This is a genomic window from Methylobacterium sp. CM6246 (assembly GCF_054818005.1).
In genome coordinates this window covers 5,738,726-5,794,941 of sequence record NZ_JBTXKY010000001.1, presented here as the reverse complement: position 1 = coordinate 5,794,941, position 56,216 = coordinate 5,738,726, and the positions used below count along the sequence as shown (strand labels likewise).

Below are 56,216 nucleotides of genomic sequence, written 5' to 3'. Positions count from 1 at the left end.
CGGGACATCGCGTCGTTCTGGAGCGCCACGCAGAGGCCGTGGATCGCGGTCGCCTTCGGAGTACCACGTTGGAGCATCGGCAGCAGGTTGGCCTTGGCGAACAGGCCGTCATTGGTCGCGGTGCGCTGGGCGCTCTTGAAGGAGTGGACGAACTCGCGCTTGGCGATCTCCCGCCACTCGTTGATCTGCACGTCGCGGTGGCGCTGGTCGGCGATAACCCGGTCGAAGGTCTCGTGGACCGACGATCGCTCGCCCTCGATCACCTGGCAGGCGAAGTTGCCCTCGATGATCAGGAAGCTGGTGATCACCGAGAACTCGTTCTTCTTCTGTGCGACCCGGCCGATTTCGTTGATCTGCTCCGACCGCTTTGCCGCATCCGACGAGAGGTTGAGGCGCGAGAAGTAGATGATGTGGACGAGGCTCGTCCGTTTCGCCCGCATGACCTCTAGATCCGCAATCCGTGCCGCTTCGACGCGTCTGGGCGGGACGCCCCCCACCCGGATCAGCCCGTGCCCGATCTTGGCGCGAGCCGGATAACACCCCGTAAACGCGCGCCGGGGATGCCGACGGACCGGGGCCCGCCCGGTCCGGCAGAATCTGCCGGGTCGGCACCTCCGGACGGTCAGTGCTGCCGGGTCGGGTGCGGCCAACGCTAGGCCCGCCAAGGACTTAGGCGTGGCACGGCGGTTGCGCTCGCTTGATCCTGCGGGCCATTGCGGCGCGTTTCGGGATCGCATGCCATGGATCTTTTCACCGCCCTGCAGACCTCGGTCTCCGGACTGCAGGCGCAATCCTATGCCATCAGCAACATCTCCGGGAACATCGCGAACTCGCAGACCACCGGATTCAAGCGGATCGACACCAGCTTCGTCGACATGATGTCCGAGACCACGCCCAAGCGCGAAGTGGCCGGCTCGGTCCTGGCGCAGTCGCAGCTGACCAACACGATCGCCGGCAACGTCGTGGCGTCGAGCGTCCCGACCAACATGGCGATCAACGGCAACGGCTTCTTCACGGTGGTCCGAAAGACCGGTGATTCGAACGGTGCGGCCACCTTCAGCGGCACGAACGTCTACACGCGCCGGGGCGACTTCGCGCAGGACAAGGACGGCTACCTGGTCAACGGCGCCGGCGGCTACCTGACCGGCACGAACCTCGATCCGGTCACCGGGCAGGCGACCAGCACCGGGCTGCTCAAGATCGGCAACACCTCGCTCCCGGCCCAGCCGACGACGTCGCTGACCTACGCGGCCAACCTGCCGGCGACCCCGGCCACCACTGCGTCCGCCACGTCGGGCTCGGATGTCTACAATCAGCTGCCATCCGCGGTCGTCCTGACCGGAGCCACGGTGCCCGGACCCACGGTGCCTTCGACCGCCGCCGGGACCTTCGTCAACAACAGCATCGCGGGCCCGTCGATCACCGCCTACACGCAGACCGGCGCGCCAGTCACCCTGAGCACGCGCTGGGCGAAGGTGCAGGATGCCTCGACGACACCGAAGCAGGATGCGGTCTGGAACCTCTTCTACGCCTCCGATCCCTCGGCATCCGCGAATTCGACGGCCTGGCAGAATGTCGGGACGGCGTTCACCTTCGATTCCACCGGCAAGCTGACCAATCCGACCACGAGTCCGGTGTCCCTCGGCGACGTAACGGTGGGCGACTACACCTTCTCGGGCATGACCATGAATGTCGGCACCGCCGGCCTGACGCAGTACGCCGACACGTCGGGTGCGGTGACCACCAACACGCTCAGCCAGAACGGCAACAGCGCCGGCACGCTGACCAGCGTCGCCATCGGCGAGGACGGCAAGATCAACGGCACGTTCTCGAACGGCTCGGTGCTCGGGCTCGCCACCGTGGGCATCGCCCAGTTCGCCAACCCCGACGGGCTGAAGGCCGATTCGAATGGAAACTACCTGCAGACCGCCGAGTCCGGCGCGGCGCTGGTGGGGCTGAACGGCAGCTCGATTACGGGCGCGAGCAATGAGCAATCCAATACCGACATTGCGAGCGAGTTCTCTAAGATGATCGTAACCCAGCAGGCCTACTCTGCGAACACGCGGGTCATGTCGACGGCCCAGACGATGATGTCTGACCTGCTCAACGTGATCCGCTGAGTGAGGGCGCGATCCCAACCGCGGAGGCCGTGAGATGTCGCTGAACGCGCTTTCCACCGCGACCGCCGGACTTGCGGCCACGCAGGCGGCGATCAACGTCGTCTCGCAGAACGTCGCGAATGCCGGCACGGCCGGATACGTCAAGCGGACGCTCTCGACGGTCGCGACCGGAACCAACAATTCCGGCGTCGCGGTCGGGGCGATCACCCGCAGTTTCGATGCCGCGGCGCTCAAGCAGCTGCGGCTCGAGACCTCGGGGGCCGCCTATACCAGCACGAAGGCCGGCATCGCGTCTCAGCTCGACGCGCTCTACGGCGCGCCGGGCAGCGGGGCGGCGCTGGACGGCACGCTGAACACGTTCACCGAATCGCTGCAGGAGCTGTCGGCCAACCCGACCTCGGCGGCGGCACGCACCACCGTGGTCAGCAACGCGTCGGCCCTGGCGAGCCAGATCAACGGCGCCGCCGCCTCGGTGCAGAACCTGCGTTCGGGCGTCGAGGCCCAGCTCGGCACCGACACGCAATCGGCCAGCACAATCCTGTCCAGCGTCGCCCGGCTCAACGCCAAGATCCAGAACACCACCGACGCCTCGTCCCTGGCCGACCTCCAGGACCAGCGCGACCAGGTGATCAACACGCTCTCGGGCTACATGGACGTCCAGACCGTCGCGCAGCGCGACGGCACGGTGTCGGTGCTGACCCAGTCGGGCGTGACCCTGGTCGACCGCGGCACCGCCGCGACGCTGACCTTCGACGGACACGGGTCGCTGAATCCCACTTCGAGCTACTCGACGGACCCGGCGAAGCGCACGGTCGGCACGATCACGGCCACCCTGCCGGGCGGCGGCAAGATCGACCTCGGCGCACCCGGCGCCATCCGGTCCGGGAGCCTTGCCGCGGGGATCGAGCTGCGCGACCAAGTCCTGCCGCAGGCCCAGCGCCAGCTGGACGACCTCGCCGGGGGGCTCGCCAGTGCGCTCACCGACAAGACCGTGACCGGTACGGTGACCGGATCCTCGGCCACCATCGATCTGACCGGCATCCAGGCCGGCAACTCGCTCACGATCCCGGTCACGGCCGCAAACGGCTCCGTCCGCAACATCACCCTGATCGCCTCGAACAAGGCGACCACCGGGATCGATCCGAGCCTGACCGACGACGGCAGCGGGCTCGCGCAGACCTTCGACATCTCCGGCGGTCCCTCGACCTACGCGAGCGCCATCCAGACCGCCCTGGCGGCGCTTAACACCCGGGCGACCGCCGCCGGCATCAAGAACGTCCCCAATCTCACCGCCACCGGTACCGGGGCGTCGGTCACAGTGGGGCCGGCGGCCGGCAGTACCGACAAGGTCTCGGCTGCAACCGCCGGGATCACGCTGCCGACCTCCCCGAACGATCTAACCTCGGGTTATCCGCAGCTCGCCCTGTTCACCGACGTGTCCGCGGCGCCGCCCCCGACCCCGCGGCTGTTCACCGGCTCGTTCGACAGCGGCGCGCAGCTCACCGGCTTCGCGCAGCGGATCTCTATCAACCCGGCGCTGTCCGGCAACACCGCGGCGTTGACCGCATCGAGCGCCACCGATCCGAGCGCGTCGGGCGGCCGGGCGCAGGCGATCTTCACGGCCCTGACCTCGGCGCAGCAGACCTTCTCGTCGTCGAGCGGCATCGGCGGGGTCTCCGCGCCGTACCGGGCAAGCGTCGTCGGCTTCGCGCAGGACGTGATCGCCTCCCAGGGGGCCGCGTCCGCGAATGCCGCCGCGATGGACGACACCCAGCAGACCGCGCTGTCCACCGCGCAGGGCCGGTTCTCCGCCGGGGCCGGTGTCAACATCGACCAGGAGATGTCGAACCTGATCGCCCTGCAGACCGCCTACGGCGCCAACGCCCGGGTGCTGACCGCCGCCCGCGACATGCTCAACCAGCTGCTGCAGATCTGACCATGACCACGATCTCTCCCTTCGCGGCCGGGTCCTACGTCGCCAACCGGAATACCTCGCAGCTTCTGACGCTGAAGAACCAGCTCAACGACCTGTCGAACCAGCTCTCCAGCGGCAAGGTCTCGCAGACCTATGGCGGGCTCGGCACCGGGCGCTCCACGGCGCTCGCCGCCCAGGCGACCCTGAGCGCGCTGGACGGCTACGGCGCCGGCATCACCGCCGCCCAGACCCGGACCAAGCTCGCGGTCACGAGCCTGACCCAGGTCGCGAAGCTGGGCACCGATGCCCGTACGGCCCTGAACAACGGCCTGCAGAGCATCGCGGCCAATACCACAGCGGGCCGCTCGATCGCGCAGGCCAACCTGCAGACGGCCCTCGACACGCTGAACCAGTCGGCGGCGGGCAGCTACCTGTTCGGCGGCCGCGACGCCACGACCCAGCCGGTGCTCGACGCCGACACGATCCTCAATGGCACCACCGACGCGCAGGGCAACGCGCTCGCCGGCCTCACGTCGCTGGTCAACGAGCGGGTCGCGGCGGAACTGGGCTCCGGCGGCAACGGCCGGCTGACGCAGACGGCGCCGAGTGCCACCTCCGTCCAGGTCACCGACGAGACGAACGCCGCGACCCGGGGCAAGTTCGGGTTCACCCTGTCCGGCACCCCGACGACCACCGGGACAGCGCTCACCGCCTCGATCACGGGCACCGGCCCGGCCTCACTCAACGTCGGCCTGTCGGGGCAGCCGGTGGCCGGCGACACGGTCAGCTTCGCGCTGAAGATGCCGGACGGCACCTCGACGACCGTGACGCTCACCGCGGCCGCCAGTGCGGATTCGACCTCCACCGGCAGCTTCGCGATCGGTGCCACCGCCGCCGACACGATGACGAACCTGTCCGCGACGCTGACCAACGCGCTCAAGGGGGCGGCCAGCAGCACGCTGGCGGTGAACGCCACCGCGGCCGTGACGACCGACTTCTTCACCGGCTCGGCGAAGGGCGGCCCGAACGGCACCGGCATCATGCCCCAGCAGCGCATCGTCTACGATGCGGCCAAGAACCCGACCGGATTCACGGCCGCCACGGCGACCAACACGGTGCTCTGGTACCAGGGCGAGAACACCTACGACACGACGAAGACCCCGCCCGAGCCCACCCCGGCGCTGGACACGCAATCGGTGCAGGTGAGCAGCACCGGCAAGGTCGGCACGGGCGCGCGCGCCAACGACCCGACGATCCGGAACGTGCTGGCAGGCCTGGCGACCATGGCGTTCGCGCTTCCGACGGCGAGCGACGCCAACACCAGCGCCACCTACAAGGCGGTGGTCGGCAAGGCCGGGACGCTCCTGTCCGCATCCGACCAGACCAACCCCAGCGTCCAGGACACCGTCACGCAGCTCAGCATCGCCGCGACCCGGCTCTCGAACGCCGGCACGACCAACACCGCCACCCGGACCACGGTCCAGAACACCCTGGATGGGATCGAGCAGGCCCCAACCGAGGAGGTCGTCGCCAAGCTGCTCGACGTCCAGAACCGGCTCCAGGCCAGCTACCAGGTCACGGCCTCGCTCTCGAAGCTCTCGCTGGTCAATTACATCAGCTGACGTCGGTATTCGGCCCCGCGACCATAGTCTTGCCGCTTTCCCGCAGTGAAGCGCGCAGGACGGTCGCGTGTCGTGCGATCGCCTGCTCGAGGAGAGGTCCGCATGGCGCTGTCCGAACCCGTCCACGCGGTCCGTCGCCTCGGCTCCGCGGCGCAGATCGGCGCCATCGTGATGGCCGAACAGGCGATCGACAGCTATCTCGACGATTACGGCCGCCCCGGCGACCGTGCCACCGCCCTCGACATCCTGCTGCGCGACCTCGCCCGGTTGCGGTTCGTCGAGCCTGATCTCGACGCCTTCATCGGCGAGGTCGAGCGTTACATCGATCTGCTGTACCGGGATCTGGCGCGTCAGGCCGCCTGACATGGTGCGCCCGCTCACCGCCCTGGTCCTGAGCGCCGCACTCGTCGGGCACGTCACGCCCGCCGACGCCCGCGATCGCGAGAAGGCGCCGACCGCCGCGGCCACGATGCCGTGCCCTACGAAGGGGCCGGGTTTCGTGCGGCTGCCCGGCAGTGCGAGTTGCATCCGCGTGTCCGGCCGGGTGATCGCGGGTACCGACCTCCGGGCCGGCCCTGGCATCGGCGCGGCGGCCGCGCCCGTGGTCGCCGGCCACCTGGCGATCGACAACCGCGCCGACACCGACCTCGGCGAGGTGCGGACCTACGTGCGGATCGGCAACGGCCGGCGCTGAGGCGGCCCTACAGGTTCCGCGACAGCACCAGCGGTCCGCTGCGCACGCCGCGGCCGTACGGGGAGGGCGCCGGGGCCTGCCGTCCGTAACCCGAGGGCAGCTGCGCCCGTCCGATCTCCTCCGCCAACGACTTGATCAGCCCCTCCGACACGGATCGCGCGCTGTCGAGCACCGATTGGTTCGCCTCGACGGCCGCGGTGAACCGGCGATGGGCGGCCCGCAGGGTCTCGACACCCTCCGGGTTGAATCTCTTCAGCGCCACGGCATTGGCCTTGGCGACTTCGAGGCCCTGCATGTAGGCCGCGGCGAGCGCCGTCTTGGGCTCGGCCGCCACTAGGCCCTCGCGGAGGCGCCCGGCCCGGACATGCGCGGCCTCCTCGGCCAGCACCGCCTCCAATGCGGCCATGTTGGCCAGCACGCCCCCGACCAGCGCTTCGGCGGTGATCCGGTCGGCGACGCGCAGCGGTTCAGCCCTTTGCATTGCCGGCTCCATCGGTGGTCGCGCCCTGCATCTTCATGATCTCACGAAACACGGAATCGGCGATGCCGATGCCGCCGCTCTTCACGATCTGTCCCGCGTATTCCTTGGTCAGCATCGATCGGTAGACGCCGCCGCCGGTCCCGTTCTCGCCGAGCGGGCCCTCGGTCCCATCCGACTGCATCATCCGGTCGAGGCTGTTCTCCAGGAACATCGACTCGAACTCGGTGGCGGTCTTGTGCGCCTTGGCGGTGTTGCCGGTCTTCAGGATGCCGTCGGACACGCTGGTGGCGATGGATTTCCCGACGCCGGCGGCAGCGTTGGCCGCGATGTTGGCGAGTGGCAGCATGATTTGGCCCTCCAGTCCGTCCTAGGGCATCGTCCCGAAAGCTGGCCCTCACCGTTCGGGACGATGCACGCGACAATCACATCAGTTCGATATCGGCCTGCAGCGCCCCGGCGGTCTTGATCGCCTGGAGGATCGAGATCAGGTCGCGGGGGCCGACCCCGAGGGCGTTCAGGCCATCGACCAGCTCGCGCAGGCTCACGCCCTCCTTGACCAGCGCCAGCTTGTTGCCGTCGCCGGTGTCGACCTTCAGGCTCGTGCGCGGCACCACGGCGGTGCGCCCGTTGGAGAGGGGCGCCGGCTGACTCACCTGCGGCTGCTCGCTGATGGTGACCGTGAGGTTGCCCTGCGCGATCGCCACCGTGGAGACCCGCACGTCGCGGCCCATCACGATGATGCCGGAGCGCTCGTCGACCACCACCCGGGCGGTCTGGTCGGGCTCGACCTTGAGCTGCTCCACCTCGGTGATCAGGCGGATCATGTTGCCGTTGTACTTGGCCGGGATCTGGATCGTCACCGTGGCCGGGTCGGTCGGCTCGGCCGTGTCGGCGCCCATGAAGTCGTTGATCGCCGCGGCAATCCGCTTCGAGGTGGTGAAATCGGGGTTGCGCAGGGACAGCCGCAGGGCGCGGGCATCGTTCAGCTTGAACGCGATCTCGCGCTCGATGTTGGCGCCGTTGGAGATGCGGCCGTTGGTCGGCACGCCCCGGGTGATCTTGGCGGCGTCGCCCTCGGCCGAGAAGCCCGCGATCGCCACCGAGCCCTGCGCGAGGGCGTAGACCTCGCCGTCGGCGCCGAGCAGCGGCGTCACCAGCAGGGTGCCGCCCTGAAGGGATTTTGCGTCGCCGAGCGACGAGACCGTCACGTCGATGCGGGTGCCCTGGGCGGCGAAGGGTGGCAGGCTCGCCGTCACCATCACGGCGGCGAGGTTCTGGGTGCGCATCGTGGCGCCCCGCGTGTTGACCCCGAGCCGCTCCAGCATCGCCTGCAGCGACTGCTTGGTGAACGGGATGTTGTTGAGGGTGTCGCCGGTGCCGTTGAGGCCGACCACGATGCCGTAGCCGACGAGCTGATTCTGACGCACGCCCTCGATGGAGGCCAGGTCCTTCACCCGCGACAGGGCGAGCGCCGGGCCTAAGGCCGCTGCCGTCAGCATCACCCCGACGACGAGCGCCGCGAGGGCCGATCCGAGGAGCTTGATAGGGTGGCTCGGGCGCATGCCGGGTTTTTCACGGGTGAACGGACCTGCCCCCCTCCTGCCAGCCCCGTGCCAGCCGGGCCTTTCCGTTAAGCCATTGAGAAAAGATATCATTATCCAACCGGCGTGCGGCCGCCGATTGTGGTCGACCGGCACCGAACCTGCCGACCCGGCAGGTTCTGCCGGCCTGTTTACCGGTGCTTAACCGTGCCAGCCGAGAGTCCAGGCAGCGCAGGAGCGCCCGGAGCGACACGAACACGATCATGCGCGTCGACACTCGCCAGCCGATCCAGAATGCCGGCGGCGTCGCGTCCAAGGCCCGGGTCGAGGGCGGGCGCGGCTTCAGCCTCGATGCGGCGCCGGCCTCCACGTCCGGCGCCAATGCGCCGGCCGCTGCGGCGACCCTGGCGGGGCTCGATGCCGTCCTGCTGCTTCAAGGCGAAACCGAGACGCCGCAGGAGCGCCGCCGGCGCACGGCCAAGCGCGGCCACGACCTGCTCGACGGCCTCGACCGCCTCAAGGCCGCGATGCTCGGTGGCCGCGTCTCCCCGCAGGACCTGCGCGCCATCGCCGGCCGCCTGGCCGAGCGCTCGGCCTCGTCGGGGGATCCGCGCCTCGACGGGCTCATGGCCGAGATCGAGCTGCGCGCCGCGGTGGAACTCGCCAAGCTCGAAGGCCGGCGCAGCGCCTGACCGCCACTTTCACCGCTGCTCCCATCAACCACCTCATCCTGAGGTGCTGCGGAGCAGCGTCGAAGGAGCCCTCCAGGGATCGCGCGGCTGGCTGGAGGGCTCCTTCGAGGCCTCCGCTTCGCTCCGGCACCTCAGGATGAGGGGGGAGTTTTGGAGACCCCGTAGGGCTCGCCGCCGCTACCCCGCCCGCCGCTTCGGCCCGGTCGGCAGCATCTGGGGCTCGCCCGGGCCGGTCTCGACGGCGAGATCGGGGACCGCGATGATCGGCGCGCCGCGCAGATCCTTGCGGGTGACGATCGCGCCGCGCTCCTCGAGGTAGGCCAGCATCCGCCGGGCACGGCCGCCCGAGCTGGTGCCGTAGGCGTCGGCCAGCATCGCGTCGGTGGGGCAGGGCGCGCCCTCGATCGCCGCGCGGGCGACCACCAGGAACAGGCCGGCCAGGTCATCCGGCAATCCGGCCGCAATCGCTTGGGCCCGCTCCCAGGTGGAGTTGTCGGCGACCGCGCCGCCCGCCTCGGCCCGGGCCACGGCGAGCCGGCGTTTGAACTCCGGCAGTCCCATCGTGTCGCCGCGCAGGCGCCGGATGCGGCAGCGGACGGTGAAGTCCTGATAGAGCGTCGCGGGGGTGCAGGCGGCGGCATCCGCATCGGCCAGCACCGAGGCCAGGACCTCGGCGAGCGCGGCCTCCCGCGCCTCCGGGTCCATCGGCTCCTCTTCGGGCTCCTCCGGCGGGGCCGGCGGGCGGTAGCTCGCGAGCTGGACGAGGACGTCCGGGGCCGCCACCGGGCGCGGCCTCGGGCGCGGCATCGGCGGCGCCAGGCTGTCGGCCGGGCTCGCCGTGAGGATCAGCGCCCGCGCATCCTCGGTCGGGTCGGGGAGGGGGACGAGCACCGGCGACGACGACCGGCTCACCGTCAGGGTCGGACCCACCGCGATGGTGAGGGGCCGTCGCGAAAGGGCCGGCCCCAACGCCACGAAATGTCCGCGCGGCAGGTCGCGGAACGTCTCGGCCTGGCGGCGCTCCAGCCCGAGCAGGTCGGCGGCGCGAGCCATGTCGATGTCCAGGAAAGTCCGGCCCATCAGGAAGTTGGAGGCCTCGGCCGCCACGTTCTTGGCGAGCTTGGCGAGGCGCTGCGTGGCGATCACGCCAGCGAGCCCGCGCTTGCGGCCGCGGCACATCAGGTTGGTCATGGCGCCGAGCGAAAGGCGCCGGGCCTCGTCCGAGACCTCGCCGGCCGCGGCCGGGGCGAAGAGCTGCGCCTCGTCCACCGCCACCAGCATCGGGTACCAATGGTCCCGGTCGGCGTCGAACAGGCCGCCCAGGAACGCCGCGGCGGCGCGCATCTGGCCCTCGGCGTCGAGGTTCTCGAGCGACAACACCACCGACACCCGGTGCGTGCGCACCCGGGCGGCGATGCGCTGGAGCGCGCCGTCGTCGCCATCGGCTTCCACCACGACGTGGCCGTAGCGATCGGCGAGGCTGGCGAAGTCGCCCTCCGGGTCGATCACCGCCTGCTGCACGAGGCCCGCGCTCTGCTCCAGCAGGCGCCGGAGCAGGTGCGACTTGCCGGAGCCCGAGTTGCCCTGGACCAGGAGCCGCGTGGCCAGCAGTTCGGTGAGGTCGAGGAGCGCCGGGCGCTCGCCGGTCAGGCCGAGATCGATATCGGAACGCATGGCGCTCCATAGCATGCCGGAACCGGATCCGGGTGCCCCCCGGACGCGCTGTCCACGCTTCCCGCAGGGCTGCCGCGCGGCTGCAATGCCGCGGCGGCGCTGGACCCGGACGCCGCCGCCCTGTAGGGCCCGCCCTCCCTCGAAACAAACCGGATCCCTCACGCGATGGCGGCCTGCGGCCTCGATTTCGGCACGTCGAACACCACCCTGGGGCACCTCGCGGCGGCGGGACCGGCCCTGCTGCCGCTCGAGGGCGCGCACCGGACCATCCCCAGCGCGATCTTCTTCGAACCGGGCGAGGCGCCGCTGATCGGCCGGGCCGCCACCGCGGCCTACGTCGACGGCCATGCCGGCCGGCTGATGCGCGGGCTGAAATCCGTCCTCGGCACGCCGCTGATGGACGAGGCGACCCCGGTCGGCCGCGAGCGCCTGCGCCTGCGCGACGTGATCGCCCGCTACCTTTCGGCCGTGAAGGCGCGTGCCGAGGCGGCCTGCGGGCAAAACCTCGACACCGTGGTCCACGGTCGGCCGGTGCATTTCGTCGATGGCGACCCGGAAGCCGACCGGCGGGCCGAGGACACGCTGCGCGACATCGCCCGGGACGTCGGCTTCCGCGAGGTCTCGTTCCAGTACGAGCCGATCGCCGCGGCGCTCGACTACGAGCGGCAGGTCCGCTCGGAGGAGATCGCGCTGATCGCCGATATCGGCGGCGGCACGTCGGACTTTTCCATCGTGCGGCTGTCGCCGGAGCGGCGGGGCCGCCCGGACCGGGCCGGCGACATCCTGGCCAATGACGGCGTGCGCATCGGCGGCACCGATTTCGACCGGCAGCTCAGCCTCGGCACCGTGATGCCCCTGATGGGGCTCGGCAGCCCGATGCGGCGCGGCGACCTCGCGGTGCCGAACGCCTATTTCCACGACCTTGCCACCTGGTCGGCGATCAACCGCCTCTACAATGCGAAGACCCTGCGCGAGATCGACGAGGTGATCCGCGATTGCGCGAAGCCGGACCTCGTCGCCCGACTGCGCGCGGCCGTCGAGGGCGAGCGCGGCCACGCCCTGGCGGGCGCCGTCGAGGGGGCGAAGATCGCCGCCTCCGAGGCCGGGACGACCGATCTCGACCTCGGCCTGGTCGAGCACGGTCTTACGGCTGTGGTGAGCCGCGACACCCTCTCGACGCAGACCGGCGACCTCGCCCGGGCGGTCGCCGCCCGGATCGCCCGCTGCCTCGCCCAGGCCGAGCTCGGGCCGGAGCGGATCGACGCGCTGTTCCTCACCGGCGGCTCCACGGGGCTGCCGCACCTGCGCACCGCGCTCACCGCCGCGCTGCCCGCGGCCCGGGTGGTGGAGGGCGACACGTTCGGCTCAGTTGGCCTCGGCCTGACCATCGAGGCGGGGCGGCGGGCGGGGTGAGCGTCGGCGATTGACGGGCCCGCCGCGATCCCCGACAAGGCGGGCGCCTCGCGCCCGGAGTGACCGGCGGCCCATCCATCCCCTCCGCGCCGCCCCGCCCGATGCTGTTCAACTCCTTCGTCTTCCTCCTCGCCTTCCTGCCGGCCGCGCTGATCCTGCACGCGCTGGTGGAGCGTGCGGCGCCGGCCTGGCGGCTGCCGCTGCTCGTGCTCCTGTCGTTCGTGTTCTACGGGTGGTGGGATGTCCGGTTCGTGCCGCTGCTCGCCGGCTCGATCCTGGCGAACTGGTGCGTGGCGTGGGTCTATCGGCGCCGGCCCGGGCCCTGGCTGGTCCCGGCCGCCATCGCGGCCAACCTGGCGGTGCTCGGGGTGTTCAAGTACCTCGACTTCTTCGCCGACCTCGCCAACCTGATCCCGGGTCTGGAGGCGCCACGGCTCGGGCTGGCCCTGCCGCTCGGCATCTCGTTCTTCACCTTCCACCACATCATGTATCTCGCCGACCTTAGGGCCGGCCGGGCGCCGGCCTTCGGGCTGACCAGATACGCCCTCTACATCGCGTTCTTTCCGCAGGTTCTCGCCGGCCCGCTCGTGCGCTGGAGCGAGATCATGCACCAGTTCGACGAGCGGCCCTACGCGCGGCCCGACGCCGCCGAGCGCTTCGCGCGCGGGCTGATGCTGCTCACGGTCGGGCTCGCCAAGAAGGTGTTCCTGGGTGATCCCCTCGCGGCTTACGTGAACCCCGTGTTCCAGGCGGCGGCTGCCGGCAAGGTCGTCACCGTCGCGGAGGCGTGGCAGGCGACGCTGGGCTTCACCTTCCAGATCTATTTCGACTTCTCCGGCTACACCGACATGGCGCTCGGCATCGCGCTGCTGTTCGGGCTGGTCCTGCCGCAGAATTTCGATGCGCCCTATCGCGCCACCTCGCTGCGCGACTTCTGGCGCCGCTGGCACATGACCCTGTCGCGGTTCCTGCGCGACTACCTCTACATCCCCCTGGGCGGAAACCGGCGCGGCCTGCCGCGCCAGGTCGGGGCGCTGGCCGCCACCATGACGCTGGGCGGCCTCTGGCACGGGGCGGGACTGACCTTCCTGGCCTGGGGCGCCTTGCATGGCCTCGGCCTCGGCGCCGGGGTCCTGGCCCGCCGGACGCGCCTGAGCGTGCCGGCGCCGCTGGGTTGGCTGCTGACCAGCCTGTTCGTGATGCTGACCTGGGTGCTGTTCCGGGCGACGAGCTTCGAGGCGGCGCTCGCGATCTTCAAGGGCCTGTTCGGCCTCGCGCCCCACGGCTCGGGCTTCAAGTGGCGCACCATCGCGGTGGCGGCCCTGGTCGCCACGGTGGGCCCGACCGCCTGGGCGGCGGTGCATCGCCTGCCGCCCAGGCGCATCCTGGCCTTCGGCTTCGCGCTCCTGTTCGTCGTCGTCCTCCTGAAGATCGGGGACGATGCGAACTACGAGTTCATCTACTTCCAGTTCTGAGGATGGCGTTCGCTCACCCCCCACAGGATCGGGCCTGGCGCGCTTTCGTCCGCACCGTGCTGCTGGCGATGGCCGGGCTGTTTGCGGCCTATCTCGGGCTGGCGGTGCTGGTTGATCCCTACGATACCGGCCGCTCGACGCTGCTGTCCCGCGGCGCCGTCCGTCCGCAGGGGCCGCGCACCGCCTCGGCTGTGCGTGGCCGCGACCCGGCCTATGCGGGCGCGGTGATCGGCAATTCCCACATCCAATTGATCGAGCCGGCATCGCTGACCCGGCTCACCGGTATCCCGTTCGTGCAGCTGTCGGTGCCGGCCACTGGGCCGTCCGAGCAGTTCGCGCTGCTGGGCTGGTATCTGAAGCACCACGCCAGGCCCGAGGCGATCGTGCTGTCGGCCGATGCGTTCTGGTGCTCCGACGACCCGTCATTCCCGAGCGAGCACGGCTTCCCGTACTGGCTGGTCGGCGACTGGCAGGCGTATCTCAAGGGCCTGCTGCGCTTCACCGCCGCCCAGGAGACGATCAACCGCCTCGGCTGGCTCCTGAACCCGCGCCACAAGCAGGCCGCGTCCAACGGCTGGTGGGATTACGAGGCGAACTACCTGAGCCAGGGGTTCGGCCGTGATCCGGCCAAGAAGGCGGCGCTGGAGCGGCCGGTCGGCCCCGAGACGGAGCCGCATCATGGCGGTCCGTTCCCGGTCGCCGACCGGTTGCGGGCCGAACTCGCGCGGATCCCGCCCAGGACCGCCGTGGTGGTGGTGTTTCCGCCGGTCTACGCCCGCGCCGAGCCGCCGGCCGGGAGCCCCCGGGCTGTCGCCGAGGCGGCGTGCCGCGCCGAAGTCCGATCGGCGCTTGCCGTTCATCCGCTGAATACGGTCATCGATGGACGTGCCGGGCGCCCGGACGCCGGCGATCCGGATCTGTTTTTCGATCAAACTCACTATCGGCTGCCGCTCGCCCGAGCGTTGACGGACGAGATCGCCGCCGCAATCGTTCACCTGCGGACGTTTTCGGCGGACTAAGCCCGGCCGTCCCGTCCCGGATACCGGAACAGGGTGATGCGCTCGGCCCTTGATTTTCCATCACCTTTTTTGAAATGCCGGCGACCAGCTTTGAACTGGACGCTCTAGACCGTGGCTTGTTTGCCGCAGGGGGCCACGCATTCGAGACAACATCCAAGCCTTGCGACGCTGCGCGTTGTCGCGATTAAGCACCTCGACTATACGGCACCTCACGTTATCGCCGCGCACCGGCCATCCCCTGGTGGGCGGTTACGATCCAGCGAGGGTGACGCATGGCGAAGGTGACGCTGGAGGACGGCTACGTCCCGTCCGACGACGAGCCCTTCATGAACGACCGGCAGCGCGAGTACTTCCGGCGCAAGCTCCTGAGCTGGAAGAGCGACATCCTGCGTGAGGCGCAGGATACGCTCGTCGCGCTGCAGAGCGAGAACGAGAACCACCCCGATCTCGCCGACCGCGCCTCCTCGGAGACCGACCGTGCGATCGAGCTGCGGGCGCGCGACCGCCAGCGCAAGCTCACCGGCAAGATCGACGCGGCGCTCGCCCGACTCGAGGATGGGTCCTACGGCTTCTGCGAGGAGACCGGCGAGCCGATCTCGCTCCGCCGCCTCGATGCCCGGCCGATCGCGACCCTGTCGCTCGAAGCCCAGGAGCGGCACGAGCGCCGCGAGAAGGTCTATCGGGACGATTGAGCGGGCGGTTCGGATCCCGAACTTACTGCGTCAGCCGCAGCGCGCCGATGCTCGCCCGGATCTGCTGGAACGCCTTGATCAGGTCGTCCGAAGTGTTGGCCAGGTAGAACTGGCCCGGATTCGTGGCGCAATTTTTCAGGAGCGTCTGTCCCGCGGCGTCGATCGGATCGGAGGGGATGCTGAAGCCGATCGTATAGATCGAGATGTTGACCGCCTTCGCGTTCTTGCAGGCTTCCGCGGTGAGGGCGTCCAGCGCGTTGCGGGCGCCGGCGGCGTCCGAGACGTTCTGGTTGGTGGCGGGCAACCGGCTGTTCGGGTTGGTGCCATTGGCGTTCTGGAAATAGCCGGCAGCGAAGTAGAGCGACCCGTTGGGCGCGCTCGAATTGGTCGTCCAGCTGTTCTCGCCGTCGGTCATCAGGATGATGATCTTGTTGATCGTCGTCGCGTTCGAGCTGTTGGAACTCGACGCGTAGGCGGCGGGCGGGTTCGTGTCCGCGAAGACGCTCTTCGGGGAAAGCGTCCGCCAGCCCCACATGAAGCCCTCGTGGATGTTGGTCGCACCCAGCGGCGCCATCTGGCCGATCAGCGTCTTGAGCGCGCTGGTGTTGCTCGTGAGCCGTAGGAGCGGCTGGGTCGTGCACCCGAAGTTCGGCCCACTGGGGATGCCCGTCTTGGTATTCAGCGACGTCGGCGCAGCATTCTGAGGTTTGACGTATTTGCACGCCTGGCCTTCGGCAGTGTTGAAAGACGTTCCACTCGCGAGCGGCGGGCAGCTGCCGTTGTCGTCATCGATGTAGCTGTTAAAGCTGTAATAGGTCGTGTACCTGTTTACTGAATATGCAGCAAAGGTCGTGCTGGAATCGCCCGGCTCATCGGGGGCGAACAGCGGCACGAAGTAGGAATCCTTGTTACCGATGGTCGGCGCGCCGTCCTGGACGTTGAGCGGGTAGGGCAGGGTTTCCAGGCAGCCGCCCCAACCCCAGCCGGAATAGACGCCCTGAAGCTTGGCGAAGATATCGAACCGGCTCTTGAAGTTCGATCCGGCAGGCTGGAGAACGTTGGTCCAGTGGTAGCTGGACTGCCCGGTCTGGTCGATCCAGGATGCGTACCGGAAGGCGGTCGGATCGACCGCCACGGCCCCGGCGAACGGCACGATCGAGATCCGCGTCGCGCTGGAGAAGGCCGCGTTGGTGTAGACGTAGTTGACGAAGTCGGTGGCTGCGCTCTGCACCGCCTGAAGCTTGGACTGGCCGCCGCTCGACGCGGACATCGAGCCGGTGTTGTCGAGGACCAGCGCGATCTCGAAGGTCTTGGGCAGCGGCGTCGCGCATTGGGCGGTGGCGCTTGGGTTGATGCGGTTCGTCCCCGTGACCTTGCCGAAGAACACCGTCGAGAGCTTGTGGGCGGTCAATGTGATCTGGCGCGGGTTGCTGGTGATCGTGAGAGGATCGACCACGAGGTTGGCCACCCCCATGGCGCCGGTCATCGCCGCCTGGGCCTTGAGGTTGAGGTCGGCGTTCGTCGTGGTGAGCGGCGTCTGGCACAGGAGCAGTGCCGTGGCGTCGGTCGCGGCCTGCAGCTTGGTCTCGAGCCGGGTCGCGAAGCCGTAATCGATCGCCGCGCCGGTGAACATCAGCATCGGCACGCTGAGGAAAGCGAACAGGATCGCGACGTTGCCGCCGCGGCCTCGCGCGAAGCCGAACCACCCTGGCCGGCTGGCGCGATCAGAGTAACGGGGCATCGCATGCCTTCTGGGTGGTGCCCGGTAGGATGACCTCGGTGTAGGTGTTCGAGCCGTAGGTCGTGCCGCCGCGGGTCGGCCACGGGACCGACGCCGAGAGGGTGATCGCGTTGCCGACGCCCTTGACCAGCTTGACGAGGGCCGAGCCGATCATCGGCGTGTAGCTGATGCTGACCTCGGCCAGCACGTAGCGCATGCCGGTGGTCTGGTAGCCCGCGGGCACGAGCAGGTCGGTGGCGGTGCCGGTGGCCCGGGGCTTGGCGTTGGCGTTGGCGACGCTGGAGCAGACCTGCGGGACCAGGTTCAGTCGCTTGAGATCGACACCCATCGCGCTGACGACGATCTGGACGGTGCTGGTGTCGAACGGGCGCATCACCTTGGCGGCGGAGGCGACGATGTCGGTCATCAGCGGCGTGCCGATCGGGTTCTGCGTGTCGCCCTGGGCGGTGAGGTCGGCCACGGTGCGGGCGAGCAGGGTCAGCTTGCGCCACTCGTCGATGGCGTGGGCGATCTCGGTCATGCCGGCCCAGATCGACAGCAGCACCGGCAGGATCACGGCGAATTCCACCAGCGCGCTGGCGCGCCGGTCCCGCCGCAGCGCGGCCGCCTTGCGTGCGAGAGACCTCAGCACGGACTCGTCCCGGTGATCTGATAGGGCTCCGTGCGGAACACCGCCGTCGAGGTCAGCAGGCTGGACCCGGCCCCGGCGCCGGTGGTGAACTGTCGGGTGCCGAGACCCATCAGGTTGAACAGGGTCGGGAACTGCACCGCCGCGGTCACGATCACGATCGTGCCCGGCTTGGCGCAGGCGTAGTTCGTGCCGAAGCTGGTGTTCCACGTGCCCGTCGCGGCATTGATCGGCGTCGCCGCGCTGGCGCCGCCGAGCGTACTGGCGGTGGCGACGTCAAGCTTGACGTTCTGGCAGTTGAAGACCGTCGGGATGGTGCCGGCACCGGTGCCGCACATCGTCGTCTTCAGCGAGCCCAGCAGGGTGGCGGCGTCGGTCTGCCCGGCATTGGCGGCCTGGAATTGCCCGGTGAAGATCGTCCGGACCGCGTTCTGCAGGGCGCGGTCGAAGTTCTGGGTGGCCCAGATCTGGAAGGCGATCTGGAAGACGGCGCCGACCAGCGCCAGGAACGGCAGGGCCACCAACGCGAACTCCACCGCGGCCGCCCCGCCCGCATCCCGCAAAAAACGGTTCGGGAGGCAACCTGAGGTAGGTTTCGTTTCAGGGACTATTTGTACTGGCGGAAACATGGACTCAAACTGCCGCCTGAAGACCAGCGCTTGTCTTGATGTGTAACTAATCGTTTGCGAAAAGCTTAATGCGACCAAGCAGATCACAGCGGAAGCGGATATTCTACTGAAGGTTGCATTAAAAGGCGGGGGCGCGGCGTCTCAGGTGTCTGGCTGCCCAGGAGAGCGCCGCCATTGATTCCGGGCTGTCCGGCGCCACTTCGTCGGCGGCGCGCCCGGCCGGAGAACCGCATGACATTTCCCAGGACAGCCGCGCGCCTCGCCGGGCTGATCGCGGTCCTCGCGCTCGCCGGCTGCGGCGACGCCCCGAAGCCGGGGCCGGCCGGTCCGCCCGGGCCGAAGGGCGACCAGGGCCCGCCGGGTCCACAGGGCCCGCCGGGGCTGAACGGCGCCACGGGCGCGCGCGGCCCCGCGGGGGATCGTGGCACCGAGGGCGCCGCCGGGCCCGCCGGACCGCCGATGAACGCGCTGGTGCGCCTCGACGTCGCCTGCCACCGCGACGAGGCGCTGATCGGCGCCTATTGCCGGGGCATGGCGGTGGTGCCGTCCGTGACCGTCACCGACGGCATCGCCACGGTCGGCTGCCTCGACATGACCGCCAAGGCCGCCAAGGATGCCGAGCCGGTCGCCGTCTGCATGAGGAAGCCGTGAGACGTCTCGCCCTCGCAGTGCTGGTCGCATCGGCCGCCTCCGGCGTCGATGCGCAGCCGTTCCTGCCCACGGAACGGGCCGCGATCGACCTCGTGCGCTCGCGGCAGACGGACAGCCTGGCGACGGTGGACCGGATCCTGGCCTATGCCGAGCGAGCCACCGGGGGCGCCTTCACGCGCGGCGGCTACCGGGTCGTGCGCCGCCCCGGCGAGCCCTTCGCCCGGGTGCAGATCTGCTACCGGCTCGGGACCGATCCGCCGACCTGCGGCCTCGACTACCTCGTCACCGTCAACCCGCCCCATGTCGAGCCGGCTGAGCGCTTCGACGGCTTGGCCCGGGACCTGGAACACGGCCCGCGGGCGTTCCTGCGCGCGCTCGCCCGGGAGGCCGATCTCCAGCGGCAGCCGGCGGCCCTGCGGCAGATCCGGGCGGCCCTGGAGCCATACGATCCCTACGACTGGCGCTGAGCGTCACAGCAGGCGCGGCCAGCCCAGCAGGCGCTGGGGCGCGAAGGGCGCGACCGGGACCGCGGGGGTCCGGCCGGTGGCGAGGTCGGCTACGATCTCGCCGGTGATCGGCCCGGTGGACAGGCCGATATGGCCGTGGCCGAACGCGAACAGCAGGCCCTTGTGGCGTGGCGCCAAGCCGATCACCGGCATACCGTCCGGGGTGGACGGGCGCGAGCCGAGCCAGGGCTCGTTGTCGAGGGGGCCGCCGAGACGCAGAGTCTCCCCCGCCTCGCGGGAGGCCGCCTCGATCTGGGTGTGGTCCGGGGCGGCGTCGCGGGCGTTGAGTTCGACCCCCGACAGCACTCGCACCCGGTGATCGCCCATCGGCGACAGGATCGAGCCCGCACCCGTGTCGAGCACGGGGCGGGTCAGGGGCGGGCTGTCCGGGTGCAGGGCGTAGTGGCGATGGTAGCCGCGCTCGGCCGCCACCGCGAAACGGTAGTCCAGACTTCTCGCGATCGACCCGGAGGCGGCGCCCGCCGCCAGCACCACCTGCTTGGACCGCACCGCGCCGGTCTCGTGGACGACGCGCCAGCCCTCGGCCTCCGGCGATAGGCTTTCGACGCTGCCGCGCAGCCGCCTTCCGCCCAGGCCGGCGAACAGCGCCTCGCAGGCCTCGATCAGGCGGCCGGGCTCGCGCACCGATCCGGTCTCCGTCAGCAGCATCGTTCGGGCGTAGGGTCGCACCAGAGCAGGCTCCAGATCGCGGATCCCCGCCGCGTCGAGGAGGTCGAACGCCACCCCGTGCCCGGACAGGATCTCCCGCTCCAGGGCGGCGGCCTTGAAGGCGGTCTCGGTGCGGTAGGCCTTGAGCCAGCCGGTCCGCTGCAGCCGCTCGCTGGTGCCGGCCCTTGCGGCCAGCCGTTCATGGGCCGGGTAGGCCGCGCTCGTGAGCGGCAGCAGGGCGGTGGCGGCCCGGCGCCAGCGCGAGGCCCGGGCGCTCGCCAGGAAATGCGCCGTGTAGGGGAGGATCCGCGGCAGGTGCGCGTAGCGCAGGCGCAAGCCCCGGTCGGCGTTGCGCAGGTAGGCCGGGAGCTTGCCCCACAGGGCCGGGCTCGACATCGGCAGGATCGAGCCGCGGCTGACCACGCCGGCATTGCCGTAGGAGGTCCGGGCCCGGGCCTCGCCGGGGTCGCACAGAACCACGTCGAGGCCGCGATCCTTGAGCGCGATGGCGCAGGCGAGCCCGACCATCCCGCCGCCGACCACCACGATATCGGCCGTCTCGTCCATCCCGCTCATCCTGCTCAGCGCCAAGCGTGGCGTTCTGACGGGTTTTGCCGGGGCTGGGTAGCGGGCCGAAGGCGAGGGTACGGGCGGTTCGCGTCACCCATGCGCGAAGGGACGCGCAAAACCGTCCGCAGATCGGCTACAGAGCGGGTCATGACGCTCGTCCGCTTCGCTCCCTCGCCCACCGGCTACCTGCATATCGGCAACGCCCGCCCGGCTTTGCTCAACGCGCTGTTCGCGCGCAAGGCGGGCGGGCGCTTCCTGCTGCGCCTGGACGACACCGACGCCGAGCGCTCGACCGAAACGTTCGCCGAGGCGATCCAAGAGGATCTCGCCTGGCTCGGCATCACCTGGGACCTGTTCGCCCGCCAGAGCGACCGCAAGGCCCAGCACGATGCCGCCGCCGACACCTTGCGCGCGGCGGGGCGGCTCTATCCCTGCTACGAGACGCAGGAGGAGCTCGAGCGTCGGCGCAAGCGCCAGCTCGGCCGTGGTCAGCCGCCGATCTACGACCGGGCGGCGCTGCAGCTCACCGCGGAGGACCGCGCCGCCCTGGAGGCGGAGGGCCGCCGGCCGCATTGGCGCTTCCTGCTGGAGGCCCGGACCGTGACGTGGGACGATCTCGTGCGCGGTCCGGCGCATGTGGATTGCGCGTCGCTGTCCGACCCGGTGCTGATCCGCGCCGACGGCAGCTATCTCTACACGCTGCCCTCCGTGGTGGACGATGCCGACCTCGGCATCACCCACGTGATCCGCGGCGAGGACCACGTCACCAACACCGGCGTGCAGGTGCAGATCTTCGAGGCGCTCGGCGCGGACGTGCCGGTCTTCGGCCACCACAACCTGCTCACCACCGCGGACGGGGAGGGGCTGTCGAAGCGGCTCGGCCACCTGTCGCTGCGCGGTCTGCGCGAGGCCGGCTACGAGCCGGCGGCCGTGCGCTCGCTGGCGGTGCTGACCGGCTCGGCCGAATCCGTGCGGGCGGTGCCCGACCTCGACGCGCTGGCGAGCCTCGTCGATCTCGGCGAGATCTCCCGGGCGCCGGCCCGGTTCGACCCCACCGAGCTCGACGGGCTCAACGCCCGGCTCGTCCATGCCATGCCGTACGCCGAGGTTGCCCCGCGCCTCACCGCCCTCGGCATCCCTGCCGAGACCGCGGAGCCGTTCTGGCGGGCGGTGCAGCCCAATCTCGGCCGTGTCTCGGAGGCGGGCGACTGGTGGCGCGTGGTGACCGGCCCGATCGATCCGGTCCTGACAGAGGAGACCGTGATCGCGGCGGCCCGCGAGACCCTGCCGGCTGAGCCGTTCGGGCCTGAGACCTGGAAGGCCTGGACCACCGAGATCCGCAGCCGCACCGGCGCGAAGGGGCGGGCGCTGTTCATGCCGCTGCGCCTCGCGCTCACCGGCATGGAGCATGGGCCGGATCTCGCCGGGCTGCTGCCGCTGATCGGCCGCGACCGGGCGGCGCGGCGGCTCGCGGGCGAGGCGGCCTAGCGCCTACTGCGCCTCCAGCTCTTCGAGCCGCGTCGCCAGCAGCTTGTCCACGCGGCGGCCGTCGAGATCCACCACCTCGAAGCGCCAGCCGGCGATGTCGCAGGTCTCGCCGGTCTCCGGCAGGCGCTGGAACGCCGCGATGACGAGGCCGGCGGCCGTGGCGTAGTCGCGCGAGGGTGGCAGGCGCAGGCCGAGCTGGTCGGCCATCTCGTCGGCCGGCATTGAGCCGGCGATCAGCCAGGACCCGTCCGGGCGGCGCACTGCGTCCGGCTCCACGGATTCGGAGTGGAACGCGCCCGCGATGGCATCGAGGATGTCGGCGGGGGTCACGAGCCCGTCGAAATGGCCGTACTCGTCGTGGACCAGCGCCATCGGCACGGTGCCCTTGCGCAGGGCGTCCAGGGCATCGAGCGCGTCCAGCGTATCGGGCAGCACCGGGGCCCGGCGGACATGCCCCCGCAGGTCCAGGGGCTCGCCGCGGGAGAGCGGGCCGATCAAGTCGCGGACCTGCACGACGCCGATCATGGCGTCCGGGCCGCCATCGGCCACCGGTAGGCGGGCATGGGGGCTCGCCAGCAGGCGTGCTCGGATGGCCTCGGGATCGTCCGAGAGGTCGAGCCACACGACCTCAGTGCGCGGGGTCATGACGCCGCGCACCAGCCGGTCGCCGAGCCGGAGCACGCCGGAGATCATCGCGCGCTCGCCGCCCTCGATGACGCCGGCCGTCTCGGCCTCGGCCACGAGGCTGCGGATCTCCTCCTCGGTGACGGCGCTCGCGCTCTCGGTTTCCTGGCCGATCAGGCGGAACACCGCCCGGGTCGAGGCGTCGAGCAGCCACACCGCCGGCAGGGCCGCCCGGGCGACGAGCCGCATGCCGGGCGCCACCGCGCAGGCGATCCCCTCGGGGTTGCGCAAGGCAAGATGCTTCGGGACCAGCTCGCCGATGATCACCGACAGGTAGGTGATCACCCCGATCACCAGGGTGTAGCCCAGCGTGTCGGCCCAGCCCTTCGGCAGGCCGAGGTCGATCAGCGTCAGCGCCAGGCGGTCGCCCAGCGCCGCGCCCGAGACGACGCCCGACAGGATGCCGATCAGCGTGATGCCGATCTGGACTGTGGAGAGGAAGCGTCCCGGCTCCTCGGCCAGCGCCAGGGCCGCCTTCGCCCCCGGCCGGCGGGCATCCGCATAGGCGCGCAGACGGCTCTTGCGCGATGAGACCACCGCCAGCTCGGAGAGAGCGAAGACGCCGTTCAGCGCGATCAGCAGGACGACGGTGACGAGCTCGAGCAGGCGGGCTTGCAGAGCCGCGATCCCGCAGCGCGGGCCGGGCTTCCTCTGATGACACGGATGTCCAAGATGGGTGCGAGGCCCGGACCATTCAACGGCCAAGCCTCCGAGTGCAAATCAGGGCGTGTCCGATCCGCCTTGCCGACCCCGCGACCTCAGGATGAGGGGCGGGATGGGGAGGTCCCACTTCCGGAGCCGCCTTCCGACCGGGATCCGAAGTTCGGAAGAATCCTCAGCGCGGGCGCGCCTCGATCAGCGCGGAATCCAGCAGAAAACTGCCGTCGCCCTCGATGCTGAAGTGCTCTGTGACCTCGACGGGTGCCGAGCCCTGAAGGGCGCGGATCGCCGCGACGTTGTCCTCCGGCGTGCGCATCCGGGCAATCCAGCTCGCGAATTCCATCCGCGGCCGGTAGGCTCGCGTGACGCCCAGGACGAGGCCGGCCGCCTCCAGCATCGCGCGCCATTCCGAGACCCGGTAGTCGCGCACATGAGAGGGATCGCGCAGCAACTCCACCGCCTGGAGGTGGGTGTCGAGCAGGGGCTCCTCCGGCGCGACGATATCGCAGACCACGAACAGGCCGTCCGGCTTCAGCACCCGGCGCGCCTCCGCCAGGGCGGCCGGAACGTCGCGCCAATGGTGGGCGCTGTAGCGGGTCAGCACCGCGTCGAAGGCGGCGTCCGGGAAAGGCAGCGCCTCGGCGGCGCCCTGGCGGGTCTCGATCCCGTCGAGGCCGCGCCGCTCGGCCTCGGCGGTGACCGCCGCCAGCATCTCGGAGGAGAGATCGTAGGCCGTGACCGAAGCCCCCGCCGCCGCCGCCGCGAACGCCACGTGGCCGCCGCCGCAGCCGAGATCGAGCACGCCCGCGCCCGGCAGCCCGCGAACCAGAGCGCCGATCCGGTCCAGGTCGGCGCCGGCGGCGTGGACCGCGCTCGTCACGTAGGCCAAGGCTTGGGCGCCGAACTGATCGACGACGTGGCCGGAATGGGTGCGCGTGCTCATCACGGGTTCCTCAGCTCGGCAGCGGCGCCAGGCGCGAGAGCCGAATCGCGATGGCGAGGGCCAGACCGTAGAGGGTGCCCACGAACAGCACCACGCCGGTCCAGCCGGAATGCGCGAAGAACCAGCCGCCCGCGGTGCCGAGCACCGACGACCCCAGGTAGTACAGGCACAGGTAGATCGAGGAGGCCTGGGCCCGGTCGCGGAGCGCCCGCCGGCCGACCCAGCTGCTCGCCACCGAATGCGCGCCGAAGAAGCCGATCGTCACGACGACGATCCCGGCGACGATCACCAGCAGGTTGTCCGCCTGCGTCATCAGGATCCCGGCCAGCCCGACCCCGGTGGCGAGCCATAGCACCCGCCGCCGGCCGAACCGGCTCGCCAGCTCGCCCGTGACCGGGCTGCTGACCATGCCGGCGACGTAGACGGAGAAGATCAGGCCGATCACCGTCTGGCTCAGGGAGAACGGCGGATCGAGCAGGCGGAAGCCGATGTAATTGTAGATGCAGACGAAGCCGCCCATCAGCAGGAACGCCTCTGCGAACAGCCACGGCAGCCCGGCATCGCGGAAATGGTGGCCGAAGGAGCCCGGCACGTCGCGCCAGGCCATCCGGCGCGGCACGAAGTTGCGGGCCGGCGGCAGCCAGCGCCAGAAAGCCAGCGCCGCGACGAGGGCCAGGCCGCCGATTGTGGCGAGCCCGATCCGCCAGTTCATGTGGTCGGCCATCACGCCGCTGATCAGCCGGCCGGACATGCCCCCCAGCGCGTTGCCGCCGACCAGGAGCCCCATCGACAGGCCGATCGCCTGCGTGTCCATCTCCTCGGCGAGATAGGCCATCGCCACCGCGGGCAGGCCGCTCGCGGTCAAGCCGGACAGCGCCCGCAGGATCAGGAACCCATGCCAGCCCGGGATCAGGGCGGCCACGATGGTCAGCACTGCGGAGGCGAATAGGGAGGCGAGCATCACCGGCTTGCGGCCCCAGATCTCCGAGAGCGGGCTCACCACCAGAAGCGCCACCGCCAGCAGCCCGCAGGGCAGCGACAAGGCGAGGCTGCTCTCGGCCGGCGAGACGCCGAACGCATCCGAAAAGATCGGCAGCAGCGGCTGCACCGCGTAGAGCACCGCGAAGGTCGAGAACCCGGCCGCCGCCAGCGCCAGCGCGGTGCGGCGGAACACTGGCGTACCCGACCGGATCAGCCGCCCGTCGTCGTCGCTCTCCATGAACCGTCCCGCGCCGCCACCTTCGCCCGGTGGTGGGACGCATGAGCCATGACGTCAACCGCGGCGGACGCATTGCTCTGGCCCGCCGCGGTCAGTGTCGTCAGTCCGCTCAGCGTGGCGGTGGCGCGCCCTGCGGCGTTCCCTGCTGTAGCAGCGGCGTGATCCGCCGGACTGTGACGCGACGGTTCTCCCGGGCCGCGTTCTGCGTGTTCACCTTCAGGTACTGCTCGCCGTAGCCCTGTGTGGTCAGGTTCTCCGGCGGAACCTGGAACTGCTGGGTCAGCACCGTCGCCACCGACTGCGCCCGGCGGTCCGACAGGGACAGGTTGTCGATGTCGGACCCCACCGCGTCGGTGTAACCCTCGATCAAGAAGACCTCCTGCGGGTTGGCGCGGATCGCCCGGTTGATCGCCGCGGCGATCACCGACAGCCGGGCCGCCTGGTCCGGCGTCACCGTGAACGAAGCCGTGTCGAAGGTGATCGTGTCGATGTCGACCGAGCGCATCCGCGCGCGCAGATCCGGGCTGTAGCGGACCTGGTCCAGGGTGTAGCGCCGGTCCACGGCGACCACAGGCGGGGCCGTCAGCGCCTCGTAGACCGCACCCTCGTCCGCCTGCTCGTACTCCACCACGTAGCGGCCGCGGGGGATGCGGATGTCGGGGGGCGGCAGCACGACCACGTCGTCGTAGATCGGGCGCGGCGGGCCGGCGTAGCTGTTGTCGATGATCACCACCTCGCGGCCGTCGCGGAAGCGGCGATAGCGGCGCAGCATCCGCCCGTCATCGTCCGTGACGGTGACGATCTGCTCGCCGCCCGGCCGGTCGATGAAGCTGTAGAAGTCGGCACCGCGCCGCTCGGAGCGGAAGCCGCGTGGGTCGATGTCCCGGAACCGCTCGTTCTCGTCGTGGCGGATCAGGTAGCCGTCGCGGTCGCGGACGATGATGCGGCCGGGCTCCCGGTAATAGGTGCGACCGCCCTCGCTGAATTCCCGCCGGTCGCGCCGGACCTGGTCGTAGTCGCGCACGTCGTCGTCCGCACGGAAGCCGCCGGGGACGTAGCCGGGCTGGCCCGGCGCGTTGAACACGCCGCGCGCCGCCGGACCGCCAGCGGGCGGCTGGCCCCGTTGCGCACCGGGGGGCGGGGGCGGGACAGGCGCATCCGGCGCCTGTCCGGGGGGCTGCACGGGACGGCCGGGTACCCCCGGCGCCATGTTGGGCGGCACCGGGCGCCCCGGCTCCGCGCCGGGCTGCGGCTGGGCACCGGGCTGCTGGGCATCGAGGCGCTGCACCGGACGTCCGGGTAAGCCGGGCGCCATATTGGGTGGCGCAGGGCGTCCGGGCTCGGCGCCGGGCTGTGCATCCGGGCGCTGGACCGGACGTCCCGGCACGCCGGGCGCAGCGTTGGGCGGCGGCGGTGACGCGCTGGGCCCGGCAGGACGTTGTGGCGGGGCCTCGCGATCGGGAGCGGCCTCGTGGCGCTGCGCAGGCGCGTCCGGCGCGCCGCCAGGGGTGACGCGGTCCTGATCCGGGCCACGGCGATTGCGATCCGGGCCGCGCTGCGGTTGCTCCGTCGCGTCCGGCGCCGGACGATCCTGATCCCGTGTGCGGCGGTCCTGATCGGGCCCGCGCTGCGGCTGCACCGGACGCTCGGGATCCCCCCTCTGCGCGGGCGACGGATCGCGCTGCGCGGGCGGCCGGTCGGGATTGCCGCGGTCCGGCCCGGGGCGATCGGGTGCGCGCCGCTGGTCCGGCGCCGGACGCTCGGGTGCCACTCGGTCCCGGCCGTCAGGCTGGCGATCCGGCTGCCGCTCCTGCGCGGGTGGCCGGGGCGCGGGCCGCTGCTCGGGGGCACGCTCCCGCGGGGGCGGCTCGGCCTGGGGCTGCCGCTGGGCCGGCGGCTCGGGACGCTCGCGCGGCGGTGGAGCGCGTTCAGGACGCGGCTCGGGGTGCTCGCGCGCGGCGGGCAGCGGGCCGGGCGGCGGGGCCGGACGCTCCTGCGGCGGACGCTCGGGCCGCGGACCGCCATGAGGCGGTTCGCCGCCGCCGCGCGGGCCGCGCTCGTCCGGGCCGCGCTCGGCTGGGCCACCTTGGGCCAGGAGCATCGGGCTCGGGGATGCGCCCGCGGGCTGCGTCAGGGTCAGGCCTGGGAGCACCGTGCCGGTGAGGAGGATCAGTCGCAGCAGCCGCATCGGAACCTCGTATCGGATCGAGCCGACCCGAACCCGATGCGCGGCGTATGGTTCCGCCCCGGCCGCTCAAGACTCCGTCAGGGCGTGAGGCGCTGGGGCACCGCGATCATGTCCGGGGCGATGATCCGCACCGCCACGTGGTCGGGCTTGGCGACACTCGGCTGAGCCGCGGCGGCCTTGCCGCCCGCCGCCCCGGCGCCCATTTCGACCCCGGCCCGGCCGGCCGCGTCGGCGGCGAGTTCGGCCGCGGTCCGGTCGGCCCGGCCGACCAGGGTCAGGCGCACCTTGGGACGCGACAGGGCCTCGGCCTGCATGGGCGTGACGAAGATGTCGCCCTTGTGCCGCACCAGCATGCTCTCGGCCTTCACCAGGGACTGCGCCCAGGTCTGGTTCTGAGGTTTGCAGGAGCAGTTCGGGACGAATTCCTTGCGGAACTTGAACGCGTTGGCGAGGCTCGCATAGGCGCGGCTGCCCTTCACCGAGGCGGCGTGTTTCAGCGCCTCGTCGCCGTACGGCATGGAGTAGGCCTGCGCCTCGGTGCCGGGGCAGAGCGCCTGGCACATCTCGTCCGCGCCGCCGCGCCCCTCGGGCAGGTTGCGCATCGGGAAGAAGCCGCCGTCGCAGGTGCGCACGCAGACCATCTGCGGGCCGCCCTTGGCGTAGCTCTCTCCGCTGGCCGCATAGGTTTCCCGGGCCGGACAGTTGGCGGCGACCAGGCCCTGCAGCTCGCGCTTGCGGGCGCCGCTGTCGTCGAACAACGCGCCGCCATAGGTGGCCTTGAGCGCGCGGATGCGCTGCTCGACGGCGCCGCACTGGGGCGGGCGCGTGTCGAAGAACAGGAACTTGCCGCCCTCGCAGTTCAGCCCGCGGAAATAGGCTTCCAGCCGCCCGATCTCGTCGTTGAGCGCCCGGGTCGTGCTGGCACCGGTCTGGACGGAGGCGAGCTCGGCCCGGTAGCGCCGGCAGGCGGGCGACGGCAGCTGCGGTGCGCCGGGCCGCGGCTCGCTGAATGCGGGTGGACCGGCCTGCGCATCCTGCGCCCGGGCTGTGTCGAGGCTGAGGGACAATCCGCATGCCAGCGCCGCGCTCAAGATGAGGCGGCCGAGCGAACGGACGATCGGGCGGTCAAGCATCGGCTGCATCGCGTGATCGGGAATGCCGTGGTCCCCTCGGTTGGGCGCTGTTTGCCCCGGCCTCGGGACCGAAGCAGCTTGACTGTACGCCCCCTCGTCAGGCGACGACAGCCCTCCTACATCCGGGTGGCAAGCTTGGGCAGGGAATTGATCCGTGATGTGGTTTCGGAGTCTCACCTATGTTGGGTTGGTTGCCCTCGGCCTCTCCGCGGCGGGGCCGGCCTCGGCTCAGGAACCGGACCGGATCTTCTCCAAATCCACGGTCTGGCGGCCGCTGACGCCCAACGACAAGCTCGTGGTCTACGGCATCGACGACCCGGCCGTGTCGGGGGTCGCCTGCTGGTACACGCAGCCGGAGAAGGGCGGCATCAAGGGAACGCTCGGCCTCGCTGAGGACGTCTCCGACATCTCGCTGGCCTGCCGCCAGACCGGGCCGATCGCCTTCAAGGGCAAGCTGAGCCAGGGCGAGGTCGTGTTCAGCGAGCGGCGTTCGCTGATCTTCAAGTCGATGCAGATCGTGCGCGGCTGTGATGCCCAGCGCAACACGCTGATCTACATGGTTTATTCCGATAAGGTCGTGCAGGGTTCGCCGAAGAACTCGACCTCGGCGGTGCCGCTGGCGCCCTGGGGCACGGAGCCCGCGCCGAAATGCTCGGAGTTCGTTAAAGGCTGACGACGGCCCGCCGGGGCGCCGTTCAGTCCCGGCAGGTGATGCGGATCGGGCGCTCGGTCGGCGTCGAGATCGGCTGCTCGATGGCGCCGGTATATTCGTCGGCGGCCGCGATCCCGAACGTGTTGGCGGCGGCATAGCCCTGCGCTTCGCACCACGCGTTGGCGACCACCTGGCCGCACTCGCTGCCGGGGGTCGTCAGGCAATCGCCGACGCCGTAGCCGTCGCTCGACGGGATCAGGAAAGTCTTCTCGACATGGGCCGGCACCTTGGCGGGCGTCTCGCCGTCGCTGCCGGCGAACGCGCTCTGCGCCAGGCCGGCCGTGGCCAGGGCGGCAGCGATGACGAAGGTACCAACGGCCGTGCGTCGCATGGATCGTCCTTGGGCACAGGATCTTGAGGTTGCGGAGCTTGGTCCGGACGGTCCGACGGCGGGGTTAAGGAAGGCTTACCCGCCGCTTGCGCGGACCATCTCGAATTCCTCACGCTTTTGCGTTAGCCCCATCGGGCGGGCGGCACCGTCGCCGCAGTGCAACAGCGAAGCGCCGCGGCGGTACCGGAGCCGTCACGGTTCGGCCGCTCTTCGCGTCGCAGCGCCCGCAGGTCGTTGAAGGCAGGGCCGGTTTTCCGGCGACGGCGCGGCGCCGGGATTCGGCCGCGGCGCCGGAAGGGGATGAGTTTCATGGCGCCGATGTTGCGGCTCTACAACACGCTCAGCGGTGCCAAGGAGGCGTTCGCGCCGATCGATCCCGCCCATGTGCGGATGTATGCCTGCGGCCCGACCGTCTACGACGCGGCCCATATCGGCAACGCGCGCCCGATCATCGTCTTCGACCTGCTGTTCCGCTTGCTGCGCCACCTCTACGGGCCGGGCCACGTCACCTATGCGCGCAACGTCACGGACGTGGACGACAAGATCAACGCCCGCGCGGCCGAGCGCGGCATCACCATCCGTGAACTCACCGATGGCACGCTCGCGCAGTTCCACCGGGATATCGGCGACCTCGGCGTCCTCGGGCCCGAGGATGTGAACGCTCCGGGCGCGCCGCCCCGCTTCATCGAGCCCCGCGCCACCGATCACATCGCCGAGATGCGCACGATGATCGACGCGCTGGTGGCCGGAGGGCACGCCTACGTGGCGGAGGGGCACGTGCTGTTCGACGTCCCCGCCATGCCCGAGTACGGCCGTCTCTCGAAGCGGCCCCTCGACGAGATGGAGGCCGGCGCCCGGGTCGAGGTCGCGCCCTACAAGCGCTCGCCCCTCGACTTCGTGCTGTGGAAGCCGTCGAAGCCCGGCGAGCCGTCCTGGCCGTCACCCGCCGGCATCGCCGAGCCCGGTCGGCCCGGCTGGCACATCGAGTGCTCCGCGATGTCGGCCAAGCACCTCGGCAAAACCTTCGACATCCACGCCGGCGGCATCGACTTGATCTTCCCCCACCACGAGAACGAGGTGGCGCAGTCCCGCTGCTGCTTCGGGACGCCCGTGATGGCCAATGTCTGGCTGCACAACGGCTTCCTGCAGGTGGAGGGGGAGAAGATGTCCAAATCGCTGGGCAACTTCATCACCATCCGCGACGTGCTGAACGACTGGCCGGGCGAGGTCGTGCGCCTGACCATGCTCAGGACGCACTACCGGCAGCCGATCGACTGGACCCTGCGCGGGCTCGAGGAATCGAGCCGCGTGCTCGACCGCTGGTACAACGCGGCCGGGGATGCTCCGGCCGCCGAGACCGCCCCGGGCACGGTGGTCGAGGCGCTCTGCGACGACCTCAACACCCCGGCGGCGATCAACGCGCTGCACGGACTGACCGACGACGCAGCCGCCCTGCGGGCCGGCGCGCACCTGTTCGGTCTGCTCGCCCGCACCCGCAGCGCCCGCGAGCACGATCAGGTCGCGGCGTCCGGGGTCGACGTACCCGCCGTCGAGGCGCTCATCGCTCAGCGCAAGGCAGCCCGGGCCGCCAAGGACTGGCCCGCCTCCGACCGCGCCCGGGACGCCCTCGCCGCGATGGGGGTGTCCGTGAAGGACAACAAGGACGGCACAAGCACCTGGACCGTGGCGCGCTGACCGCCGCGTCCTTGGGGAAGCCGCGTCCGAGCATCGAATGATTTCCGCGGTTTGGCAGGCGCCCTGAGGTTCAAGCCTTCACCCCGTCATCCGGGGCTCGCCTGCGGCGCCCCGGAACGACGGGGCGATTGAAAGCGTCGCCGGCGGTCATCCTGGCGGCAGGGCCCGTTCGAGGCATCGCGATCGGTCGCTGAAAAAGCCAGTGACGCGATGACCTTGGCCGCGTCCTCTCGCCCGCTTGCACCAATTGCGTGTTCGCGCATCTGTGGTTGTGGGGCTGGGGGCAGAAGGGTCGCGCGTGACGGCATTCAGGATTATCGGAGCGGGTCTCGCATTGGCGGTCGGGCTCGGCCTCGCCGGGCCGGCCGACGCCATCGACGGCGGGGCGCCGGCGGGACGGGATGCGCTGGCGCAGGCCACCGTCGCCATCGGCACCATCACCCAGCCCGAGGAGGCGCTGAGGCTCACGCGCTGCACCGGGATCCTGATCGCCCCGGACCTCGTGCTCACCGCGGCGCATTGCGTGAACGGCGATCCGCTCGGCGCCCTCGTGGTGTTCTTCCGCGGCACCGAGCCGGCGCGTCCGGTCTACGGCGCCCGGGTCGCGGCCCGCTACAGCCCCGATCCCGGTGAGATGCTGCCGAACGCGGCGCCCGACGTGAGCCTCGCCGACCTGTCCCTCGACCTCGCGGTCCTGCGCCTGACCGAGCCGGTGCGCGATCGGCGCCCGGTGCCGCTCGCGGCCGATCCCCGGCGCCTGCCCAAGAGCCTGCGGATCGCGGGGGCCGGCCTGTCCGGGCGGGGTGTCGGGCGCCTGCGCACCGCGACCCTGACGCCGGTCGCGGCCAGCAACACCGGCCTGACCATCGCCCGGGCGAACGGCGCCCGGATCTGCTTCGGCGATTCCGGCGGCCCGGTCGTCGCGCAGGATCGCGGCGGGACCTATGTCTGGGGTGTCGCCAGCGCTGTGATCACCCGGACCGCGCCGTGCGGCGGCTACGTCGTGGTGGCGCCGGCCGCCCAGGTCTTCTCCGCGACCGGGGTCCGGTAGGCCCCAAAAAGCGAAAACCCCGCGCGGCCGAGCCGCACGGGGTTTTTCGAACGAGGCGGTGATCCGGGAGGATCAGACCGCCATGCGCTCCTCGGCGTCCATCGGCTCGCGCAGCACGTAGCCGCGGCCCCAGACGGTCTCGATGTAGTTCTTGCCCTGGCTGGCGTTGGCGAGCTTCTTGCGCAGCTTGCAGATGAACACGTCGATGATCTTCAGCTCGGGCTCGTCCATGCCGCCGTAGAGATGGTTGAGGAACATCTCCTTGGTGAGCGTCGTGCCCTTCCGCAGCGAGAGGAGTTCCAGCATCTGGTACTCCTTGCCGGTGAGGTGCACCCGGGCGCCGCCGACCTCGACGGTCTTCTGGTCGAGGTTCACGATCAGGTCGGCGGTGGTGATCACCGACTGGGCGTGGCCCTTCGACCGGCGCACGATGGCGTGGATGCGGGCGACCAGCTCGTCCTTGTGGAACGGCTTGGTGAGGTAGTCGTCGGCCCCGAAGCCCAGACCCTTCACCTTGTCCTCGATCCCGGCCATGCCGGAGAGGATCAGGATCGGCGTCTTCACCTTCGCCACGCGCAGGTTGCGCAGCACCTCGTAGCCCGACATGTCGGGCAGGTTCAAGTCGAGGAGGATGATGTCGTAATCGTAGAGCTTGCCGAGGTCTATGCCTTCTTCGCCAAGGTCGGTCGTATAGGTGTTGAAGTTCTCGGACTTGAGCATCAACTCGATGCTCTGCGCTGTCGCGCTATCGTCCTCGATCAGAAGTACCCGCATCGTCGGTCCCCAGCCCTGCCGGCCGCATCAGCGCGCAGACACGTCCCCACCGACACCCGCCACCGGCCTGTGGACGGGCGCTCCGTCGCTCTTGACGTGGAACGCTATGGATTAATCGTTAACAAAACCTGATTCCCACCCGCAAGCGTCTCGTTCATCGAGCCCCGAGCTTGGCGGGAGGAACCAGGTCCCTCCACCCCCGCCCGGGGCCGCGATTCCGCTCCGATTGCGACCGGTCCGCCCACGCGCTTGGACGTAAGTGTCTCCCCCGTAACGAATCGGTCCCGGCTGTGACCCTGCGGCCACAGACGCACGACTTCGTGAAGTCCGGCTGGCGCCGGAGCCCGGACCGAGCCGCTACGAGCCCGATGACCGCAGTGTTAAGGAGGCCGGTAAACGAAGCGTTGAGAGCCACGCCGATGACACAGGATCCGGCAAGGTCCGTTACCAGTCTCGCCGCGGCCCAGGCGGCCCTCGACCGCGTCGAGGTGCTGGAGACGTTCGGCCGGGTCGTGGCGATCCGCGGCCTCCTGGTCGAGGTCGCCGGCCCGGTGGCGGCCATGCGGCTCGGCGGCCGGATCGACGTGGAGGGCGCCAACGGCCTCGGGCTGGTGCCGTGCGAGATCATCGGTTTCCAGGGTGACCGCGCGCTGGCGATGCCGTTCGGGTCCCTGGAGGGCGTCCGCCGGGGCTGCCCCGCCTACGTGCGCGACGAATCGGCCGGAGCCATCCGGCCCTGCGGCGCCTGGCTCGGCCGGGTGGTCGACGCCCTCGGCCGACCCGTGGACGGGCTCGGACCCCTGCCGCAGGGGCCGGATGTCTACTCCCTGCGCGCCGACCCGCCCCCCGCCCATGCCCGCACCCGGGTCGGCGGCCCGCTGGATCTCGGGGTCCGGTGCATCAACACCTTCCTGACCATGTGCGCCGGCCAGCGGATGGGCATCTTCGCCGGCTCCGGCGTCGGCAAGTCGGTGCTGCTGTCGATGCTCGCCCGCTACACCGCCGCCGACGTGGCGGTGATCGGCCTCGTGGGCGAGCGCGGCCGCGAGGTGCAGGAGTTCCTGCAGGACGATCTCGGCGCCGCCGGCCTCGCCCGCTCGGTGGTGGTGGTGGCGACCTCCGACGAGCCGGCGCTCATGCGCCGCAACGCCGCCTACGTGACCCTCTCGGTGGCCGAGCACTTCCGCGACCAGGGCGCGAAGGTGCTGTGCATGATCGATTCGATCACCCGCTTCGCCATGGCCCAGCGCGACATCGGCCTCGCGGCGGGCGAGCCGCCCACGGCCAAGGGCTACACCCCGACCGTCTTCTCCGAGCTGCCGCGCCTGCTGGAGCGTGCGGGACCCGGGGTCGGCCTCGGCACGATCTCGGCGCTGTTCACCGTGCTCGTCGAGGGCGACGACCACAACGAGCCGGTGGCGGATGCGGTCCGCGGCATCCTGGACGGGCACATCGTCATGGAACGGGCCATCGCCGAGCGCGGGCGCTATCCGGCGATCAACGTGCTGCGCTCGGTCTCCCGCACCATGCCGCGTTCCTGCGATCCGGCCTACCTGCCGGTGGTGCGCCGGGCCCGTCGGGTGCTCTCCACCTACGCCGACATGGAGGAGCTGATCCGCCTGGGCGCCTACCGGGCGGGCTCGTCCCAGGAGGTCGACGAGGCCGTGGCGCTCATGCCTCAGCTTGAGGCTTTTCTGGGGCAGGGTAAGGAAGAAGCAACGTCCATCGGCGATGGTTACGCACGGCTTAGCCAGATCGTCGGCATAGCCTAGGCATCATGCAGCGAAGCGGTAACCGCTTGGGTGTATTCGATGATGCGGAACTAGGGTCTGAGCAGGTTCGCGTTCGCGATCCTGTTTGGGGCACGGGCCGGGCATGGTCCTTGGCGCGGCCCTGAGCGTTGCGTGGAGTGAGCGTCCCAATGAAATCGCGTGACACGCTGATCCGGCTGCGCCGCTTCCAAGTTGACGAGAAGCGCCGGCGTGTGACCCAGATCGAGATGATGATGGCGGACTTCCAGCGCATGGCGGTGGAACTCGACCGCGAGGTCGCCGTCGAGGAAGCGCGCGCCGGCATCACCGATGTCGGGCATTTCGCCTACCCGACCTACGCCCGCGCCGCCGCCGGCCGCCGGGACAACATGCGCCAGTCCGCTCAGGCGCTCGAAGGCCAGCTGGCCGAGGCCAAGGCCGAGCTCGGAGAGGCGTTCGAGGAACTCAAGAAGGTCGAGATCCTGAACGACCGCGAGCGGACTGCCGAGCGCGCCGCGGAGGCGATCCGGGACCAGGCCGCCATGGACGGGATCGGGCTCAACCGCGCCCGGGGCTGACGCGCTCGCCGGCTGCTCGCGCACCCACGCGTTGCATCCTCTTCGGCGGCTCGACCGCAGGGTCCGCGTGTGATGTGCCGGCAACGCGGCACGAAACCGTCACGATCACCTGACAAGGGAAATCGGGATGGCCTCGATCCGCTTGCGGCGCGTTGCATGGCGGCGCATCAGGGGCTCTCCCCGGGGCGTCGGTGTACATGAAGAAGCTCAGCGATTTCATCTGGCCGTTGATCGGCCTCGCAGCGGTCGTGATATCGGGCTACTTCCTCTATCAAGAGTTGAAGACGACGTCGCTGGCGGCGATCTGGTCCGCAATCCTGGCGATCCCGCCGCACCGGATCCTGCTCGCAGCGCTCTCGACCCTCGTGGCTTACGCCGCGCTCGCCTGGTACGACCGGATCGCGTTGCTGCACCTCGGCGTCAACCACATCTCGTGGTTGTTCGTGTCCCTCTGCTCCTTCACCACCTACGCGCTCTCGCATAACATCGGCGCCTCGGTGTTTTCCGGCGCCCTGGTGCGCTACCGGGCCTACACAGCCAAGGGCCTCTCGGCCGCGCAGGTCGCCGTGCTGGTGGCCCTGTGCTCCTTCACCTTCTTCCTCGGCACGATCCTGCTCGGCGGCTTCACCCTGGTGGTGGATCCTCACCTGCTGACGCGCCTCGAGGGCCGGCTCCCCGGCTTCCTCACCGACCCCAAGACCGCCCTGGTGGTCGGCTTCGGCATGCTGGGCTTCGTGGCCCTGTACGTGCTCGGCTCGATCCTGCACATGCGGCCGCTGCACATCCGCTCGTTCAAACTGGAATATCCCCGGCCCGGCATCATGGCCCGCCAGCTGCTGGCGGCACCGCTGGAGCTTCTGGGCGCGGCCGGCATCATCTACTTCGCGCTGCCGGATGCGATGAACCCCGGCTTCATCCCGGTGCTCGCGATCTTCCTGGCCTCGTTCTCGGTGGCGCTCGCCTCGCATGCCCCCGGCGGCCTCGGCGTGTTCGAGATCGTGTTCATCACCGCGATGCACATCACCGACGACGCCCAGAAGGACGCGATCATCGCGGCGGTGATCATCTTCCGGATCTTCTACTTCTGGATCCCGGCGCTGATCTCGGTGATCGTCGTGGTGCTCTTCGAGCGCTCCCGCCTCGCCGCCGCCATCGGCTCGCCGACCGCGGTGCCTTCGACCGTGCCGGAGCCCCCAGTGGTCGTGCCCGGGCTCGACGCGCACGAGCTGGAGCGCGAGCTGAAGCAGAAGGCGGTCTGAGGCGGAGAAGCTGGTTGGGCTGGCGCGGCAGGACGTCTGCCGTGGACGTTTCGCGGGGGCTCGGGTGATGTCCCGAGCCAATGCGGCGACGCCTGCCGGATAAGCCACCGTGTCATTCCGGGGCGCCGGAGGCGAGCCCGGAATCCAGAGGCGCCGGCCGTGCAAGGTCTTGATCCGTCGACGATTATGGATCCCGGGCTCCGCTTCGCGGCCCCGGGATGACAAGGTGGGCGCCGCGTCGTTAGCCCAACTCCAAACCCCTTGAGCGACGGGTCATGCACGTTGAGCCTGCCTTGAGCAGGCCATCGACGCCGCCCCCTCAGATCGAGCCCACGGTGCGCAGCCGCGCCCGCGGGTGGATCTCGGCCTGGCTCATCACCGGGGTCTCCCGGCGGAAGCGCTCGATGATCGAGCGCACGAACGGCCGGGATTGCGCCGAGGTCACCAGCACCGGCATCTCGCCCTGGCGGGCCGCGGCCTCGAAGCGGTCGCGGACCGCGGTGACGAACTCGCTGAGCTTCGAGGGCTGCATCGCCAGGTAGCGCTCCTCGCGCTCGCCCACGATCGATTCCATGAAGGCCTGCTCCCAGGCGGGCGACAGGGTGATGATCGGCAGGGTGCTGTTCTGGTCCTGGTACTGGGCGCAGATCTGCCGGCCGAGCCGGGCGCGGACATGTTCGACCACGTCGCGCGGGTTCTTCACCGCGCCGGCCACCTCCGCGATGCCCTCCACGATCGCCCCGAGGTCGCGGATCGACACGCGCTCGGAGAGCAGGAACTGCAGCACCCGCTGCACGCCGGTGGTCGAGATCTGCGAGGGCATGATCTCCTTGAGCAGCTCGGCGTGCTCTTTCGGCAGCTCGCGCAGCAGCTTCGAGACCTCGACGTGGTTGAGCAGCTCGGAGACGTGCGCCTTGATCAACTCGGTGAGGTGGGTCGAGACCACGGTGGCGGCGTCCACCACCGTGTAGCCCTTGAGCTGCGCCTGATCGCGCAGGGACGCGTCGATCCAGGTCGCCGGCAGGCCGAAGGTGGGCTCCAGCATGTGCTGGCCGGGCAGCTGAACCTGGCCGCCCATCGGGTCCATGGCCATGAACTGGCCCGGGAAGATCCGGCCGGTGCCGGCCTCGATCTCCTTGACCCGCACCACGTAGGAGTTGGCATCGAGCTGGACGTTGTCGAGGATGCGGACCGAGGGCATCACGAAGCCGAGTTCCGCCGCGAGCTGGCGGCGCAGGGCCTTGATCTGATCCGTGAGCCGGTCCTGGCCTTCGCCGTTGACCAGGGCGAGCAGCGCGTAGCCCATCTCGAGCTTCAGGTCGTCGAGCTTCAGGAGGTCGGTGACGGTCTCCTCCTTGGCAGTGGCCGCGGCCGCGACGGCCTTGGCGTCCATCGGGACGCCCTCCGCGTCGAGCGGCGGGGCCTCGTTGGCCGTCTTGTTGGTGCGCCACGCGGCGTAGCCCGCCCCGCCGCCGAGCAGCAGGAACGGCAGCATCGGCATGCCGGGCAGGAGCGCGATCAGGAACATGACGGCCGCCGACATGCCCAGCGCCTTGGGGTAATGTGCGAGCTGCTTGCCCAGCGCCTTGTCGGCCGACCCTTTCACGCCCGCCTTCGACACCAGGATGCCGGCCGCGGTCGAGACGATCAGGGCCGGGACCTGGCTGGCCAGCCCGTCGCCGATGGTGAGCAGGGTGTAGCTCTTGGCTGCGTCGCCGAAGCTCATACCCTGCTGCGCCACGCCGATGACGATGCCGCCGACCACGTTGATGAACGTGATCAGCAGGGCCGCCACCGCGTCGCCGCGCACGAATTTCGAGGCGCCGTCCATGGCACCGAAGAACGACGATTCCTCTTCGAGGGCGGAGCGGCGGGCCTTGGCCACCTTCTCGTCGATCAGGCCGGCCGAGAGGTCGGCGTCGATCGCCATCTGCTTGCCGGGCATCGCGTCGAGGGTGAAGCGCGCCGCGACCTCGGCGATGCGCCCCGAGCCCTTCGTGATGACCACGAAGTTCACGATGATCAGGATCGCGAACACGATGATCCCGATGACGAAGTTGCCGCCCATCACGAAGTTGCCGAACGCCTCGATGACGTGGCCGGCCGCCGCCGTCCCTTCGTGGCCGTGGCCCAGGATCAGGCGGGTCGAGGCGAGGTTCAGCGCCAGCCGCAGCATCGTGGCGATCAGCAGCAGCGTCGGGAAGACGGTGAATTCCAGCGGGTTGTCGATCGACAGGCCGGTCATCATGATCAGCACGGAGGTGATGATCGAGACCGCCAGCAGCAGGTCCAGCAGCACCGCCGGCAACGGGAAGATCAGCACCGCCAGGATGCCCATGACGCCGGTGGCGAACATGAGGTCCGAGCGCTTGGACAGCGCGTGGAGGTCGCCGCGGGTGGGCAGCGCGAGTTGGCTCAGGACCGACGATGCAGCCCCGCCGAAAGACCCGCCCTTGACCGGCGCGCTCGCCGACTCCGCCATCGTGCTCGATCCATCCCGCGTGCCCGCGGGGAATCCCGGGAGCGCACCCGGCAAGATCTGCCGAGCGGATGGTTAGCGCGCCGTTAAGAAACCCCCAGGCCCAGGCGGGAACCCGCACTGCGTTCGCCACTTGATCGGGGGGCGATCAGATCGTCCCGGCGGTCGGGTGGGATGCCCGCTGCCGCGTCACGAAACCGGGCGGCAGCCCGCCGATCGAGAGAACGTCCATGGCCGCCCGCGTCCTCACCGCCCTGTTCGACGAGTACGATACCGCCACCACCGTGGTCGAACAGCTCGAGGCTGCGGGGATCCCGCATAGCGCCATCAGCATCCTGGCAAACCGCGCCGAGCCGGCCGTGCCCCGGGACGAGCCCTTCGGCGAACCCCAGCTCGACGTGGTCGACCCGGTGGATGCGGCCGGGACCGGCGCCACCGTCGGGACGGTCCTGGGCGGGGGCGCCGGGCTGCTGGCGGGGCTCGGGCTGCTGGCGATCCCCGGCCTCGGGCCGGTGGTCGCAGCGGGCTGGCTGGTGGCGGCCGCCGCGGGAGCCGGGGTCGGCGCCGCCGCCGGCGGGCTGATCGGTGGGCTCACGGGCGCCGGCCTCAGCGAGGACGAGGCCCAGACCTATGCCGAAGGCGTGCGCCGCGGCGGAACCCTCGTGACGGTGCAGGCCGAAGATCACCAGGCCGACCGGGTGATGGCGATCCTCGACCGCGGCGGCTCGATCGACCTCGACGAGCGCGCCGAAGGCTGGCGGGCCCAAGGTTGGACCGGCGACGCGTCCGCCAAGGCCGCCTCGGGCGCCTGAGCGCGCGACGCGCCCGATCCATGCCGAACCGGGCGCCCGTCCTCAGGCCATCATCTTGCGGGCGAACATCGAGGCCGCGAACAGGACGGCGGCGCCCGCGGTGACGAGGCTGATCATCAACATCCGCCGCGGCTCGACCGAGGATTGCGCCTTCACCGGCTCGACGATCGGGCTGAAGAACTCGATCTGCCTGGCGGCGACGATGCGGGCCCGCTCGTGGGCGGTCAGCACCTGCTGGTAGTACTTCTCGGCGTTCTTGCGGTCGTTCTCGAGCCCCTCGAACCGGGTCAGCGCGTCCGACAGAAGGCGCTTCTGCTCAGGGTCCTGGCTGGCCGATTGCCGCTCGATCTTGGCGATGTTCTCGTCGAGATCCTTGATCTGCTGCTTGATGTCGATGATCCGGCGCGATTCCGGGCCGAGGTCGCGCTGGCCGATGGCGAGCTGGACCGCCAGGTTGATGCGGGCCGCCCGCAGCTCGGACACGACCTTGAGGTTGGCCTCGTTGGACTTCTGCGCGTCCAGCACGCCTTCGCGATTGCGCAGGTCGCGCATCGCCAGGCGGATCTTGGTCATGCGTTCCTCGGCGAGCTTCAACTCGCGCGTGCTCTCCGCGACGGCGTCCTCGCGGGACTTGACGCTGAGGTCGTTCACCATCCGCTCGGCCTCCTTCATCACCGCCTGGGCGATGGCGAGGGACTCGCTCGGGTCGAAGGCCTCGACCTGGAGCGACATGATGCCGGATCCGGATTCGACTTCGATGCCGACCCGGCGCTTCCAGTAGCGGAGGAACTTCTCGATCGGCTTATCGGGATCGAAGCGGGAGAAGTAGTCGATGCTGTCGCGGCTGAACCACTCGCGGATCGGCAGCTTCGACTCGATGATCTCCAGCATCGGCCGGCTGAGGATGTACTCGTAGGTGATCAGCGTGTCCTGGGCGACCATCTGATTCGAGACGCCCGACGAGGTGCCGACCGAATCCGGCGTCGCCTTGTCGGCCGTGCCGAGCGCCGGGCGGATCGCGAACCGCGCCTCGCTCACGTAGCGATCCGAGGCGATCAGGCCGAAATACAGCGCTCCGGCCAGGGCCGGCAGCACGAAGCAGACCACGAACAGGATCGGGATCCAGGGGTCGTTCTTGACGTGGCTCTGGTAGGACCGGATGCCCTTCTTGCGGTCCACGAACCGCGACATGCGGGCGATCTGGCGCAACGATTCGGTGATCGCCTGCTGCCGGTCCGCAGTGGTGACCGGCTGCCCCTCGGCTTTCCGGATCTCCATGTTCATGACGTGATCCCTGGCCTCCACGGCCCCCACGGTCCGCCCGTCGCCGGGCCCTCGACCGCGCCGAAACGCTCGTGTCGCACGCCTCTCTCATGAAGAGGCGGCAAAAGCATGTCTTCCCCGGTCGGGTCGATCACGCGTTGAGGCGCCGATAGACCTCGATGGCGTCGTTGACGTCCTCGTAGATGATCGCCCGCCCGTTGAGCAGGACGAGGCCCTGCGTGCACCATTGGCGGATCGTCTCCATCGAGTGCGAGACCATGATGATGTCGGCGTTCTTGCGCCGCTGCGAGAACACCTCGTCGCAGCGCTTGGAGAAGCGCGCGTCGCCGACCGAGGTGATCTCGTCGATCAGGTAGCAGTCGAACGGAATCGCCATGCTCATGCCGAAGGCGAGCCGGGCACCCATGCCGGACGAGTAGGTGTAGATCGGCACGTCGAGGTAGCTGCCGAGCTCCGAGAAATCCTCGACGAAGTCGAGCACCCGGCGCGGATCCTCGCCGTAGATCCGGGCGACGAACATGACGTTGTCGCGGCCGGTCATCTTGGGATGGAAGCCGCCGGCGAAACCCAGCGGCCACGAGATCCGCAGGCCGCGATGGATCTTTCCGCGGGTCGGATCCTCGGTCCCGGCGATCAGCCGCATCGTGGTCGACTTGCCGGCGCCGTTGATGCCGAGGATGCCGTAGGAGATGCCGGGCTTCAGGGTGAACGACACCTGCTCCAGAATCGTCCGCTTGTGGCCGTCGGTGCGGTAGACCTTGCTGACTTTCTCGAAACGGATCACCGAGTGGTCTCCAGGGCGGGTTGCCGAAACGCCGGCCCGTGCTGTCTGGCTGACCGGCTCCTGCCCCCGGAAAGCGGCGAATCTGAGAAGACCGGGCGCCGGGCCGACCGCGCCCGTAGGGGAGCCGGATGAGGGCCCCGGCTTCACCGTGATCCCGAGCGCAGCATGGCGACCTGGGACAGCCCACGGGTTTCAAGGCTGGGCTGATCGCCGGGGCGCCCGGCTTCCCTCGGGATGACGACGCGGGCGGATCGGCCCTCCGTTGCACGCCACCGTGCTCCCAGCGGGTGATACGATTGATCTGCAACAAAATGCCAATTTGAACCCTTGCGGTTGACGTTACTCGGTATCTGGCATACCAGATGCCAAGACGCACAGCGAGACGCGGCTAGGGGCTCCGGACCATCCGGAACTTTAGCGCCGTATCCGCAGGGAGACCGCAATGCCGGACCCGAGCTTCGTTCGTTCCGACCAATACAGCATCTCGACCGTCGAACATCGGCAGCGCAGGGGTCGGACTGTCCATGGCCGGCGCTGAGACCGTGCTCGACCGTCCGCCCGCGGACGATCTCGCGGGCTTCGTTGCGGCCATCGGCGATGCCGTGGTGGTGGCGGATCCGGAGGGCGCGATCACGGTCTGGAACCCCGCCGCCGAACGGATCTTCGGCTTCACCGCCGCGGACGCCCTGGGGCAGACTCTCGACCTGATCACGCCCGAGCGGCACCGGCGCCGTCACTGGGACGGCTACGCCAAGACGATGCGGACCGGAATCACCCGCTACGGAGCGGAGACCCTCCGGGTGCCGGCAATCCATAAGGACGGCCACCAGCTCTCCATCGCCTTCACGGTCGGGATGATCCGGGATGCGTCGGACCAGGTGACCGGGATCGTTGCGGTGATCCGCGACGAGACCGAGCGCTGGGCCGAGGAGAAGCGCCTGCGCCAGCGGGTGGCCGAACTCGAAGCCCTTCCGAACGGATCCTGAATACCAAACGGGACCGTCCGAAGACCGCAAACCTCACCGTGCATGGGAGAACGCCAGATGAGCAAGCCGTTGGATGGGATCAAGATCATCGACTTCACCCACGTCCAGGCCGGTCCCGCCTGCACGCAGCTGCTGGCGTGGTTCGGCGCGGACGTGATCAAGGTGGAGCGGCCGGGCTCCGGCGACGTGACCCGCACGCAGCTGAGGCACGTCGAGGATGCCGACGCGCTCTACTTCACGATGCTGAACTCCAACAAGCGCTCGCTGACGCTCGACACCAAGACCCAGGCCGGCAAGGAAGTCCTGGAGAAGCTGATCCAGGATTCCGACGTGATGGTCGAGAATTTCGGTCCCGGAGCGCTCGACCGGATGGGCTTCTCCTGGGCCCGCATCCAGGAGCTCAATCCCGGGATGATCCTGGCCTCCGTGAAGGGCTTCTCCGACGGGCACCATTACGAGGACCTGAAGGTCTACGAGAACGTCGCCCAATGCGCCGGCGGCGCCGCCTCGACCACCGGCTTCTGGGACGGGCCGCCCACCGTCAGCGCCGCAGCGCTCGGTGATTCCAACACCGGCATGCACCTCGCGATCGGCATCCTCACGGCGCTCCACCAGAAGAACAAGACCGGCACCGGCCAGAAGGTCGCCGTGTCGATGCAGGATTCGGTCATCAACCTCTGCCGGGTGAAGCTGCGCGACCAGCAGCGCCTCGACGCGCTGGGCTACCTCGAGGAATACCCGCAATACCCGCACGGGGAGTTCTCGGACGTGGTCCCGCGCGGCGGCAACGCCGGCGGCGGCGGCCAGCCCGGCTGGGTGCTCAAGTGCAAGGGCTGGGAGACCGACCCGAACGCCTACATCTACTTCACGATCCAGGGCCATGCCTGGGCGCCGATCTGCAAGGTGCTCGGCCGGGAGGAGTGGATCACCGACGCCGCCTACAACACCCCGCGGGCCCGGCAGGACAAGATCTTCGATATCTTCAAGACCATCGAGGAATGGCTGGCCGACAAGACCAAGTTCGAGGCGGTGGACATCCTGCGCACCTACGACATCCCCTGCGCGCCGGTGCTGTCGATGAAGGAGATCGCCGAGGACAAGTCGCTGCGCGCGAGCGGCACCGTGGTCGAGGTGCCGCATCCCAAGCTCGGCTCGTACCTGACCGTCGGAAGCCCGATCAAGTTCTCCGACATGACCGTCGAGGTGAAGGCCTCGCCACTGCTCGGCGAGCACACCGACGAGGTGCTCACGGGCCTCGGCTACAGCGCCACGCAGATCCAGGCGATGCACGAGGCCCGCGCGGTCTGATAAGCGGCTCCCGACCTCTAATCCTGAAGCGGGACGGCGCACCCTGCGCCGTCCCGTCTCGTGTGCGAGATCCGGACCCGATGCGATCCTTGCTCAGCCGCCTCCTTCCGGAGCTGACCCCCGTCAGCCAGCGCGAGCGGTTGCGCTCGGCCGCCGGCGCCCTGCTCGGGATCCTGGCCACCGGCCTGGTCTGCCGCGCCGCGATCGGGCCCGCGGCCGCCCCCGTGCTGATCGCCCCGATGGGCGCCTCGGCGGTCCTGCTCTTCGCGGTGCCGGCGAGCCCACTGGCACAGCCCTGGTCGATCCTCGGTGGAAATTTCGTGGCTGCCCTGGTCGGCGTCACGGCGGCTTTGTGGGTGCCGGACCCGTTCGTGGCTGCGTCCGTCGCCATCGGGCTGGCGATCGCCCTGATGATGGCCCTGCGCTGCCTGCACCCGCCGAGCGGCGCCGTCGCCCTCACGGCGGTGCTGGGCGGCCCGGCGATCCGGGAGCTCGGCTACGGCTTCGTGCTCTGGCCGGTGGCGGTCAACTCGCTGCTGCTGCTGGCCACGGCCCTGCTGTTCAACAATCTCACCGGCCGCGCCTATCCCCACCTGCGCCCGGCCGGCCCGCGCACCGACGACCCGGCCCCATCCTCCCGCCTCGGCTTCCTGGCCTCGGACCTCGATGCGGCGCTGGAGGATTTCGACCAGCTGCTCGACGTCGACCGCAGTGACCTGGAGCAGATCCTGCGGCGGGTGCAGATGCGCGTCTACGGGCGCCGCCCGGGGCAGACCACCTGCGCGGCCATCATGTCCCGGGACGTGATCGGGCTCGCGCCCCACGATTCCCTGGCGGAGGCCTTGCGGCTGCTGCGCCGCCACCGGATCAAGGCCCTGCCGGTCACGGACGAGCGCGCCCGGGTACTGGGGATCGTCACGCAGACCGACCTGCTCGACAAGGCCGCCTGGGACCGGAGCGGCCCGCGGCTCGGCCTCGGCCGCCGTCTGCGGCTGACCGTGGAGCGCGGGCGCGCCCCCCATGGCTGCGCCGCCGACATCATGACCGCGGTCGAGCCCGTGACGCCGGACACGCCGCTCACCGATCTGGTGCTGCGGATGGCGGAGGCGGCCCTGCACCATCTGCCGGTGGTCGATCCGGATGGCCGGCTCGTCGGGATCGTGTCGCAGACGGACCTGATCCCGGCGCTCATGGCCGATGCCGGGGCCGGCGATCCGGCCCGGGCCAGCAGGCCCGTGGACGCCGTCCCGGCCTGACCCGCCCGCTCAGCCCTTCTTGACGTTCCAGAATACCGGCACGCCGTCGAGCACCCCGGTCACCGAAGGCTTGTACGAGGTCTGGTTGAAGTACTGCCCGAGCGGCAGGTAGGGCACGTCCGCGAAGGCCTGCTTCTGCAGGGCGTCCGCCAGCGTCTTGCGCGCGGCGGTATCGGGGGCGTCGAGCCAGTCCTGGCGGAGCGTCTCGAGCTTCGCGCTGGTCGGCCAGCCCACCGGCGCATCGGCCCCGGTCCCGCGCAGGAAGGCGCTGACGGCCGGGTTGGCCTGGTCGAGCCCGGCCCAGAAGGTGCAGAAGACGCTCCAGCCGCCCTGGGCGATCGGGTCGCGCTTGGCCCGCCGCTGGACCACCGAGCCCCAATCCATGACCTGATAATCGACGTTGAACCCGGCGCGGGTCAGCATGTCGGCCGCCACGTCGGCCAGCGCCTTCAGGCTCGGGAAGTCGGAGGCGCCCATCAGCACCACCTTCTCGCCCTTGTAGCCGGCCGCCGCGAGCGCCTTCTTGGCGGCGTCGAAGTCGCGCTTGCCGGTCAGCACGTCGAGGCCGGCCTCGCTCGCCATCGGCAGACCGGGACAGAAGAAGCCGGTCGGGACGTGCCTCAGCTTCGGGTCGTCGCCGGTCACCGCCTGCATGAAGTCGGTCTGGTCGACCACCTTGAGCAGCACCTGACGGATCGCCGGGTTGTCGAACGGCGGCAGCAGCTGGTTCATCCGCAGGCAGCCGATTAGCCCGGTCGGGTCCTTGATCGAGGTCTTCAGGCTGCCCAAGGTGGGCACGAGGTCGGCGGGCGGCTGCTCCCACCAATCCATCTCGCCGGTCTGCATGGCCGAGGCGGCGGTGGCCTGATCGGGGATCACATGCCACTCGACCCGGTCGAGGAACGCGCGCTTGGGACCCGAGGTCCATTGCGGCTCGCCGCCGTCGCGGGGGACGTATTTGTCGAAGCGCTCGTAGACGACGCGGGCGCCGACCATCCGCTCGTCCGCCTTGAACCGGAACGGGCCGCTGCCGACCATCTCGGTCACCTGCGTGAACGCGTCCGTCTTGGCGAGCCGCTCCGGCATGATGGCGCAGATCGGCGAGCCGACCTTGCCGAGCGCGTCGGGCAGGAGCGGGAAGGGCTTCTTCAACCGGAACTGGATGGTGCGGTCGTCAGGGGCCGAGAGCTCGTCCGTGTAGGCCATGAGCGTCTGGCCCATCGGGTCGCGCTTGGCCCAGCGGCCGATGCTGGCGACGCAATCGCGGGCCAGGACCGGCGTGCCGTCGTGGAAGATCAGCCCCGGCCGCAGCGTCAGCCGCCACAGCTTGCCGTCGTCCTCGACGACGTGGCCGGCGACCATCTGCGGTTGCGCGGCGTAGCTGGCATCGGTCCCGAACAGCGTGTCGAACACCGCGAGCCCGTGGTTGCGGGTCACGTAGGCCGTCGTCCAGATCGGGTCGAGCACCGTCAGGTCGGCCTGCGGGATGAACTTGAGAACCCGGGAGGCCGTGCCTTGCGCCAGCGCCGGGGCGGCGAGCGCCGCGCCCGAGAGGGCCACGAAGGATCGTCTGGTCAGCATGTCGGCGCACCTTTGAGGTGAATATCGCCGAAGCTTAGCACGAGGCGGGCCATGGGGAGGGGCGGGCGGTCGTTTCTCATGTGCAGGCTAAAAGCATTACTTTGCCGACAGATGAGCGCTATGGCCCGGCCCACTTGCATACCCCTCCCCCCTCTGCGGGGGAGGGTGGCCCGCGAAGCGGGTCGGGAGAGGGGAGCGCCGCTTCCGGACAAGGTGCGACGGGTGCCACACCCTGCACCGTCGCGCTGCCCCTCTCCCGACCCGGCCTGACGGCCGGCCCACCCTCCCCCGCAGAGGGGGGAGGGGGCCCGCGGGTCCTCAAGACGGGTTTTGTCCAGCCGACCTCACACCGCCTTCTTCTTGATCCCGCTCTGCGGGTTGAGGCTGCCGATATTGCCGCTCTCGCTGCCGGCGGCCGGGTCGATCACGGCGTTGATGAGCGAGGGCCGCCCGGAATCCATCGCGGCGTTGACCGCACGGGTCAGCTCGTCCGGCGAGGTGACGTGATAGCCGTCGCCGCCGAACGCCTCCATCATCTTGTCGTAGCGGGAATCCTTGACGAACACCGTGGTGGCCGGGTCGCGCCCGGTCGGGTCTGAATCGGTGCCGCGGTAGATGCCGTTGTTGTTGAACACGACGATGCAGATCGGCAGCCCGTACCGGCAGACCGTCTCGACCTCCATGCCGGAGAAGCCGAAGGCGCTGTCGCCCTCCACGCACAGGACCGGCTTTCCGGTCTCGATCGCGGCGGCGACGGCGAAGCCCATGCCGATGCCCATGATGCCCCAGGTGCCGACATCCAGGCGCTTGCGCGGCTGGTACATGTCGATGATGCCCCGGGCGAGGTCGAGGGTGTTGGCGCCTTCGTTGACCAGGATCGCGTCGGGCCGCTCCTTCACGATGGTCCGCAGGGCGCCGAGCGCGGCATGGAAGGTCATGGGCGAGGCGTTGCTCATGAGCTTGGGCGCCATCTTGGCGATGTTCGCCTCGCGCTTCGCCTTGAGCGTGTCGATCCAGTCGGCCGGGGGCTGCTGCCAGCCCTGGCCCATGCCGTCCAGCAGCGCCTGCACGCAGGACGCGATGTCGCCGACCACGGGCGCCACGATTTCGACGTTCGAATCCATCTCGCGCGGCTCGATGTCGATCTGGATGAACTTGGTCGAGCCCGGCTCGCCCCAGCTCTTGCCCTTGCCGTGCGACAGCAGCCAGTTCAGCCGGGCGCCGATCAGCAGCACCACGTCCGAATCCTTCAGCGCCGTCGAGCGTGCGGCGCCGGCCGAGAGCGGGTGCGTGTCGGGTAACAGGCCCTTGGCCATGCTCATCGGCACGTACGGGATGCCGCTGGTCTCCACGAGGCTGCGGATCGCGTCGTCGGCCTGGGCGTAGGCGGCGCCCTTGCCGAGCACGATCAGCGGACGGCGGGCATTTTTCAGCACGTCGAGCGCCCGGGCGATGGCGTCGGGGGCAGGGCGCTGGGCCGGAGCCGGATCGATCACCTTCACCAGCGACTTCCGGCCGGCCTCGGCCTCCATCACCTGCGAGAACAGCTTGGCCGGCAGGTCGAGATAGACGCCGCCGGGCCTCCCCGAGCAGGCCGCACGGATCGCCCGGGCGACGCCGATGCCGATATCGGCGGCGTGCAGCACCCGGAAGGCCGCCTTGCACAGGGGCTTGGCGATGGCGAGCTGGTCCATCTCCTCGTAGTCGCCCTGCTGAAGATCGACGATCTCGCGCTCAGAGGAGCCCGAGATCAGGATCATCGGGAAGCAATTGGTGGTGGCGTTGGCCAGCGCCGTGAGGCCGTTCAGGAAGCCCGGTGCCGAAACCGTGAGGCAGATGCCCGGCTTCTGGGTGAGGAAGCCCGCGATCGCGGCGGCGTTGCCCGCATGCTGCTCGTGCCGGAACGACACGACCCGTATCCCCGCGGCCTGGGCCATGCGGCCGAGATCGGTGATCGGGATGCCCGGGACGCCGTAGATCGTCTCGATGCCATTGAGCTTGAGCGCGTCGATGACGAGGTGGAAGCCGTCGGTGAGATCCGGCTCGGCCTCGACCTCGGGGGCGGTGTGGACGATCTTTGCCAGTGCGGTCATCGCGGTGTCTCCCGGAAATTCGGCTTCGGTTCTGGCGTTCCGACCCGGTGCAGGCTCCGGGCCATCGGTGTGTCGCGGGTATCGGGGTGGCTCAGACCACCCGGATCGGCTGGACGGCGAGCGCCGCAGGATGCTCGGCCTCGGCGAGGTAGCGGGCGCGCAGCGGCCGCAGCAGGAAGATCGCGAGCGCGGCGGCGGCGACGTTGAGCCCGATGATCAGCGAGAACACCGCCGACCAGCCGTAGGCCGCCGACAGGAGGCTGGCGAACGGCACCAGGAACGCCGCGGTGCCCTTGGCGGTGTAGAGCAGGCCGGCATTGCTGGCGGCGTATTTCGATCCGAACGTATCCCCGCAGGTCGCCGGGAACAGCGAGTAGATCTCGCCGAACACCCCGAAATAGACCGCGGTGGCGAACACGAACACCATCGGGTGGTGGCCGTAGGTGAGGAGCACGATCACCGCGAGCGCCGCCGTCGAGAAGGCGATGAACATCGTGTTCTCGCGGCCGATATGGTCGGAGACGTAGCCGAAGAACGGCCGGCCGAAGCCGTCGAAGATCCGGTCCAGGGAGATCGCCAGGGTCAGCGCCGCCATCTGGAGGCCGAACAGGCTCACCGGGACGCCGGCCACGTGGAAGTCCTGGGCGATCGGGGCGATCTGCGCCGCCGCCATCAGGCCGCCCGAGGCGACCATGACGAACATCGCGTACATCACCCAGAAGACCGGCGTGCGCACCGCCTCGCGGGGGCTGCGGTCGACCTTCGTCTGCGGCAGGCGCAGGCTCTTGCGCTGGATCGGGGCGGCGGAGACGGGCTTACGCAGCAGGAAGGCGAGGGCGAGCACGATCGCACCCTGGCCGATCCCGAAATACAGGAACGCGTCCTGGTATCCGCTCGTGGCGATCATCCGGGCGATCGGCACGACCGTGATCGCCGCACCCGCGCCGAACCCGGCCGCGGTGGCGCCGGCGGCCAGGCCGCGGCGATGCGGAAACCACTTCAGCGCGTTGCCCACGCAGGTGCCGTAGACCGAGCCGGCGCCGATTCCGCCAACCACCGCGCCCAGGTAGAGCAGCGCCAGGCTGTCGGCGTAGGCGTCGATGGTCCAGGCCAGGGCGATCATGACGCCCCCGAAGGCGACCACGAGGCTCGGACCGTAGCGATCCACGAACCAGGCCTCCACGGGCACCAGCCAGGTCTCGGTGGCGACGAACAACGTGAAGGCGAGCTGGATCGCCGCCCGCCCCCAATGGTAGCGTTGGTCGATGGGATCGACGAAGAGCGTCCAGCCGTATTGCAGGTTGGCGATCATGGCCATGCAGATCACGCCGAAGGCGAGCTGCCACCATTTCGCCGACGGCGAATCCTGGCGTTCCATCCCTGAGCCTCTCTCGTGGGCGGCGCGTCCTTGAGCCGGCGCGTCTGTCTCGTGCCGGCTCAATCATGCATATTCGACCCAGGCATGCAATATACCAGACCGTGAAGGCTTCGGCTCGCTGTCAGTCTCGGAAATATTGTTCCATCGACATCAGGCCGGCGTGGGACCCCAACTGCCGAGCGTCGGCTCGTCCGCCGGGACCAGCGTCTCGTCCAGTTCCGGAATCCCAGATTGATCCTCGGGGATCCCGATCACCGCCCGGGCCGCGTCCCAGTCGGGATCGCCGTCGGCGTCCGCAAGGGCCTGGCGATCCAGGCCGGTGACCCGGCCGCGGTCGAGGCGCAGGAACACGCGACCGGTCTCGGCGCGGGCGAACCGGACCGCGTCCATCCTGCGCAGGCAGTCGCGCAGGAAGCGCGTGTTGGCGCCGGCTGCCAGATCCACCCCGCGAAACACCGCGTCCGGGGCGCGCGCGAAGATGTCGACCTTGCGGAAGCGCTCGACGTCGATCAGCCCCTTCACGTCGAGGATGTTCAGGACGCCCCCGGCCCCGAACGCGATGGTGCGGGGGCGCTCGCCCTGCGGCACGCTGTTGTCCAGAAACTCGCAGACGACCTGCTTGTCCCGGGCGAGCGCCCAGTTGAAGAACAGGCGCGGCATGCCGGTATAAGCCTCGACGTTGTGGGCCAGCAGGTCCTCGACCGCCTTGAACCGGCCGAACTGCTCGCCGCGTTTGTAGGCGCGCTCCACCGTGTCGGCCGGCGGCGTGACCATGAATTGCATGTAGACCCGCTCGCCGAATCGGGTGAGCAGCTGGCCGCCGCCATCCGAGCCGGCCTCGGCCTGGAAGCTGTCGAACCGGAAGCGGTCGATCAGCAGGTTCGAGATCCGCCGCTCGGCCGCCTTGCGGGTGACGTAGCGGTCGAGCTTCATGTCGATCATCTCGACCTCGTAGCCGGTGAGCGTGCCGGCATACCGGGTTGCCGGTCCGAGGCTGTCGTAGTCGAGCAGGAACTTGCGCCAGACGTCCGGCGTGATCACCGCGAAGTCGGACCACGCCATCCCGAGGCGGCGCGCCAGCCCGAGCTGGTAGGGTCGGATCGTGCTCTTGCCCGAAGCCGAGGCGCCCTTGACGTTCATCACCACCGGGTGGGCCTGCGGAGCGAGCCGCCGGTAGCCGCGGGCCTCGACGACGGCGGCGATCCAGGGCTCGATCAACTCGCCGATGCGGCGGCTGCCGTAGCCGTTCGAGACCAGGGTCCCGGCGATGCCGCGCAGCAGGGCGGGATCGCGGATCAGCGTGTTCTGCCGGGCCAGGATGCCGGAGACGACGCTGCGCAGGGCCTCGCAGGCGGCGATCTCCAGTCCGTCTCCGGCCAGCATCGCCCGGCTTTGCCAGGCTTCGAGATGGTTGAGCGCCCGGGTGGCCGGATCCTGGCGGGGCGGTGTCCTCGGCGGCGGCGGGCGGCGCCCGAGCAGCCGGTCGAGCCATCCGGGCTCCGGCGCGGCCGGGGCCGGCGGGTCGTCGAGGATCGCGGCGATCTCGCGCCGGAGCACCGCGTCGGCCTCGGCACGCAGCGCCGCCAGCGCCGCCTCGACCTCGCCGAGCCGGGGCTCGACGCCTTCGCGCAGGATTGCCGACACGATCGACCGGAAATTCACGCCCAGATCGGCGTAGACCTCGCCCACCGGCACCGACAGGTCGGACATGACCCGGATCAGCACCTCGTGGACGACCAAGCGCCATGGCTTGATCCGGGTGAGCTGGCGGGCCGGCAGCCCGCACAGGTCGCTCATCTCCAGCGCGTCGCGCAGGGGCGTCTCGACGTGCTCGGGCCGGTAGACGGTGATCAGCGGCGTGAAGGCGGCCGGCAGGTCGGACTGGACGCCTGGATTCCAGGGGCCGGCAGCTGTTTCCGGTGAGCTGGCTGCCGCTTCCGTCATCCGCGCGTCTCCCTTTCCCTTCTGCGGGTCAGGGCGGCCCCTGCCTTGGCAGGGGTCGGGAGAGGGGCGGGGCGACGGTTCAGGACTTCACCTCTGGCGCACTCTTTCCGGACGCGGCGCTCCCCTCCCGACCCCCGCCGCAGAGGGGGAGGGGGATGCGCGGCGGAGGGCACGAACCGGGCATACAGCCCCCGCTCTCCGCCACGCCAAGACCCTAGAAGACCTTCTGGAACCAGCCGTGCGAGTCCTCGGTCGTGCCGCGCTGGATATCGACCAGCATGCCGCGCAGCCGGCGCGCCACCGGGCCCGCCACCGCGTCGCCGATGGTGAAGTTGTCCTCGCGGCCCTTCACGGTGCCGATCGGGGTGATCACCGCGGCGGTGCCGCAGGCGAAGGCCTCGGTGAGCCGGCCGGCGCGGACGTCGGTGCGCCAGGCGTCGATCGTGTAGGGCTCCTCCTTCAGGGTGAGGCCAGCTTCCCGGGCCAGGGTGATCACCGAATCGCGGGTGATGCCGGGCAGAATGCTGTCGGAGAGCGGCGGGGTCTGCAGCGTGCCGTCCGCGAAGACGAAGAACACGTTCATCCCACCGAGCTCCTCGATGTAGCGGCGCTCGGCCGCGTCGAGGAACACCACCTGCTCGCAGCCCTGGCGCGTGGCCTCCGCCTGCGCGGCGAGGCTGGCGGCGTAGTTGCCGCCGCACTTGGCGGCGCCGGTGCCGCCCGGCGCCGCCCGGGTGAAGTGCTCGGAGACCCAGACCGTAACCGTGCCGGTCGGATCCTTGAAGTACGAGCCCACCGCCGAGGCGATGGTGATGAACAGGTATTCCGAAGCCGGCTTGACGCCCAGGAACGCCTCGTTGGCGATCATGAACGGCCGCAGATAGAGGCTGCCGTCGGGCGTGTCGGGGATCCAGGCGCGGTCGATCTCGACCAGCTTGCGCATGGCCTCGACGAACGCGTCCTCGGGGAACGGCGCCATCGCCATGCGCTCGGCCGAGAGTCGGAAGCGGCGGGCGTTGGCATCGGGGCGGAACAGGGCCGCGCCGCCATCGGCGGTGCGGTAGGCCTTGAGACCTTCGAAGATCTCCTGCGCGTAATGCAGCACCGCGGCGGCGGGATCGAGCGGGATCGCCTCGCGCGCCTGGATCCGCGCGTCGTACCAGCCGCGGCCGGCCGAGTACCGGGCCACCACCATGTGGTCGGTGAACACCTTGCCGAAGCCCGGATTCGTCATCAGCGCGGCCCGCTCGGCGTCGGTCCGGCGGGCGGGATGGGCTTGGGTCTCGAACGTCAGGTCGCTCACGGTAGGGTCCTCATAGACACAAGCCCTTATGCCGCGCTCCCGCGGATGAATCTACGGAGCGTGCGCATGGCTCATGCGGCGCATGTGTCGTGCCGCCTACTTGTGTGGGCGTGGCCTCACGCGGTCGGCGTCGGATCCGATAGCTGCATCCGGTGCAGGCGGGCATAGGCGCCGCCGGCCGCGATCAGGTCGTCGTGCCGCCCTGTCTCGATCACCCGGCCGGCCTCCATCACGGCGATCCGGTCGGCCTCCCGCACCGTCGAGAGGCGGTGGGCGATGACCAGGGTGGTGCGCCCGCGCATGAGACGCGTCAGCGCCGCCTGGACGAGGCGCTCCGATTCCGAATCGAGCGCGGAGGTCGCCTCGTCGAGGAGCAGGATCGGCGCATCCTTCAGGAAGGCCCGGGCCAGGGCGATTCGCTGCCGCTCGCCGCCAGAGAGGCGGTTGCCGGCCGGCCCGACCCGGAAATCGTAGCCCTCCGGCAGGGCGGTCACGAAGTCGTGGGCGGCCGCGGCGCGGGCGGCCGCCTCGATCTCGGACCGGCTCGCCCCGGGGCGGCCGAAGCCGATATTGACCGCGATCGTGTCGTCGAACAGCACGACCTCCTGCGAGACCACCGCCACGGCGGCCCGCAGGGAGGCGAGCGTCACGGCGCGCACGTCCTGCCCGTCGATGGTCACCCGGCCGGCGGTGACGTCGTAGAGCCGCGGCACGAGGTTGAGCAGCGAGGACTTACCGGAGCCCGAGCGCCCGACCAGCGCGGTGGCGGCGCCGGCGGGGACCGTGAGGTCGATCCCCTCCAGCGCCGGGGCGTCCGGGCGGTAGCGGAACTGCACGCCCGCGAACCGGATCTCCCCCGCGGTGACGACGAGCGGCGCCGCATCCGGCGCCTCGCGGATCTGGGGTGCCTCGTCCATCACATCGAAATAGCGCCGCAACGCCGCCGCCGCCTCCTGCAGGATGGCGTTGAGGTTGCCCAGTGCCCGGGCCGGCTGGGCGGCGAGCAGGAGCGCCGCCACGTAACCGGTGAAATCGCCGACCGTCCGCTCGCCGGACAGCACCCGCTGCCCGACCAGCACCAGAACCCCCGCCACCGCGATGCCGCCGCCCACCTCCAGCAGCGGGTCGAGGCGCCCGCGGGCGTTGGCGGCCTTCATCTTGAGGCGGCGCACCTCGTCCAGTGCCTGCGCGGCCCGGCCCTTGAGGTAGCCCTCCATGGCGTAGGTCTTGGCGACCCGGGCGCCCTGCAGGCTCTCGGAGATCAGGCTGGCGGTGGCGCCCATCTGCTCCTGGGTGGTGGTCGAGACCCGCCGGAGCTTCTTGCCGATCCGACCGATCGGGCCGGCCACGAACGGCACCGTGAGGCCGGCGACGAGCGTCAGCACCGGGTCCATCCAGACCAGCGCCGCCACGAGGCCGATCAGCATCGCGATGTCGCGCAGCAGGACCGTGGAGATGCGGGTCAGCGCCTCCTTGATGAAGGCGAAATCGGTGGTGAAGCGCTGGGTCAGCGCAGCTGGGCTCTCGCGGCCGAGCTGGGCGAGGTCGGAGTCGATCAGGTGGCCATAGAGCGCCGCCTGCATGTCGGCCTCGACCCGGGTCACGACCCGGTTGGTCAGCACCGTCTGGCCGAACAGGGAGAACCCGCGCAGCGCCGTGACCACGATCACGACGAGCGGCCCGTAGGCGATCGCCGCCGCGTCCTTGCGGTCGAAGGCGTCGAAGGCGGCCTTGATCAGGGCCGGGTACAGCCCGGTCGAGCCGCCCACCAGCGCGATCAGCACCAGCACGACGGCGAGCGTCCCGCGGT

At 70.1% G+C, this 56,216-nt stretch carries 48 protein-coding genes (2 of these 48 running past the window's edge); 23 read left to right on the top strand and 25 right to left on the bottom strand.

The window, feature by feature from the left end; genetic code table 11:
* Positions 1 to 440: the 5' portion of a BLUF domain-containing protein gene (locus tag ACYQPG_RS27975; RefSeq protein ID WP_461232201.1), read on the bottom strand. It extends 28 nt beyond the left edge of the window; the window shows 440 of its 468 coding nt (coding positions 1–440); the start codon lies at positions 438 to 440; the stop codon falls past the left edge of the window.
* A 300-nt stretch (positions 441 to 740) separates the two neighbouring features.
* On the opposite strand from ACYQPG_RS27975, the gene ACYQPG_RS27970 reads away from it, so the two are divergent.
* The 5 genes from ACYQPG_RS27970 (at position 741) to ACYQPG_RS27950 (ending at position 6,351) form a co-directional block, all read left to right on the top strand.
* On the top strand, positions 741 to 2,120 hold the full coding sequence (locus ACYQPG_RS27970) for a flagellar hook protein FlgE (protein ID WP_147906181.1): 1,380 nt from the start codon (positions 741 to 743) through the stop codon (positions 2,118 to 2,120).
* A gap of 34 nt (positions 2,121 to 2,154) precedes the next feature.
* Positions 2,155 to 4,056 (top strand): flagellar hook-associated protein FlgK, encoded by a 1,902-nt coding sequence (flgK, locus tag ACYQPG_RS27965; protein ID WP_147938009.1) that lies wholly within the window; start codon positions 2,155 to 2,157, stop codon positions 4,054 to 4,056.
* Positions 4,057 to 4,058: 2 nt separating this feature from the next.
* Positions 4,059 to 5,657, top strand: coding sequence for a flagellin (locus ACYQPG_RS27960; protein WP_147938010.1), 1,599 nt, complete (start codon positions 4,059 to 4,061; stop codon positions 5,655 to 5,657).
* A gap of 102 nt (positions 5,658 to 5,759) precedes the next feature.
* The gene (locus ACYQPG_RS27955) at positions 5,760 to 6,020 is read left to right on the top strand and encodes a hypothetical protein (protein WP_147906178.1); all 261 of its coding nucleotides are present in this window, start codon (positions 5,760 to 5,762) and stop codon (positions 6,018 to 6,020) included.
* 1 nt (position 6,021) lies between these two features.
* Positions 6,022 to 6,351, top strand: coding sequence for a hypothetical protein (locus ACYQPG_RS27950; protein WP_461232199.1), 330 nt, complete (start codon positions 6,022 to 6,024; stop codon positions 6,349 to 6,351).
* 7 nt (positions 6,352 to 6,358) lie between these two features.
* On the opposite strand, the gene ACYQPG_RS27945 is transcribed toward ACYQPG_RS27950, so the two are convergent.
* The 3 genes from ACYQPG_RS27945 to ACYQPG_RS27935 all read right to left on the bottom strand — a co-directional run bounded on the left by ACYQPG_RS27945 (position 6,359) and on the right by ACYQPG_RS27935 (position 8,394).
* Positions 6,359 to 6,832, bottom strand: a complete 474-nt coding sequence (locus ACYQPG_RS27945) for a hypothetical protein (protein WP_147906176.1) — start codon at positions 6,830 to 6,832, stop codon at positions 6,359 to 6,361.
* Positions 6,819 to 7,178: a rod-binding protein gene (locus ACYQPG_RS27940; RefSeq protein ID WP_147906175.1), complete on the bottom strand. Its 360-nt coding sequence runs from the start codon at positions 7,176 to 7,178 to the stop codon at positions 6,819 to 6,821. Before ACYQPG_RS27940 ends, ACYQPG_RS27945 begins: the two co-directional genes overlap by 14 nt.
* A 76-nt stretch (positions 7,179 to 7,254) precedes the next feature.
* The gene (locus ACYQPG_RS27935) at positions 7,255 to 8,394 is read right to left on the bottom strand and encodes a flagellar basal body P-ring protein FlgI (protein ID WP_461232198.1); all 1,140 of its coding nucleotides are present in this window, start codon (positions 8,392 to 8,394) and stop codon (positions 7,255 to 7,257) included.
* Between the two features lie 242 nt (positions 8,395 to 8,636).
* Here ACYQPG_RS27935 and ACYQPG_RS27930 point away from each other — a divergent pair, with 242 nt between their 5' ends.
* Entirely contained in the window at positions 8,637 to 9,065 is a 429-nt protein-coding gene (locus ACYQPG_RS27930; protein ID WP_147906173.1) for a flagellar assembly protein FliX, read from the top strand.
* Positions 9,066 to 9,242: 177 nt separating this feature from the next.
* Here the strand turns inward: ACYQPG_RS27930 and ACYQPG_RS27925 are convergent, their stop codons facing one another.
* Entirely contained in the window at positions 9,243 to 10,739 is a 1,497-nt protein-coding gene (locus ACYQPG_RS27925; protein ID WP_461232197.1) for a helicase HerA domain-containing protein, read from the bottom strand.
* Positions 10,740 to 10,904: 165 nt separating this feature from the next.
* Here ACYQPG_RS27925 and ACYQPG_RS27920 point away from each other — a divergent pair, with 165 nt between their 5' ends.
* The 4 genes from ACYQPG_RS27920 to dksA all read left to right on the top strand — a co-directional run bounded on the left by ACYQPG_RS27920 (position 10,905) and on the right by dksA (position 15,338).
* Entirely contained in the window at positions 10,905 to 12,152 is a 1,248-nt protein-coding gene (locus tag ACYQPG_RS27920) for an Hsp70 family protein (RefSeq protein WP_147938013.1), read from the top strand.
* A gap of 101 nt (positions 12,153 to 12,253) precedes the next feature.
* Positions 12,254 to 13,627, top strand: a complete 1,374-nt coding sequence (locus tag ACYQPG_RS27915; RefSeq protein ID WP_147906171.1) for an MBOAT family O-acyltransferase — start codon at positions 12,254 to 12,256, stop codon at positions 13,625 to 13,627.
* A gap of 2 nt (positions 13,628 to 13,629) precedes the next feature.
* Complete coding sequence (locus ACYQPG_RS27910; RefSeq protein WP_461232196.1) at positions 13,630 to 14,646, top strand: hypothetical protein; 1,017 nt, start codon at positions 13,630 to 13,632, stop codon at positions 14,644 to 14,646.
* Between the two features lie 272 nt (positions 14,647 to 14,918).
* Entirely contained in the window at positions 14,919 to 15,338 is a 420-nt protein-coding gene (gene dksA / locus ACYQPG_RS27905) for an RNA polymerase-binding protein DksA (protein ID WP_050733124.1), read from the top strand.
* 22 nt (positions 15,339 to 15,360) lie between these two features.
* Here dksA and ACYQPG_RS27900 read toward each other — a convergent pair whose 3' ends face one another.
* The 3 genes from ACYQPG_RS27900 to ACYQPG_RS27890 are packed head-to-tail and all read right to left on the bottom strand — an operon-like array spanning position 15,361 to position 18,270.
* On the bottom strand, positions 15,361 to 17,079 hold the full coding sequence (locus ACYQPG_RS27900; RefSeq protein ID WP_419830738.1) for a pilus assembly protein TadG-related protein: 1,719 nt from the start codon (positions 17,077 to 17,079) through the stop codon (positions 15,361 to 15,363).
* The gene (locus ACYQPG_RS27895) at positions 17,063 to 17,710 is read right to left on the bottom strand and encodes a TadE/TadG family type IV pilus assembly protein (RefSeq protein WP_147906168.1); all 648 of its coding nucleotides are present in this window, start codon (positions 17,708 to 17,710) and stop codon (positions 17,063 to 17,065) included. The genes ACYQPG_RS27900 and ACYQPG_RS27895 overlap by 17 nt, the downstream gene beginning before the upstream one ends.
* The gene (locus tag ACYQPG_RS27890) at positions 17,704 to 18,270 is read right to left on the bottom strand and encodes a TadE/TadG family type IV pilus assembly protein (RefSeq protein WP_246691998.1); all 567 of its coding nucleotides are present in this window, start codon (positions 18,268 to 18,270) and stop codon (positions 17,704 to 17,706) included. The genes ACYQPG_RS27895 and ACYQPG_RS27890 overlap by 7 nt, the downstream gene beginning before the upstream one ends.
* A 297-nt stretch (positions 18,271 to 18,567) precedes the next feature.
* Here ACYQPG_RS27890 and ACYQPG_RS27885 point away from each other — a divergent pair, with 297 nt between their 5' ends.
* Positions 18,568 to 18,987 carry a hypothetical protein gene (locus tag ACYQPG_RS27885; protein ID WP_147938018.1) on the top strand — a complete coding sequence of 140 codons (420 nt, stop codon included), beginning with the start codon at positions 18,568 to 18,570 and terminating at the stop codon, positions 18,985 to 18,987.
* Positions 18,984 to 19,454, top strand: a complete 471-nt coding sequence (locus tag ACYQPG_RS27880; protein WP_147910625.1) for a hypothetical protein — start codon at positions 18,984 to 18,986, stop codon at positions 19,452 to 19,454. The genes ACYQPG_RS27885 and ACYQPG_RS27880 overlap by 4 nt, the downstream gene beginning before the upstream one ends.
* 3 nt (positions 19,455 to 19,457) lie before the next feature.
* On the opposite strand, the gene ACYQPG_RS27875 is transcribed toward ACYQPG_RS27880, so the two are convergent.
* Positions 19,458 to 20,729 (bottom strand): NAD(P)/FAD-dependent oxidoreductase, encoded by a 1,272-nt coding sequence (locus ACYQPG_RS27875; RefSeq protein ID WP_461232194.1) that lies wholly within the window; start codon positions 20,727 to 20,729, stop codon positions 19,458 to 19,460.
* A gap of 150 nt (positions 20,730 to 20,879) precedes the next feature.
* On the opposite strand from ACYQPG_RS27875, the gene gltX reads away from it, so the two are divergent.
* On the top strand, positions 20,880 to 22,220 hold the full coding sequence (gene gltX, locus ACYQPG_RS27870) for a glutamate--tRNA ligase (protein ID WP_461232193.1): 1,341 nt from the start codon (positions 20,880 to 20,882) through the stop codon (positions 22,218 to 22,220).
* A 3-nt stretch (positions 22,221 to 22,223) separates the two neighbouring features.
* On the opposite strand, the gene ACYQPG_RS27865 is transcribed toward gltX, so the two are convergent.
* From ACYQPG_RS27865 to ACYQPG_RS27845, 5 genes are all read right to left on the bottom strand, one after another.
* Positions 22,224 to 23,510: a hemolysin family protein gene (locus tag ACYQPG_RS27865; protein ID WP_461232515.1), complete on the bottom strand. Its 1,287-nt coding sequence runs from the start codon at positions 23,508 to 23,510 to the stop codon at positions 22,224 to 22,226.
* Positions 23,511 to 23,739: 229 nt separating this feature from the next.
* Positions 23,740 to 24,507 (bottom strand): class I SAM-dependent methyltransferase, encoded by a 768-nt coding sequence (locus tag ACYQPG_RS27860; RefSeq protein ID WP_461232192.1) that lies wholly within the window; start codon positions 24,505 to 24,507, stop codon positions 23,740 to 23,742.
* A gap of 10 nt (positions 24,508 to 24,517) precedes the next feature.
* Positions 24,518 to 25,726: an MFS transporter gene (locus ACYQPG_RS27855; RefSeq protein WP_147910621.1), complete on the bottom strand. Its 1,209-nt coding sequence runs from the start codon at positions 25,724 to 25,726 to the stop codon at positions 24,518 to 24,520.
* A gap of 109 nt (positions 25,727 to 25,835) precedes the next feature.
* Positions 25,836 to 27,914, bottom strand: coding sequence for an OmpA family protein (locus tag ACYQPG_RS27850; protein WP_461232191.1), 2,079 nt, complete (start codon positions 27,912 to 27,914; stop codon positions 25,836 to 25,838).
* 77 nt (positions 27,915 to 27,991) lie between these two features.
* Entirely contained in the window at positions 27,992 to 29,047 is a 1,056-nt protein-coding gene (locus tag ACYQPG_RS27845) for a DUF2865 domain-containing protein (RefSeq protein ID WP_461232190.1), read from the bottom strand.
* A gap of 157 nt (positions 29,048 to 29,204) precedes the next feature.
* Between ACYQPG_RS27845 and ACYQPG_RS27840 the strand changes: the two genes are divergently transcribed.
* On the top strand, positions 29,205 to 29,720 hold the full coding sequence (locus tag ACYQPG_RS27840; RefSeq protein WP_187193393.1) for a CreA family protein: 516 nt from the start codon (positions 29,205 to 29,207) through the stop codon (positions 29,718 to 29,720).
* Positions 29,721 to 29,742: 22 nt separating this feature from the next.
* Here the strand turns inward: ACYQPG_RS27840 and ACYQPG_RS27835 are convergent, their stop codons facing one another.
* Positions 29,743 to 30,090: a hypothetical protein gene (locus tag ACYQPG_RS27835; protein WP_461232189.1), complete on the bottom strand. Its 348-nt coding sequence runs from the start codon at positions 30,088 to 30,090 to the stop codon at positions 29,743 to 29,745.
* Between the two features lie 309 nt (positions 30,091 to 30,399).
* On the opposite strand from ACYQPG_RS27835, the gene cysS reads away from it, so the two are divergent.
* Complete coding sequence (cysS, locus tag ACYQPG_RS27830) at positions 30,400 to 31,785, top strand: cysteine--tRNA ligase (protein WP_419830731.1); 1,386 nt, start codon at positions 30,400 to 30,402, stop codon at positions 31,783 to 31,785.
* Positions 31,786 to 32,083: 298 nt separating this feature from the next.
* Positions 32,084 to 32,836: a trypsin-like serine protease gene (locus ACYQPG_RS27825; protein ID WP_461232188.1), complete on the top strand. Its 753-nt coding sequence runs from the start codon at positions 32,084 to 32,086 to the stop codon at positions 32,834 to 32,836.
* Positions 32,837 to 32,908: 72 nt separating this feature from the next.
* Here the strand turns inward: ACYQPG_RS27825 and ctrA are convergent, their stop codons facing one another.
* Complete coding sequence (gene ctrA, locus ACYQPG_RS27820) at positions 32,909 to 33,610, bottom strand: response regulator transcription factor CtrA (RefSeq protein WP_147857559.1); 702 nt, start codon at positions 33,608 to 33,610, stop codon at positions 32,909 to 32,911.
* Positions 33,611 to 34,029: 419 nt separating this feature from the next.
* On the opposite strand from ctrA, the gene fliI reads away from it, so the two are divergent.
* From fliI to ACYQPG_RS27805, 3 genes are all read left to right on the top strand, one after another.
* On the top strand, positions 34,030 to 35,382 hold the full coding sequence (gene fliI, locus ACYQPG_RS27815) for a flagellar protein export ATPase FliI (protein WP_147940954.1): 1,353 nt from the start codon (positions 34,030 to 34,032) through the stop codon (positions 35,380 to 35,382).
* A gap of 149 nt (positions 35,383 to 35,531) precedes the next feature.
* On the top strand, positions 35,532 to 35,939 hold the full coding sequence (gene fliJ / locus ACYQPG_RS27810) for a flagellar export protein FliJ (protein ID WP_007566480.1): 408 nt from the start codon (positions 35,532 to 35,534) through the stop codon (positions 35,937 to 35,939).
* A gap of 197 nt (positions 35,940 to 36,136) precedes the next feature.
* Complete coding sequence (locus ACYQPG_RS27805) at positions 36,137 to 37,198, top strand: lysylphosphatidylglycerol synthase domain-containing protein (protein WP_147909973.1); 1,062 nt, start codon at positions 36,137 to 36,139, stop codon at positions 37,196 to 37,198.
* A 319-nt stretch (positions 37,199 to 37,517) separates the two neighbouring features.
* On the opposite strand, the gene flhA is transcribed toward ACYQPG_RS27805, so the two are convergent.
* Positions 37,518 to 39,680, bottom strand: a complete 2,163-nt coding sequence (gene flhA, locus ACYQPG_RS27800) for a flagellar biosynthesis protein FlhA (protein WP_461232187.1) — start codon at positions 39,678 to 39,680, stop codon at positions 37,518 to 37,520.
* A gap of 227 nt (positions 39,681 to 39,907) precedes the next feature.
* Between flhA and ACYQPG_RS27795 the strand changes: the two genes are divergently transcribed.
* Positions 39,908 to 40,489, top strand: a complete 582-nt coding sequence (locus tag ACYQPG_RS27795) for a hypothetical protein (RefSeq protein WP_147909971.1) — start codon at positions 39,908 to 39,910, stop codon at positions 40,487 to 40,489.
* Positions 40,490 to 40,531: 42 nt separating this feature from the next.
* On the opposite strand, the gene ACYQPG_RS27790 is transcribed toward ACYQPG_RS27795, so the two are convergent.
* Both ACYQPG_RS27790 and ACYQPG_RS27785 read right to left on the bottom strand, forming a co-directional pair.
* Positions 40,532 to 41,773: a capsule biosynthesis protein gene (locus tag ACYQPG_RS27790; RefSeq protein WP_147909970.1), complete on the bottom strand. Its 1,242-nt coding sequence runs from the start codon at positions 41,771 to 41,773 to the stop codon at positions 40,532 to 40,534.
* Between the two features lie 130 nt (positions 41,774 to 41,903).
* Positions 41,904 to 42,557, bottom strand: coding sequence for an ABC transporter ATP-binding protein (locus tag ACYQPG_RS27785; RefSeq protein WP_147940952.1), 654 nt, complete (start codon positions 42,555 to 42,557; stop codon positions 41,904 to 41,906).
* A gap of 524 nt (positions 42,558 to 43,081) precedes the next feature.
* On the opposite strand from ACYQPG_RS27785, the gene ACYQPG_RS27780 reads away from it, so the two are divergent.
* The 3 genes from ACYQPG_RS27780 (at position 43,082) to ACYQPG_RS27770 (ending at position 46,107) form a co-directional block, all read left to right on the top strand.
* Positions 43,082 to 43,543 carry a PAS domain-containing protein gene (locus ACYQPG_RS27780; protein ID WP_461232185.1) on the top strand — a complete coding sequence of 154 codons (462 nt, stop codon included), beginning with the start codon at positions 43,082 to 43,084 and terminating at the stop codon, positions 43,541 to 43,543.
* A 57-nt stretch (positions 43,544 to 43,600) separates the two neighbouring features.
* Complete coding sequence (gene frc / locus ACYQPG_RS27775; RefSeq protein ID WP_147909969.1) at positions 43,601 to 44,851, top strand: formyl-CoA transferase; 1,251 nt, start codon at positions 43,601 to 43,603, stop codon at positions 44,849 to 44,851.
* Positions 44,852 to 44,931: 80 nt separating this feature from the next.
* On the top strand, positions 44,932 to 46,107 hold the full coding sequence (locus ACYQPG_RS27770) for an HPP family protein (protein ID WP_147909968.1): 1,176 nt from the start codon (positions 44,932 to 44,934) through the stop codon (positions 46,105 to 46,107).
* A 9-nt stretch (positions 46,108 to 46,116) separates the two neighbouring features.
* Here ACYQPG_RS27770 and ACYQPG_RS27765 read toward each other — a convergent pair whose 3' ends face one another.
* From ACYQPG_RS27765 to ACYQPG_RS27740, 6 genes are all read right to left on the bottom strand, one after another.
* The gene (locus ACYQPG_RS27765) at positions 46,117 to 47,688 is read right to left on the bottom strand and encodes an ABC transporter substrate-binding protein (protein ID WP_419830730.1); all 1,572 of its coding nucleotides are present in this window, start codon (positions 47,686 to 47,688) and stop codon (positions 46,117 to 46,119) included.
* 344 nt (positions 47,689 to 48,032) lie between these two features.
* Positions 48,033 to 49,781, bottom strand: a complete 1,749-nt coding sequence (gene oxc, locus ACYQPG_RS27760; protein ID WP_461232184.1) for an oxalyl-CoA decarboxylase — start codon at positions 49,779 to 49,781, stop codon at positions 48,033 to 48,035.
* A gap of 91 nt (positions 49,782 to 49,872) precedes the next feature.
* The gene (gene oxlT / locus ACYQPG_RS27755) at positions 49,873 to 51,159 is read right to left on the bottom strand and encodes an oxalate/formate MFS antiporter (protein WP_147909848.1); all 1,287 of its coding nucleotides are present in this window, start codon (positions 51,157 to 51,159) and stop codon (positions 49,873 to 49,875) included.
* A gap of 150 nt (positions 51,160 to 51,309) precedes the next feature.
* Positions 51,310 to 53,103 carry a DEAD/DEAH box helicase family protein gene (locus tag ACYQPG_RS27750; RefSeq protein ID WP_147909849.1) on the bottom strand — a complete coding sequence of 598 codons (1,794 nt, stop codon included), beginning with the start codon at positions 53,101 to 53,103 and terminating at the stop codon, positions 51,310 to 51,312.
* 214 nt (positions 53,104 to 53,317) lie between these two features.
* Positions 53,318 to 54,406, bottom strand: coding sequence for a branched-chain amino acid aminotransferase (locus ACYQPG_RS27745; protein ID WP_461232183.1), 1,089 nt, complete (start codon positions 54,404 to 54,406; stop codon positions 53,318 to 53,320).
* 116 nt (positions 54,407 to 54,522) lie between these two features.
* A protein-coding gene (locus ACYQPG_RS27740) for an ABC transporter ATP-binding protein (RefSeq protein WP_461232182.1) crosses the window boundary here: on the bottom strand, positions 54,523 to 56,216 show its 3' portion. Its footprint extends 67 nt past the window's final position; the window shows 1,694 of its 1,761 coding nt (coding positions 68–1,761); its start codon lies off the right edge, out of view — the gene reads right to left on this strand; the stop codon is at positions 54,523 to 54,525.

Coding starts and splice junctions, on each gene's coding strand:
- ACYQPG_RS27970 (WP_147906181.1), top strand. CDS start 741: ATGGATCTTTTCACCGCCCTGCAGACCTCGGTCTCCGGACTGCAGGCG.
- flgK (WP_147938009.1), top strand. CDS start 2,155: ATGTCGCTGAACGCGCTTTCCACCGCGACCGCCGGACTTGCGGCCACG.
- ACYQPG_RS27960 (WP_147938010.1), top strand. CDS start 4,059: ATGACCACGATCTCTCCCTTCGCGGCCGGGTCCTACGTCGCCAACCGG.
- ACYQPG_RS27955 (WP_147906178.1), top strand. CDS start 5,760: ATGGCGCTGTCCGAACCCGTCCACGCGGTCCGTCGCCTCGGCTCCGCG.
- ACYQPG_RS27950 (WP_461232199.1), top strand. CDS start 6,022: ATGGTGCGCCCGCTCACCGCCCTGGTCCTGAGCGCCGCACTCGTCGGG.
- ACYQPG_RS27945 (WP_147906176.1), bottom strand. CDS start 6,832: ATGCAAAGGGCTGAACCGCTGCGCGTCGCCGACCGGATCACCGCCGAA.
- ACYQPG_RS27940 (WP_147906175.1), bottom strand. CDS start 7,178: ATGCTGCCACTCGCCAACATCGCGGCCAACGCTGCCGCCGGCGTCGGG.
- ACYQPG_RS27935 (WP_461232198.1), bottom strand. CDS start 8,394: ATGCGCCCGAGCCACCCTATCAAGCTCCTCGGATCGGCCCTCGCGGCG.
- ACYQPG_RS27930 (WP_147906173.1), top strand. CDS start 8,637: ATGCGCGTCGACACTCGCCAGCCGATCCAGAATGCCGGCGGCGTCGCG.
- ACYQPG_RS27925 (WP_461232197.1), bottom strand. CDS start 10,739: ATGCGTTCCGATATCGATCTCGGCCTGACCGGCGAGCGCCCGGCGCTC.
- ACYQPG_RS27920 (WP_147938013.1), top strand. CDS start 10,905: ATGGCGGCCTGCGGCCTCGATTTCGGCACGTCGAACACCACCCTGGGG.
- ACYQPG_RS27915 (WP_147906171.1), top strand. CDS start 12,254: ATGCTGTTCAACTCCTTCGTCTTCCTCCTCGCCTTCCTGCCGGCCGCG.
- ACYQPG_RS27910 (WP_461232196.1), top strand. CDS start 13,630: ATGGCGTTCGCTCACCCCCCACAGGATCGGGCCTGGCGCGCTTTCGTC.
- dksA (WP_050733124.1), top strand. CDS start 14,919: ATGGCGAAGGTGACGCTGGAGGACGGCTACGTCCCGTCCGACGACGAG.
- ACYQPG_RS27900 (WP_419830738.1), bottom strand. CDS start 17,079: ATGCCCCGTTACTCTGATCGCGCCAGCCGGCCAGGGTGGTTCGGCTTC.
- ACYQPG_RS27885 (WP_147938018.1), top strand. CDS start 18,568: ATGACATTTCCCAGGACAGCCGCGCGCCTCGCCGGGCTGATCGCGGTC.
- ACYQPG_RS27875 (WP_461232194.1), bottom strand. CDS start 20,729: ATGGACGAGACGGCCGATATCGTGGTGGTCGGCGGCGGGATGGTCGGG.
- gltX (WP_461232193.1), top strand. CDS start 20,880: ATGACGCTCGTCCGCTTCGCTCCCTCGCCCACCGGCTACCTGCATATC.
- ACYQPG_RS27860 (WP_461232192.1), bottom strand. CDS start 24,507: ATGAGCACGCGCACCCATTCCGGCCACGTCGTCGATCAGTTCGGCGCC.
- ACYQPG_RS27855 (WP_147910621.1), bottom strand. CDS start 25,726: ATGGAGAGCGACGACGACGGGCGGCTGATCCGGTCGGGTACGCCAGTG.
- ACYQPG_RS27850 (WP_461232191.1), bottom strand. CDS start 27,914: ATGCGGCTGCTGCGACTGATCCTCCTCACCGGCACGGTGCTCCCAGGC.
- ACYQPG_RS27845 (WP_461232190.1), bottom strand. CDS start 29,047: ATGCTTGACCGCCCGATCGTCCGTTCGCTCGGCCGCCTCATCTTGAGC.
- ACYQPG_RS27840 (WP_187193393.1), top strand. CDS start 29,205: ATGTGGTTTCGGAGTCTCACCTATGTTGGGTTGGTTGCCCTCGGCCTC.
- ACYQPG_RS27835 (WP_461232189.1), bottom strand. CDS start 30,090: ATGCGACGCACGGCCGTTGGTACCTTCGTCATCGCTGCCGCCCTGGCC.
- cysS (WP_419830731.1), top strand. CDS start 30,400: ATGGCGCCGATGTTGCGGCTCTACAACACGCTCAGCGGTGCCAAGGAG.
- ctrA (WP_147857559.1), bottom strand. CDS start 33,610: ATGCGGGTACTTCTGATCGAGGACGATAGCGCGACAGCGCAGAGCATC.
- fliI (WP_147940954.1), top strand. CDS start 34,030: ATGACACAGGATCCGGCAAGGTCCGTTACCAGTCTCGCCGCGGCCCAG.
- fliJ (WP_007566480.1), top strand. CDS start 35,532: ATGAAATCGCGTGACACGCTGATCCGGCTGCGCCGCTTCCAAGTTGAC.
- ACYQPG_RS27805 (WP_147909973.1), top strand. CDS start 36,137: ATGAAGAAGCTCAGCGATTTCATCTGGCCGTTGATCGGCCTCGCAGCG.
- flhA (WP_461232187.1), bottom strand. CDS start 39,680: ATGGCGGAGTCGGCGAGCGCGCCGGTCAAGGGCGGGTCTTTCGGCGGG.
- ACYQPG_RS27795 (WP_147909971.1), top strand. CDS start 39,908: ATGGCCGCCCGCGTCCTCACCGCCCTGTTCGACGAGTACGATACCGCC.
- ACYQPG_RS27790 (WP_147909970.1), bottom strand. CDS start 41,773: ATGAACATGGAGATCCGGAAAGCCGAGGGGCAGCCGGTCACCACTGCG.
- ACYQPG_RS27780 (WP_461232185.1), top strand. CDS start 43,082: ATGGCCGGCGCTGAGACCGTGCTCGACCGTCCGCCCGCGGACGATCTC.
- frc (WP_147909969.1), top strand. CDS start 43,601: ATGAGCAAGCCGTTGGATGGGATCAAGATCATCGACTTCACCCACGTC.
- ACYQPG_RS27770 (WP_147909968.1), top strand. CDS start 44,932: ATGCGATCCTTGCTCAGCCGCCTCCTTCCGGAGCTGACCCCCGTCAGC.
- ACYQPG_RS27765 (WP_419830730.1), bottom strand. CDS start 47,688: ATGCTGACCAGACGATCCTTCGTGGCCCTCTCGGGCGCGGCGCTCGCC.
- oxc (WP_461232184.1), bottom strand. CDS start 49,781: ATGACCGCACTGGCAAAGATCGTCCACACCGCCCCCGAGGTCGAGGCC.
- oxlT (WP_147909848.1), bottom strand. CDS start 51,159: ATGGAACGCCAGGATTCGCCGTCGGCGAAATGGTGGCAGCTCGCCTTC.
- ACYQPG_RS27750 (WP_147909849.1), bottom strand. CDS start 53,103: ATGACGGAAGCGGCAGCCAGCTCACCGGAAACAGCTGCCGGCCCCTGG.